This window comes from Kosakonia sp. PSU_27 (assembly GCF_039409795.1).
GTDB lineage: Bacteria > Pseudomonadota > Gammaproteobacteria > Enterobacterales > Enterobacteriaceae > Kosakonia.
The window spans coordinates 453,073-510,743 of sequence record NZ_JBCIVK010000004.1 but is presented as its reverse complement, the minus strand read 5'-3'; the positions used below and the strand labels follow the sequence as shown (position 1 = coordinate 510,743).

Genomic DNA, 57,671 nt, shown 5'->3' with positions numbered 1-57,671 from the left:
AGGCTGTGTCTCCAGTCCCTCTGGCAGCAGTGGCAGAAACTCGCTGACCCAGGCTTTATCCAGAACGGCTTGCAGCTCTGCATCACTGGCAGTGGGGCGTGACAGCAGCACATTTTCGCGCAACGTGGTGGCGGGAAGTTGCGGATTTTGCCCAACCCAACTTATCGCTTCGCGCCAGCTATCCGGATCTAACTCACTCAGTTCGATGCCGTTAACGCGCAATGAACCTTCATAAGGCAGAAAACCGGAAAGTACATTGATAAGCGAACTCTTGCCAGAGCCGCTTCTTCCTACCACGACGACGCGCTGACCAGCGGACAGGGAAAAATTGAGCGGTCCGGCGAGTACTGCGCCTTCGGGAGATTTCAGCAGCAAATCGCTCGCCGTCAGTGTTACCGGCTCATCGGTTTTCAGCGTGATATCACCTCGCTGCGGATGTGCGAGTGGCGCTTCCATAAAAGTTTTCAGGCTATCCGCTGCGCCAATCGCCTGGGCTTTAGCGTGATAAAAGGTACCGAGATCGCGCAGCGGCTGGAAGAACTCCGGTGCCAAAATTAACGCGAGAAAACCGGCGAACAGGGTTACGCCAGCCCCGTAGTGACCAAAATTCAGCTCGCCGAGATAGGAAAAACCGAAGTAGACCGCCACCAATGCAATCGATAACGAGGTGAAGAACTCCAGCACACCGGAAGATAAGAAGGCCATGCGCAGCACTTCCATGGTGCGGCTGCGAAAATCCTGCGAGGCATGACGAATATTTTCTGTTTCTGCAGCACCGCGGCCAAAAATGCGTAGCGTTTCCATTCCACGTAAGCGGTCAAGGAAGTGGCCGCTCAGGCGCGCCAGCGCTTTGAAGTTACGACGGTTTGCATCCGCCGCGCCCATTCCGACCATCGCCATAAAGAGCGGAATTAACGGAGCTGTACCCAGCAATATTAACGCCGCAGCCCAGTTAATCGGGAACAGGGTAATAACAATCAGCAGCGGAACGCTCGCCGCCAGCGCCATTTGCGGCAGGTAGCGGGCGTAGAAATCGTGCATATCATCGATTTGCTCAAGTATCAGCGTGGCCCAACTTCCTGCGGGTTTTCCCTGGATCCACGCCGGACCGGCCTGATGCAGTCGATCAAGAACCTGACGGCGAATTTCGAAGCGAATATGCGCACCTGCATGGAAACCGACACGTTCACGTAGCCAGACTACCCAACTGCGCAGGATAAAAATCAGAACCAGCAAGGTGAACGGCAGTAACAGGGCTTCGCGCGGGATATTCTCCATAATCATATGGTTCAGAATACGCGCCATAATCCAGGCTTGCGCGACGATCAGCACGCCGCTGACCACGCCGAGCAGGCGGGAGAGCGTCAGCCAGCGACGGGAAATAATACTTTGCTGTTTTAACCAGCGGGTCAGTTCTTGTTGACGGGTTTTATTCATTGCGCGCTTTGCAGGTGAAGTTATCGGATTTTGAGCTGGCGCAATGTTACATCGGAGCAAAAATAAAGGCGACTTATAGTCGCCTTTTTTACCTTTGTTACTGAGTTGTAAAGATTATTTACGTTCAGCCAGCCCGTCGAGATAACGTTCTGCATCCAGCGCTGCCATACAGCCTGTACCCGCAGAAGTGATCGCCTGACGGTAAATATGATCCATGACATCACCCGCAGCAAAGACGCCAGGAACGCTGGTTTGCGTGGCGTTACCATGAATACCGGACTGCACTTTGATGTAGCCGTTTTCCAGCGCCAGTTGACCTTCAAAGATAGCGGTGTTCGGGCTGTGGCCGATAGCCACAAACAGACCTGCAACTTCCAGCGATTCGACATTATCCGCATTCTGCGTATCGCGCAGACGCAGACCGCTAACGCCCATCTGATCGCCCGTCACCTCTTCCAGCGTACGGTGGGTGTGCAGCACAATATTGCCGCTTTCCACTTTATCCATCAGGCGTTTGATGAGGATTTTTTCCGCGCGGAAGGTGTCACGGCGATGGATCAGATGCACTTCAGAGGCAATATTTGCCAGATACAGCGCTTCTTCCACTGCGGTGTTACCGCCGCCAATCACCGCGACTTTCTGGTTGCGGTAGAAGAAACCGTCACACGTTGCGCAGGCGGAAACGCCACGGCCTTTGAATGCTTCTTCAGATGCCAGGCCCAAATAACGCGCAGACGCGCCAGTGGCAATAATCAATGCGTCGCAGGTGTACTCGCCGCTGTCGCCAGTCAGGCGGAACGGACGATTTTGCAAATCCACGCTGTTGATGTGATCGAAGATGATTTCGGTATCAAATTTGGTGGCATGTTCATGCATGCGTTCCATCAGCAGTGGCCCGGTCAGATCGTGCGGGTCACCCGGCCAGTTTTCCACTTCAGTGGTGGTGGTGAGCTGGCCGCCTTTTTCCATACCGGTAATCAGAACGGGTTGCAGGTTTGCGCGCGCAGCATAGACCGCAGCGGTATAACCGGCAGGGCCTGAACCAAGGATAAGCAGCTTACTGTGTTTGGCCGTACCCATGAGATCCTCATTGTTGTTTGGCAGACATTGGGCTGGATTGTAGGGAATTTACCGGCGTAAAAAAAGGGTGCAGCGATTTTGTTAACGATATGTGTAATAGAAAGGGCCGATGGCTGAGGGGCTGTTAACCGCCTAAATATAATAATTCCTACTGAAAAAGCGGCAGTTATAAGGTGATAAAATGATGATTAGGGAACGACCCTGATGAATATCTGGCATGTTGTACTAAAAAAAGATGTTTTGCTTTGACAATCCCCTGCGCATTTGCGAAAACATCAAAGGAAGAAAAAAAGCAGTGTTTCGCGCGTGACGCAAATTCATGCATGTAAATGCCATTTTTACCGGGCTAGCGAAATCTACGTATGGCGTGGACAGACGCCATTCGTGATATCGATAGCTGCCCCAGGCAACGGTCTTCTCAATACTGCCCCTGGGATTACGTGACGCGCTAACTTTCATTACGCGCCGCGTAGCGCGACGGGCAAAGACTCTGAACAGTGAAGTGCACAGGGTCAAGACAGGAGTAGGGAAGGAATACAGAGAGACAATAATAATGGTAGATAGCAAGAAGCGCCCTGGCAAAGATCTCGACCGCATCGATCGTAATATTCTGAACGAATTGCAAAAAGATGGGCGTATTTCCAACGTCGAGCTTTCTAAACGAGTGGGGCTTTCCCCAACGCCATGCCTTGAGCGTGTGCGCAGGCTGGAAAGACAAGGGTTTATTCAGGGCTATACAGCGCTGCTGAACCCGCATTATCTGGATGCATCACTTCTGGTATTTGTTGAGATTACTCTGAATCGTGGCGCGCCGGATGTGTTTGAACAATTCAATGCTGCCGTGCAAAAACTTGAAGAGATTCAAGAGTGTCATCTGGTTTCAGGCGATTTCGACTATCTGTTGAAGACGCGAGTACCGGATATGTCGGCTTACCGCAAACTGCTAGGGGAAACCCTGCTGCGTCTGCCGGGCGTTAACGACACCCGCACATATGTGGTAATGGAAGAAGTCAAACAGAGCAATCGTCTGGTAATTAAGACGCGCTAATACGGAACAGGTGCAAAATCGCTGTTTTTTGATTACACTCCTGTTAATCCATACAGCAACAGTGCCGGGGAGACCCGGCGCTGTTGTCCGTTTTAGCATCAAGGACCTGGAGAGCCTGTCTTGAGCCAGGAATACACCGAAGACAAAGAAGTCACACTGACCAAGTTAAGCAGCGGACGTCGACTCCTGGAGGCGTTGCTGATCCTCGTTTCACTTTCTGCCGTTTGGTTAATGGCAGCGCTTCTCAGCTTTAACCCGTCCGATCCGAGTTGGTCGCAAACGGCCTGGCATGAGCCTATCCATAATCTTGGCGGCGTGCCCGGCGCGTGGCTTGCCGATACGCTGTTTTTCATTTTTGGCATCATGGCTTATACCATCCCGGTGATTATTATCGGCGGCTGCTGGTTTGCTTATCGCCATCGGGCCAGTGAAGACTACATCGACTATTTTGCTGTATCGCTGCGCATGATTGGCGCGCTGGCGCTGATCCTTACTTCTTGTGGTCTTGCGGCGATTAATGCGGATGATATTTGGTATTTCGCCTCCGGCGGCGTCATTGGCAGCTTGCTAAGTACCACGCTACAGCCCCTGCTGCGTAGCAGTGGCGGTACGCTGGCACTGCTCTGTATCTGGGCCGCCGGTTTGACGCTGTTCACCGGGTGGTCATGGGTGACCATTGCCGAGAAAATTGGCAGTGTGATCCTCAACATTCTCACTTTTGCCAGTAATCGTACCCGTCGTGATGATACCTGGGTCGATGACGAAGAGTATGAAGAGGATGATGAAGATAAAGGTGATATCGACACTCCGCGTGAATCTCGCCGTACCCGTATTTTGCGTGGTGCACTGGCGCGGCGAAAACGGGTTGCCGAAAAGTTTGCGAATCCGATGGGGCGTAAAACTGATGAGGCGTTGTTCTCCGGTAAGCGGATGGATGACGATGAAGACGATATTGCTTATAGCGCTCGCGGTATACCTGCCGATGCTGACGACGTGTTGTTCTCCGGGCATCGCGCAACTGAATCTGAACAGGAATACGATCCGCTGCTCAATGGTCGCAGCATAACGGCCCCCGTAGCCACCGCTGCTGCCGCGACGACTGTCGCTGCGCAGGCTTATGCCGCGCCGGTTGATCCGGTGGTGCAGGCACCGCAGGAGATTGAATGGCCCTATGCGCAGCCGCCTGTACAGCAAGCTGCTGCGTATCAGCCAACGGCAGATGAGCATAACGCTCCTGCATCTTATCAGCCTGTATCAAACCCGTCGGTTTCACCGGAAGCGGCGCATCCGTCTGCACAATATGCAGAACCACACTGGCAGCAGCCTGTCGCGCAGGATAGCTGGACGCCAGAAGCTCCAGTGACGGCGCAGCCGCAAGAGGACGATATTTATACGCAGCCGGTACACGATCCGCTGCCATGGCAGGGTGAGGCGCAGCCGCAAATCTCCCCGGCACCAGAACTCGTAATCGAACCTGAACCTGTCGTTGAAGAAGTGAAACAGACTCGCCCACCGCTCTATTACTTCGAAGAAGTAGAGGAGAAACGTGCACGCGAGCGTGAGCAACTGGCGGCGTGGTATCAGCCGATTCCTGAGCCTGAGAATATTGAACCGGTTTCGAAGCCGGTTGTGCCGACTATGCCATCAATACCGCCTGGTGAAGCAACCGTTGCGCCAGTTGCAGCCGGAGTACAGCAGGCTGCCAGTAGCGTAGCCGCGGCAACCGCTGCGGCAGGTCCGGTGTTCAGCCTTGCGGCAGGTGGTACACCGCGTCCGCAGGTGAAAGAGGGCATTGGCCCGCAGCTTCCGCGCCCGAACCGGGTCCGTGTACCAACGCGCCGTGAACTGGCTTCTTATGGTATCAAGTTGCCGTCTCAGCGGATGGCCGAAGAGCGCGCGCGCGAAGAAGATGAAACGCGCCATCATCACGATCAATTTACTGAAGACGATGCTGATATGCAGCAGCAGGATGAACTGGCACGCCAGTTCGCCGCCACGCAGCACCATCGATATGGTGATGGATTCCAGCATGAGACGCCGCAATTCCAGTCGCAGCATGCTGTACCGAGTGAAGAAGACGCTGAAGAGGCAGAGCTCGCGCGTCAGTTCGCTGCGTCGCAGCAGCAGCGGTATGCGGGCGAACAACCTGCCGGGACTCAGGCGTTTACGCCGGAGGACTTTGCGTTCTCACCAATGAAGACGCTGGTAGATGATGGCCCAGGCGAACCGCTGTTTACACCAGGCGTGATGCCGGAGCAGGAGTCCCCTGCAGAGCAGCACCAACAACAACCGCAGCAACATTTTCAACAGCCAGCTTATCAAGCTGTTGCACAGCCGCAGCAATACCAGCAGCCGGTGCATCAACCTGTTGCGCAGCAGCAATACCAGCAGCCAGTGCATCAACATGTTGCACAGCAGCAATACCAGCAGCCAGCTCACCAACCTGTTGCACAGCCGCAGCAGTATCAGCGGCCAGTGCAGCAATCTGTCGCACAGCCGCAGCAGTATCAGCAGCCGGCGCATCAACCTGTCGCGCAGCCGCAGCAGTATCAGCAGACAGTGCATCAACCTGTGGCGCAACCGCAACCGCAGCCGCAGCCGCAGCCGCAAGAAAGCCTGATTCATCCGTTGCTAATGCGTAATGGCGACAGCCGGCCGATGCAAAAACCGACAACACCGCTGCCGTCGCTGGATTTACTGACGCAGCCGCCAGCGGAAGTCGAACCGGTAGACACGTTTGCGCTGGAACAGATGGCGCGTCTGGTGGAAGCGCGACTGGCGGATTTCCGCATCAAAGCTGATGTGGTCAACTATTCTCCAGGCCCGGTTATCACACGTTTTGAGTTGAATCTTGCACCAGGTGTGAAAGCTGCGCGTATTTCGAACCTCTCCCGTGATCTGGCACGTTCGTTGTCGACCGTTGCAGTGCGTGTGGTGGAAGTTATTCCGGGGAAACCGTATGTGGGTCTGGAACTGCCGAACAAGAAACGCCAAACCGTTTACCTGCGTGAAGTACTGGACTGCGTGAAATTCCGCGAAAACCCGTCGCCGTTGACTGTGGTACTGGGGAAAGATATCGCGGGCGATCCGGTAATAGCCGACCTGGCGAAGATGCCGCATCTGTTGGTTGCCGGTACGACTGGTTCCGGTAAATCGGTGGGCGTGAATGCCATGATCCTCAGCATGCTGTATAAAGCGACGCCGGAAGAGGTGCGCTTTATCATGATCGACCCGAAAATGCTTGAGCTGTCAGTGTATGAGGGGATCCCGCACCTGCTTACCGAAGTCGTCACCGACATGAAAGACGCTGCTAATGCCTTGCGCTGGAGCGTCAACGAAATGGAGCGTCGCTACAAGCTGATGTCGGCGCTCGGAGTACGTAATCTGGCGGGCTACAACGAGAAGATCGCAGAAGCTGCGCGAATGGGCCGCCCGATCCCTGATCCTTACTGGAAACCGGGGGACAGCATGGATGTCGAGCATCCGGTACTGGAAAAACTACCGTATATCGTGGTGCTGGTGGATGAATTTGCCGATTTGATGATGACCGTCGGTAAGAAAGTGGAAGAGCTAATTGCACGTCTGGCGCAAAAAGCGCGTGCTGCGGGCATTCACCTGGTGCTGGCGACCCAGCGTCCGTCAGTGGATGTCATTACTGGTCTGATTAAAGCCAACATCCCGACACGTATCGCATTCACTGTTTCGAGCAAAATTGACTCGCGTACCATCCTCGATCAGGGCGGTGCGGAATCGCTGCTGGGAATGGGGGATATGCTCTATTCCGGCCCGAACTCGACCTCTGCACCTGTACGTGTTCATGGTGCATTCGTTCGCGACCAGGAAGTGCACGCCGTTGTGCAGGACTGGAAAGCGCGCGGGCGACCGCAATATGTCGATGGCATTACCTCGGATAGCGAAAGCGAAGGCGGTGCAGGTGGCGGTTTTGAGGGGGGAGAAGAGCTGGATCCGTTATTCGATCAGGCTGTTAATTTCGTAACTGAAAAACGCAAAGCCTCAATCTCCGGCGTACAGCGCCAGTTCCGTATCGGCTACAACCGCGCAGCGCGTATCATCGAGCAGATGGAAGCGCAGGGGATCGTCAGCGAACAAGGGCATAACGGAAACCGTGAAGTGCTGGCGCCGCCGCCGTTTGACTGATTGCAAGGATATGTAACGCAATAGAAATTCAGTCTTTTCTTCTGTTGCTGTCGGTTCACGGTGCTTAGAGTGACAGAAGTATTCTCCCACGTCGGGAGTGACGTATTTAAGGAACAGCAATGAAAAAAGTCGCTTTGGTTTGTGCATTAATGGGTAGTTTGTTGGTCAGCAATGTCTGGGCTGATGCTTCCAGCGACCTGAAAAGCCGTCTCGATAAAGTCAGCAGCTTTCACGCTACCTTCACTCAAAAAGTGACTGACGGCAGCGGCGCTGCGGTGCAGGAAGGTCAGGGCGACCTGTGGGTGAAACGTCCAAACTTGTTCAACTGGCACATGACCCAGCCGGATGAAAGTGTTCTGGTGTCAGATGGTAAAACGCTGTGGTTCTATAACCCATTTGTTGAGCAGGCAACAGTGACCTGGCTGAAAGACGCCACGGGTAACACGCCGTTTATGCTGATAGCCCGTAATCAGGCAAGCGACTGGCAACAGTACAATATTGAGCAAAAAGGTGACGATTTTGTGCTGACGCCGAAAGGCAACAACGGCAATCTGAAACAGTTCACCATCAACGTGGGGCGTGATGGCACGATCCATCAATTTAGCGCCATTGAGCAGGACGATCAGCGCAGCAGCTATCAGCTGAAATCACAGCAAAATGGCACCGTTGATGCGTCTAAATTTACCTTTACCCCGCCGAAGGGCGTAACGGTTGACGATCAACGCAAGTAAGAGGCGTGCATGAGTAACATGTCGCTCGACTTCTCCGATAATGCGTTTCAACCTCTGGCCGCGCGTATGCGGCCAGAAAATTTAGCGCAGTACATTGGTCAGCAACATTTGTTAGCGCCGGGTAAGCCGCTCCCGCGCGCGATAGAAGCCGGACACTTACACTCCATGATTTTGTGGGGACCGCCGGGAACGGGCAAAACCACGCTCGCAGAAGTGATCGCGCGTTATGCCAGTGCGGATGTAGAACGTATTTCTGCGGTGACCTCAGGCGTGAAAGAGATCCGCGAAGCCATTGAGCGTGCGCGTCAAAACCGTAATGCCGGGCGCCGTACCATTCTGTTTGTCGATGAGGTTCATCGCTTTAATAAAAGCCAGCAGGACGCTTTTCTGCCGCATATTGAAGATGGCACTATCACTTTTATTGGCGCGACGACGGAAAACCCCTCTTTTGAACTCAATTCTGCATTGCTGTCGCGTGCGCGCGTTTATTTGCTTAAATCGCTGACCACTGAGGATATCGAGCAGGTTTTAACGCAGGCGATGGAAGACAAAGTGCGCGGCTACGGCGGGCAGGATATTGTTCTGCCGGATGAAACCCGGCGGGCGATTGCCGAGCTGGTTGGCGGTGATGCGCGCCGGGCGCTAAATACGCTTGAGATGATGGCGGATATGGCGGAACTCGACAGTTCCGGCAAGCGTGTATTAAATCCAGAACTGCTCAAGGAAATTGCCGGTGAACGCAGCGCCCGTTTCGACAACAAAGGCGATCGGTTTTACGATTTGATCTCCGCGTTGCACAAATCGGTCCGCGGCAGTGCGCCGGATGCTGCGCTTTATTGGTATGCGCGAATTATCACCGCCGGTGGCGATCCCTTATATGTCGCGCGTCGCTGCCTGGCGATTGCCTCTGAAGATGTCGGTAACGCCGATCCGCGTGCGATGCAGGTCGCGATTGCCGCCTGGGATTGTTTTACACGCGTTGGTCCTGCAGAAGGCGAACGTGCTATTGCGCAGGCGATTGTCTACCTTGCCTGTGCGCCGAAAAGTAATGCGGTTTATACCGCCTTCAAAGCGGCACTGGCGGACGCGCGCGATCGCCCCGATTATGACGTGCCGGTTCATCTGCGTAATGCGCCAACCAAACTGATGAAAGAGATGGGCTACGGCCAGGAGTATCGTTACGCGCATGACGAACCCAATGCCTATGCCGCCGGTGAGGAATATTTCCCGCAAGAACTGGCACAGACGCGCTATTATCACCCCTCGACAAGAGGCCTTGAAGGTAAGATTGGCGAAAAGCTCGCCTGGCTTACCGAACAGGATCATAAAAGCCCTATAAAACGCTATCGCTAGTGCGGGCGTTGCGGTAAGGTTACGACTTACACCATCGACCGCAGGCAGCGGTCGTATTATTTTATTTCAATTCGATAAGCACAGGAAAAGCATGCTCGATCCCAATCTGCTGCGTACCGAGCCAGACGCAGTCGCTGAAAAACTGGCACGCCGGGGCTTTAAGCTGGATGTAGATAAATTACGTGCGCTCGAAGAGCGTCGTAAAGTCTTGCAAGTTAACACTGAAAACTTGCAGGCGGAACGCAACTCGCGATCGAAATCCATTGGCCAGGCGAAAGCACGCGGGGAAGATATCGAGCCTTTACGCCTGGAAGTGAACAAGCTGGGTGAAGAGCTGGACGCGGCTAAAGCGGAGCTGGAAACCCTGTTGGCAGAGATCCGCGACATCGCGCTGACCATCCCTAACCTGCCGGACGATTGTGTTCCAGTCGGCCGCGACGAAAACGACAACGTTGAGGTTAGCCGCTGGGGTACGCCACGCAAATTTGATTTCGACATTCGCGATCACGTAACGCTGGGTGAAATGCACAGCGGGCTGGATTTCGCCGCAGCGGTGAAACTTACTGGTTCTCGCTTTGTGGTGATGAAAGGGCAGATTGCGCGTATGCATCGTGCGCTCGCACAGTTCATGCTGGATTTGCACACCGAACAGCACGGCTACGCAGAGAACTATGTTCCGTATCTGGTCAACCAGGATACGCTTTACGGCACCGGGCAGTTACCGAAATTCGCGGGTGATTTGTTCCACACCCGTCCGCTGGAAGAAGAAGCAGACAGCAGTAATTACGCGTTGATCCCGACAGCAGAAGTTCCGCTGACGAACCTGGTGCGTGATGAGATCATTGATGAAGACGATCTGCCGATCAAAATGACTGCGCATACGCCTTGTTTCCGCTCAGAAGCGGGATCTTATGGGCGTGATACGCGCGGTCTGATCCGTATGCACCAGTTCGATAAAGTTGAAATGGTGCAGATTGTTCGTCCGGAAGACTCCATGGCGGCGCTGGAAGAGATGACTGGCCACGCTGAGAAAGTGTTGCAGTTGCTGGGGCTTCCTTATCGTAAAGTGCTGCTGTGCTCGGGTGATATGGGCTTCGGCGCGTGCAAAACTTACGATCTGGAAGTGTGGGTGCCGGCGCAGGACACCTACCGCGAAATCTCTTCCTGCTCTAACGTGTGGGATTTCCAGGCTCGTCGTATGCAGGCGCGCTGCCGTAGCAAGTCCGACAAGAAAACCCGTCTGGTTCATACCCTGAATGGTTCCGGTCTGGCAGTTGGCCGCACGCTGGTGGCGGTAATGGAAAACTATCAGCAGGCTGATGGGCGAATTGAAGTGCCGGAAGTACTGCGTCCGTACATGAACGGCCTTGAGTTCATCGGCTAACCATCTGCCTGTAGTGAATGTTAATTCTGAAAGCGCCTGCGGGCGCTTTTTTATTGATTAGTTAAAACTTCGCTCCGTGTGGCGCCAGCACCAGGTTCGTATTTAACTTGCACAGAACTGGCCGAAGCTCTTTTTCAGTTTTTTGGCATGTCCTTCCTGGATGAGAACAATGCAGCCGCTATGGTGGGCAATAATTTTTACTGTGCGTTTTGCAGCGCCTGTTTCAGTCTTTTTAGTCCGGCATTCATCATGAATTTTTTCGACCGACAATTCTGTCTGTTTGCAAAAGTATTCTTTTGTTTTCAATAGAGTGAGTTGTATCGTCTTTTGTTAAGCCCAGTGCTGGATAAGTTTTACGAATCGTCGTGGTGCAAAAGGTGTCAGCGTCAAAAATCCGTGGATTGACAATGTCCTTACCGGTGGCATGATGCGCACGCAAACTGAACTTCCTCACGGTTTTTATCCATGTCCATCTATACCCGGCCAGTGCTGCTATTGCTCTGTGGCTTAATGCTGTTGACGCTGGCGATCGCGACGTTAAATACGCTCGTGCCGCTCTGGCTCGCCCACGAAAACTTACCGACCTGGCAGGTTGGTATGGTGGGTTCTTCCTACTTCACTGGCAATTTGCTGGGTACGTTACTGACCGGGCGATTAATTCGCCGTCTGGGTTTTAACCGCAGTTATTATCTTGCTTCGTTGATTTTTGCCGCAGGCTGTGTTGGCCTGGGGCTAATGATTGGTTTCTGGAGCTGGATGGTTTGGCGCTTTGTCGCTGGTGTGGGCTGCGCGATGATTTGGGTGGTCGTGGAAAGCGCCCTGATGTGCAGCGGTACATCGCGCAATCGTGGGCGCCTGTTGGCAGCTTATATGATGGTTTACTACGTCGGCACAGTGCTTGGCCAGGTGATGGTCAGTAAGCTGCCGACAGATCTGATGAGCGTACTACCGTGGACGACTGCGCTGGTGTTAACGGCGATCCTGCCGCTGCTGTTTACCCGCATTGTCAACCAGCAGAGTGAAGAGCAGGCTCCGACCTCGGTATGGCCGATGCTGCGCCTGCGCCATGCTCGCCTGGGCGTGAATGGCTGTATTATCTCCGGGATCATCCTTGGTTCACTGTACGGCTTGATGCCGCTTTATCTTTCGCACCAGGGGATCAGCGATTCGGGGATTGGTTTCTGGATGGCGCTGATGGTCAGCGCCGGTATTGTAGGGCAGTGGCCGATTGGTCGGCTGGCAGATCGTTTTGGCCGCCTGCTGGTGCTGCGTGTGCAGGTGTTTGTCGTGATCGTGGGATGTTTTGCGATGTTGAGCAATGCCGCTATGGCTCCCGCGCTTTTTGTGCTCGGGACCGCAGGCTTTACCCTGTACCCGGTGGCGATGGCATGGGCCTGTGAGAAAGTGGAACATCACCAGCTGGTGGCAATGAACCAGGCGCTGCTGCTGAGTTACACCATTGGCAGCCTGCTTGGTCCGACGCTGACCGCAATGCTGATGCAAAGCTACTCAGATAGCTTGCTGTTTATCATGATTGCGGGTGTGTCGTTTATCTATCTGGTGATGCTGATGCGCAAAGCAGGACATCACCCAACGCCGGTGGCGCACGCCTGATATACGACTCTTGATAAATAAAAAAGCCACAACTGTGTGTTGTGGCTTTTTTGTCTCAGGAATGGCTCAGTACATCACTTTGTGACCGTACTGCTCCAGGATGCCTTTAACGCGCTCCATGGTCTCTTTCTTCGGCGGGTGAATGCCATCCAGCTTATACTCTTCGCCCATCGCCACCCATTTATGCTTGCCCAGCTCGTGATAGGGCAGGAGTTCGATTTTCTCGACGTTGCCCATGTCGCGGGTAAATTCACCAAGTCGATGTGCGGAATCGTCATCGTCAGACCAGCCGGGTACCACGACGTAACGGATCCAGACGTTGATATTTTTCTTCGATAAATACTGGGCGAATTCAAGGGTCCGGTGATTGGATACGCCGACCAGATTCTGGTGGATCTCATCGTTCATTTGCTTGAGATCGAGCATAACCAAATCAGTAACTTCCAGCAATTCATCAATCACCGGATCGTAACGGCGCACAAAGCCGTTAGTATCGAGGCAGGTGTGGATGCCCTCTTTTTTACAGGCACGAAACCAGTCGCGAACGAATTCTGCCTGCAAGATTGCTTCTCCACCTGATGCCGTGACGCCACCGCCGGAGGCGTTCATAAAGTGCCGATAGGTAACGACGTCTTTCATTAGTTCTTCAACGGTGATCTCTTTGCCACCGTGTGTATCCCAGGTATCGCGGTTATGGCAATACAGGCAGCGCATCAGGCAGCCCTGGAAGAAGGTGATAAAACGGATGCCCGGGCCGTCGACCGTGCCGCAGGATTCAAAGGAGTGGATGCGACCAATAACTGACATTGCGGTGTTTTCTCCAGATGTGGCCCATCCGGGGCCTGTGTCTGCGCAGTTTAATTCCTTCTGCGCTAAGTCTGTTTTGGCAGACATCCAGCAAGTATAGATGGCTGACAAAGCACACTTCAGGTGTTAAAAAGGCCCCACAGTCGTGGAGCCTTTATTATACGCTTTTTACTGCGTAGTTTCAGTCAATACCATTACATGGTCTGAGTGAAAGTACGAGTAATAACGTCCTGCTGCTGTTCTTTAGTCAGGGAGTTAAAGCGTACGGCATAACCAGAAACACGGATGGTCAGCTGCGGATATTTTTCCGGGTTTTCCATCGCGTCGAGCAGCATTTCGCGGTTCATGACGTTCACGTTCAGGTGCTGACCACCTTCAATGGACGCTTCGTGATGGAAGTAACCATCCATCAGACCAGCCAGGTTGGTTTTACGGACTTCATCGTCTTTACCCAGCGCGTTCGGCACGATAGAGAAGGTGTAAGAGATACCATCTTTAGCGTAAGCAAACGGCAGTTTAGCAACGGAAGTCAGAGAGGCAACAGCACCTTTCTGGTCACGGCCGTGCATCGGGTTAGCACCCGGTCCGAACGGCGCACCAGCGCGACGGCCATCCGGGGTGTTACCTGTTTTCTTACCGTACACAACGTTAGAAGTGATGGTCAGAACAGACTGAGTCGGGATAGCGTTGCGGTAAGTTGTCAGTTTCTGAATTTTCTTCATGAAACGTTCAACCAGGTCAACCGCCATATCATCAACGCGAGCGTCGTTGTTACCAAACTGCGGATATTCGCCTTCGATTTCGAAGTCGATAGCCAGACCGTCTTCGTCACGAATCGGTTTAACTTTCGCGTATTTGATAGCAGACAGGGAGTCAGCCGCTACGGACAGACCAGCGATACCGCAAGCCATGGTACGGATAACGTCACGATCGTGCAGCGCCATCAGTGAAGCTTCGTAGCTGTATTTGTCGTGCATGTAGTGGATGATGTTCAGCGCGGTGACGTACTGTTTAGCCAGCCAATCCATGAAGTGATCCATACGATCCATCACTTCGTCGAATTTCAGCACGTCGCCTTTGATCGGTTCAGATTTCGGACCAACCTGCATTTTCAGTTTTTCATCAACGCCGCCGTTGATGGCGTACAGCATGGTTTTCGCCAGGTTAGCACGCGCACCGAAGAACTGCATTTGTTTACCCACAACCATCGGGCTTACACAGCAAGCAATTGCGTAGTCATCGTTGTTGAAGTCCGGACGCATCAGATCATCGTTCTCATACTGCAGAGAAGAGGTATCGATGGAGACTTTCGCAGCGAATTTTTTGAAGTTCAGCGGCAGTTTTTCAGACCACAGAACAGTGATGTTCGGTTCCGGAGACGGGCCCATGGTGTACAGGGTGTTCAGGAAACGGAAGCTGTTTTTGGAAACCAGCGTACGGCCATCAACGCCCATACCACCGATAGATTCAGTTGCCCAAATCGGGTCGCCAGAGAACAGTTCATCATATTCAGGAGTACGCAGGAAGCGAACCATACGCAATTTCATGACCAGGTGGTCAATCATTTCCTGAGCGTCTTGCTCAGTGATTTTGCCTGCTTTCAGGTCACGTTCGATGTACACGTCCAGGAAGGTGGATACGCGGCCGAAGGACATTGCAGCGCCGTTTTGAGACTTAACAGCGGCCAGGTAACCGAAGTAGGTCCACTGGATTGCTTCCTGAGCGTTGGTAGCCGGACCAGAGATATCGCAACCGTATTTCGCTGCCATCTCTTTGATCTGACCCAGTGCGCGATGCTGTTCAGCAATTTCTTCGCGCAGACGGATAGTCGCTTCCAGGTTTACGCCATTTTCCAGATCAGACTGCAGAGACTGGAACTGAGCGTATTTGTCTTTCATCAGGAAGTCGATGCCGTACAGCGCAACGCGACGGTAGTCACCAATGATACGACCGCGGCCGTAAGCATCCGGCAGACCGGTCAGAACACCGGATTTACGGCAGTTCAGAATGTCTTTGGTGTAAACATCGAATACACCCTGGTTATGGGTTTTACGGTATTCGGTGAAGATTTTTTTAAGTTGCGGATCCAGTTCGCGGTTGTACGCTTTGCAGGAACCTTCAACCATTTTGATGCCGCCGAACGGAATGATTGCGCGTTTCAGCGGAGCTTCAGTTTGCAGGCCAACGATTTTCTCTAACGATTTGTTGATGTAACCAGCGTCGTGAGAAGTGATGGTTGATGCAATGGAGGTGTCAAAATCAACTGGCGCGTGGGTGCGGTTTTCCAGTTTAACGCCTTCCATGACCTTGTCCCACAGTTTGGTGGTCGCTTCAGTAGCGCCAGCCAGGAAGGACTCATCGCCTTCGTACGGGGTGTAGTTTTTCTGGATAAAGTCACGTACGTTGACTTCTTTCTGCCAGTCACCTTTCGCAAAACCTTCCCAGGCTGTGGCTAATTTTTCATTAAGCTCGGACATGTAACACCTACCTTCTTAAGTGGATTTTTTATTTACTGCCTGGAACAACCATTAATGATGATCGTTGCCACGCAGGTAAATGACCCAGTATGTCAACCCGACTAATAATCCTCCACCGATGATATTCCCGATTGTTACGGGGATCAGGTTATCAGTGATGAAATTCATAATGGTCAGGTGTGAGAAATTTTCCGGGCTGGAACCTACAGCGGTCCAGAACTCCGGGCTTGCAAAGTTGCGAATTACAATACCCATCGGGATCATAAACATATTCGCAATACTGTGTTCAAAACCGCTGGCAACAAACATCGCCACCGGCAGAACCATAATCATGGCTTTATCCATCAGGCTGCGACCGGAATAACTCATCCACACGGCCATACAAACCATCAGGTTAGCCAGAATGCCCAGCGCCACGGCTTCAATAAATGTGTGGTGTACTTTATGGTCTGCGGTTTGTAGCACGTTTAAGCCCCAGCCGCCGTTGGCGACCATGTACTCGCCAGACAACCACATTAACAACACAAACAGCAGCGCACCCACCAGGTTGCCGACATAGACGTTAATCCAGTTGCGGGCCAGTTGCCCCCAGGTAATACGTCCACTGGCTTTAGCCACGACAATCAGTACGGTTGAAGTAAAGAGATCTGCACCGCAAATGATGCAAAGAATCAGCCCCAGGGAGAAGCAGACACCACCGATCAGTTTAGCAATACCGTACGGCATTGCACCGGAACCTGTGGTGGCGGTGATGTAGAAAACGAAAGCAATGGAGATAAACACACCTGCGGTAATCGCAAGATAGAAAGTCTTAAGCGGATGTTTAGTCGCTTTATAGACACCAGCTTCTTCGGCAACTTTGGCCATCTCGGCTGGAAGAATAAGATCAAAAGGGTTGTCAGCTTTCACACTAACTCTCTCTTTATTAAGTCGGCGACGAGATACTAACAAAGCATTATAGAAGAGAATTTGATATGGATCATATCTCGCCTGGCTTATAGGACCGCAAAGAGCGTGGTTTTTCTACGAATGCGGAGTAAATTGTTGATTATCAAAATAAAAATAAAGTTTAAAAATTGCAAAATGAGTTGAATTTTTTTATGTGACCTCCCAAAAAACAGTTAATTAAAATGGAGTAATTGCCATAAGAAGTAACAATATTAGTTGGAGTGGATAATTATATTTACCCATATTTAACTTTAATATTACATATGGCAGTCATTGCCAAAAAATAAATAAAACGGGGCAATGAAATTGCCCCGTAATATAGCGTAGACCACTCATTAAGCCTACATATTGTCGTGCTACTTGTCGTTATTTCGACCAGAATGCCCGTTTGGCTCGTTGTAATTTTTCGTAAGCCGCTAACAGCGACTGATGCGCCGGGAATGCCTGCAGGGAACCGTCTGCCGGTTGCAGGTCGTAGAACGGCGCTTCACCGCTTAATGCGGCGCTGGCGGCTTCAACCGCTTGCGCACCATACATACGTACGAATGCATTCAGGTATTGCAGCGGCTCGCGCTCCTCTTCCTGCGCCAGTAATAATAATGTCTGCAGGCAGCGGTAGTAGTTGGCCCGTTCGGCGCTAAAGATCGAGGCATTGAATTCCATCGTCCATTCAGTCCAGGCTAATGCCTGATCCAAATCGCCGCCTGCCAGCGCCAGCATCGCTTTTAGTTCACCAATGCGCAGCGTGTACCAGCCATTGTCTTTACCGGTCGCCAGACCCAACAGCTCGCGAACGCGGGTGAAATCATCATGACCTTCGTCATCAAGCTGCGCGATAAGGTTGAGGTACTCCTCTTTTTCCCATTCACTGCCAGGCAAAGAGAGAATTGTTTCGCGCAAATGGCTGCCCATGGTGTTGTTCGCCAGCCACAGATCTTCGGCCGGATAAATATCGGACATGCCAGGCACCAGAATACGGCAGGCGTAAACACCCAGATGCTCATAATCGGCAATATAGACTTCTTTATCTTCTGCCTTAAAGATAGCCATGAGTGTGGCGAACTCTTCTTCCGTCGTGCCTGCGAAGCTCCAGTCAACAAACGGATAATCCGCATCCTGCTTGAACAGATCCCAGGAGATCAAACCGCTGGAGTCGATAAAATGCGTTTCGAGGTTGGCATGCTCAGCCACTTCTTCATCATCAAAGGTTGGCGGTGTGAAGACATCCAGATCTTTCAACCCGCGGCCTTGCAGCAGCTCGGTAACAGTACGCTCAAGTGCCACGCCGAAATCAGGATGTGCGCCAAAAGAGGCAAAACAGGTGCCATTGGCCGGGTTGAACAGGACAACGCAGATAACCGGGTATTTACCGCCCAGGGAACCGTCGTAAGCGAAGATCGGGAAACCTTCCGCTTCCAGTTTGGCAATCGCTTCGACAACGCCCGGGTAGCGCGCCAGCACATCCTGCGGAATTTCTGGCAGGCTGATGCTCTCGGCAATAATGCGATTTTTAATATGGCGTTCGAACACTTCGGACAGCCCCTGCACGCGGGCTTCATTGCGCGTGTTCCCGGCGGACATGCCGTTAGAAACATATAAGTTGCCGACGATATTCATCGGGATATAAACCGTCTGCTCATCAGACTGGCGGGTAAACGGCAGAGCACAGATACCGCGCTCATCATTGCCGGATTGCAGATCAACGAGCATCCCGGCAGCCAGTTCGTTCTGCGGATCGTAGTAGGCGCGCAGACGCGCATCCAGAATGCCTTCCGGCAGAGAATCATCTTCCGGCAGCGGGAACCATTTCTCATTCGGATAATGAACGAACGGGCTCTGAGCGATAGCATCACCCAGCCAGAAATCAGCGAAGAAGTAGTTGGTGGACAGACGCTCGAAATACTCGCCCAGCGCAGAGGCCAGCGCGGCTTTTTTGGTCGCACCTTTACCGTTGGTGAAGCACAGCGCGCACTCTTTATCGCGAATATGCACTGACCAGACGTTTGGCACCGGATTCAGCCATGAGGCCTCTTCGATGTTAAAACCGAGATCGGTGAGCTTTTGCTGGAAGCGAGCGATGGAATCTTCCAGCGCGGCGTCTTTGCCGGGAATAAATGTTTGAGTCATGGCGGTCACTTTTTTCGTACGTAAAGCGCGCAATGATACGGGTTTTGCATGACTGACGCTATCTTCCACGTCTGACCGACGAAAATAAAACTTATGGCTATGATTAAGAAAAGTAACGACTGTTCAGGCATAAAAAATGAAAGCGTTTGATCTGCACCGCATGGCGCTCGACAAGGTCCCTCTTGAGTTTCTCGGGGAAGTCGCACTGCGTAGTGTCTATACCTTTGTTTTGGTCTTTTTATTTCTCAAAATCACCGGACGACGCGGCGTACGCCAGATGTCCCTGTTTGAGGTGCTGATAATCCTGACTCTGGGATCGGCGGCCGGGGATGTCGCTTTTTACGACGATGTTCCCATGCTGCCGGTGCTGGTGGTTTTTATCACTTTAGCGTTGCTCTACCGGTTTGTGATGTGGCTGATGTCGCACAGCGAAAAGCTGGAAGATTTGCTGGAAGGCAAACCGGTTGTCATTGTTGAGAATGGCGAACTGGCCTGGGAAAAGGTGCATGCGGCGAACATGACCGAGTTCGAGTTCTTTATGGAGCTACGTTTAAATGGCGTGGAACAACTCGGACAGATTCGTCTGGCAATAATGGAAACCAACGGTCAAATCAGCGTTTACTACTTCCCAGACGATGAGGTGAAACCCGGGTTATGTATTTTGCCTGAAGGTTGCAGTGAGCGTTTCACAACGGTTCCCGAAGCGGGGGATTATGTTTGTGTCCGCTGCAGTAAAATTGTCGCCATGCATAAAGGGGAAAAGCAATCTTGCCCGCGTTGTGCAAATCCGGAATGGTCGAAGGCAAGCCGGGCTGTTCGCGTGACATAACAGCGTTTTTATCGGGTCTGGGGTGAGCAAACAAAACTTTCTGCTATGTGAGTTAGCGCACATCTTGCCGCTGGCACCCATTACCCGTTGCGGCGCGTAGCGCTGAATGATAAAACCGATGTCACAGGAATAACTTATTGCTTTATAGCGTGGTGAGGGGAAATGACTCAGGTCTTTAATTTTAGTTCTGGCCCGGCAGTATTACCGGCGGATGTGCTCAAACAAGCGCAACAAGAGCTGTGCGACTGGCAAGGTCTTGGAACGTCGGTGATGGAAATTAGCCATCGTGGTAAAGAGTTTATCCACGTGGCGGAAGAAGCAGAAAAGGATTTTCGCGACCTGCTGAATATTCCCTCTAACTATAAGGTTCTGTTCTGTCACGGCGGCGGTCGCGGCCAGTTCGCGGCTGTTCCGCTGAACTTGCTGGGCGATAAAACCACCGCTGACTACGTTGATGCGGGCTACTGGGCGGCGAGCGCGGTAAAAGAAGCGAAAAAATACTGCTCACCGAACGTTATTGACGCCAAAATCACTGTTGATGGTCTGCGCGCGGTGAAACCGATGCGCGACTGGCAACTGAGCGATAATGCGGCCTATCTGCACTACTGTCCGAACGAAACGATCGACGGTATTGCGATCGATGAAACACCGGACTTCGGTGATGTGGTTGTCGCCGCTGACTTCTCCTCGACTATTCTCTCTCGTCAGATTGACGTAAGCCGTTTTGGCGTGATCTACGCAGGCGCGCAGAAAAATATCGGCCCGGCGGGTTTGACGCTGGTGATTGTGCGCGAAGATCTGCTGGGTAAAGCGCATCAGGCTTGCCCATCGATCCTGGATTACACCGTGCTGAACGAAAACGACTCGATGTTTAACACGCCCCCGACTTTTGCCTGGTATCTCTCTGGGCTGGTGTTTAAGTGGCTGAAAAAACAGGGCGGTGTGGCAGCAATGGACAAAATCAACCAGCAAAAAGCCGATCTGTTGTACGGCGTGATCGACAGCAGCGATTTCTACCGCAACGATGTGGCGAAAGCGAACCGCTCGCGCATGAATGTGCCGTTCCAGCTGGCAGATAGCGCGCTCGATAAAGTCTTCCTGGAGGAGTCGTTCGCTGCGGGTCTGCACGCGCTGAAAGGTCACCGTGTTGTCGGCGGGATGCGCGCCTCTATCTATAATGCGATGCCGTTAGCTGGTGTACAGGCGCTCACTGATTTCATGGTCGATTTCGAACGCCGCCACGGTTAATCGCACTGTTTTGACGTACCCCCGTAGTTTCACTGCGGGGGTTTTATTCTGTTAGTTGAGAGTGAAGTTTCATGGAATCCCTGACGTTACAACCCATCGCGCGAGTAGATGGCACCATCAATCTGCCTGGTTCAAAGAGTGTCTCCAACCGCGCCTTGTTGCTGGCCGCATTCGCTCGTGGCACGACTGTTCTGACTAACTTGCTGGACAGTGATGATGTGCGCCACATGCTCAATGCCCTCAGTGCGCTGGGAGTTCATTACACGTTGTCTGCCGATCGTACCCGTTGTGAAGTGACGGGGGTTGGTGGCCCGCTGCATTCAGCAGAAAAACTGGAGCTGTTTCTGGGCAACGCAGGAACTGCCATGCGTCCGCTGGCCGCCGCGCTGTGTCTTGGCGAGAACAATATTGTGCTGACTGGCGAGCCGCGCATGAAAGAGCGTCCGATTGGTCATCTGGTTGATGCGCTTCGTCAGGGCGGGGCAAAGGTTGATTATCTTGAGCAGGAAAATTATCCGCCACTGCATTTGCGCGGTGGCTTTACTGGCGGTGAAGTGAGTGTCGATGGCAGCGTTTCCAGCCAGTTCTTAACCGCATTGCTAATGGCAGCCCCGTTGGCACCCAACGACACGGTTATCACTATCAAAGGTGACCTGGTATCCAAACCGTATATTGATATCACACTGCATCTGATGAAGACCTTTGGCGTTGAGGTTGAAAACCAGCAATATCAACGCTTTGTTGTGCGCGGTGCGCAGCAATACCGGTCTCCGGGCCATTATCTGATCGAGGGTGATGCGTCTTCTGCTTCTTATTTCCTCGCGGCCGGTGCAATCAAAGGCGGTACGGTGAAAGTGACCGGTATAAGCCGTAACAGCGTGCAGGGCGATATTCGCTTTGCTGATGTGCTGGAAAAAATGGGCGCGACCGTGGTCTGGGGCGATGATTATATTGCCTGCACCCGTGGGGAGTTGAACGCCATTGATATGGATATGAATCACATTCCCGATGCGGCAATGACCATCGCGACGGCAGCGCTGTTTGCCAAAGGCACGACCACTCTGCGTAATATCTTTAACTGGCGCGTAAAAGAGACCGATCGCTTGTTCGCGATGGCGACAGAGTTGCGTAAAGTCGGGGCCGAAGTGGAAGAGGGCGAAGACTATATTCGCGTGACGCCACCTGCCAGGTTGCAGTTTGCGGAAATCGCGACTTATAACGATCACCGTATGGCGATGTGTTTCTCGCTGGTGGCGCTGTCTGATACGCCGGTTACCATTCTTGATCCGAAATGTACAGCGAAGACCTTCCCGGACTATTTCGAGCAATTAGCCCATATTAGTACGCTGGCATAACTTCCCTTCTGCGGGCTGGTGTAAATCAGCCCGCTTCCCGCGCAATTATTCTACACTCAGCTGCATCCTCTTCGGTTATTCGCACGCAACAGTAACGGTTGTGGACATTGGCGCGTATAATGCGCGCGGTTATGTAACGATATGCCTTGATTAAGGAGAGAAAGATGACGGCAATTGCCCCGGTAATTACCATTGATGGGCCAAGCGGCGCGGGTAAAGGCACGCTTTGCAAGGCAATGGCGGAAGCGTTGCAATGGCATCTGTTGGATTCAGGCGCAATTTATCGTGTTCTGGCGCTCGCTGCGCTGCATCACCATGTCGATGTTTCTTCCGAAGATGTTTTGGTTCCGCTGGCAGCGCACCTGGATGTGCGTTTTGTGTCAACAAATGGCCATCTGGAAGTCATTCTGGAAGGCGAAGATGTCAGCAGCGAAATCCGTACTCAGGACGTGGCAAATGCAGCCTCGCAGATTGCGGCGTTTCCGCGAGTGCGTGAAGCGTTATTGCGTCGCCAGCGCGCATTCCGTGACGCGCCGGGACTTATCGCCGATGGGCGTGATATGGGGACTGTTGTTTTTCCTGATGCGCCGGTAAAAATTTTTCTTGACGCTTCTTCTGAAGAGCGTGCGCATCGGCGCATGCTACAGTTGCAGGAGAAGGGCTTTAGTGTTAACTTTGAACGCCTTTTGGCCGAGATAAAGGAACGTGACGATCGCGATCGAAACCGTCCTGTTGCACCGCTGGTTCCCGCTGCCGATGCTTTAGTACTGGATTCAACCAGTTTAAGTATTGAGCAAGTGATTGAGAAAGCGCTACAATATGCTCGCCAAAAATTGGCTCTCGCATAAGCGACCGAATTCGTAGTACCTGCTGCAATGGAATGTGAGCAGGCATGTGAAACAACCCCATCCGGCATGAAGCCAGGTGGACGTTAAATTGAAGAATCCTGAAGATTATCAATATGACTGAATCTTTTGCTCAACTCTTTGAAGAGTCCCTGAAAGAAATCGAAACCCGCCCGGGTTCTATCGTTCGTGGTGTTGTTGTTGCTATCGACAAAGACGTAGTTCTGGTTGACGCCGGTCTGAAATCTGAGTCCGCCATTCCGGCAGAGCAGTTCAAAAACGCCCAGGGCGAGCTGGAAATCCAGGTTGGTGACGAAGTTGACGTTGCCCTGGATGCAGTAGAAGACGGCTTCGGTGAAACCCTGCTGTCCCGTGAAAAAGCTAAACGTCACGAAGCTTGGATCACGCTGGAAAAAGCTTACGAAGACGCTGAAACTGTTACCGGTGTTATCAACGGCAAAGTCAAGGGCGGCTTCACTGTTGAGCTGAACGGTATTCGCGCGTTCCTGCCGGGTTCCCTGGTAGACGTTCGTCCGGTCCGTGACACTCTGCACCTGGAAGGCAAAGAGCTTGAATTCAAAGTAATCAAGCTGGACCAGAAACGTAACAACGTTGTTGTTTCACGTCGTGCGGTTATCGAATCCGAAAACAGCGCAGAGCGCGATCAGCTGCTGGAAAACCTGCAGGAAGGCATGGAAGTTAAAGGTATCGTTAAGAACCTCACTGACTACGGTGCATTCGTTGATCTGGGTGGCGTTGACGGCCTGCTGCACATCACCGATATGGCATGGAAACGCGTTAAGCATCCGAGCGAAATCGTAAACGTTGGCGATGAAATCACTGTTAAAGTGCTGAAATTCGACCGCGAACGTACTCGTGTTTCCCTGGGCCTGAAACAGCTGGGCGAAGATCCGTGGGTAGCTATCGCTAAACGTTACCCGGAAGGCACCAAGCTGACTGGTCGCGTGACCAACCTGACCGACTACGGCTGCTTCGTTGAAATCGAAGAAGGCGTTGAAGGCCTGGTTCACGTTTCCGAAATGGATTGGACCAACAAAAACATCCACCCGTCCAAAGTTGTTAACGTTGGCGACGTAGTGGAAGTTATGGTTCTGGATATCGACGAAGAACGTCGTCGTATCTCCCTGGGCCTGAAACAGTGCAAATCCAACCCGTGGCAGCAGTTCGCAGAAACCCACAACAAGGGCGACCGCGTTGAAGGTAAAATCAAGTCTATCACTGACTTTGGTATCTTCATCGGCCTGGACGGCGGTATCGATGGCCTGGTTCACCTGTCTGACATCTCCTGGAACGTTGCAGGCGAAGAAGCAGTTCGTGAATACAAAAAAGGCGACGAAATCGCAGCCGTTGTTCTGCAGGTTGACGCAGAGCGTGAGCGTATCTCTCTGGGCGTTAAACAGCTCGCCGAAGATCCGTTCAACAACTACGTTGCACTGAATAAGAAAGGCGCAATCGTAAACGGTAAAGTTACTGCTGTTGACGCTAAAGGCGCGACCGTAGAACTGGCTGACGGCGTTGAAGGTTACCTGCGCGCTTCTGAAGCTTCCCGTGACCGCGTTGAAGACGCAACTCTGGTTCTGAATGTTGGCGACGATGTTGAAGCTAAATTCACCGGTGTTGATCGTAAAAACCGCGTAGTTAGCCTGTCTGTTCGTGCGAAAGACGAAGCTGACGAGAAAGATGCAATCGCTTCTGTTAACAACAAACAGGAAGAAGGCAACTTCTCTAACGCTATGGCTGAAGCTTTCAAAGCAGCTAAAGGCGAGTAATATCAAGCGCTCTGAATTCTTTACGCTGTACCAGGACGTAAGTCACACGGCTGCAGCGTGAACGATGATGAGTTACTTGACAGATCACAGGATTCGTCCTGTAATCAATGACAAAGGGCGGCTACGGCCGCCCTTGTTAAAGCTAGTAAAGCTAATTTTGCGTTGAAGGAAACCGGAGGAATCATGACCAAGTCAGAATTGATTGAAAGACTTGCAAGCCAGCAGTCGCATATTCCGGCTAAAGCTGTGGAAGATGCTGTAAAAGAGATGCTGGAGCATATGGCCTCTACTCTTGCCCAGGGCGAGCGCATTGAGATCCGCGGTTTCGGCAGTTTTTCTCTGCACTATCGTGCACCTCGCACCGGGCGTAACCCGAAAACAGGCGATAAAGTGGATCTGGAAGGAAAATACGTTCCGCACTTTAAACCGGGTAAAGAATTACGCGACCGCGCCAATATTTATGAGTAATTTTTAGCTACACGCTGAAATTCACTTCGACGAAGAAAGCACCTGTGGGTGCTTTTTTTGTTGTTACCCTTAAACCACCTCCTGGGGAGGTGGTGATTGATCCTGTAAGGCTATAGCCTGAAGAATGCCCATGCCGGAATATCTCCGCTTACTCACCACAAGTAAAAGGAGACAAACCGACATGGGGCTTTACAGGAGTTCATCACATGTATATTGGCGTTGCAAATATCACATAGTCTGGACGCCAAAGTACCGTTTCATGATCCTGAAAGATAAGTTGGGCAAGGAACTTTACAGGACAATCTACATTCTCTGCGGAATAAAGGATTGTGAGGTTCTGGAGCTAAATGTTCAGCCAGATCATGTACATCTGGTCGTAATAGTCCCGCCGAAAATCTCGATATCAACTCTGATGGGGCATCTGAAAGGCCGCAGCGCAATCAGACTCTACAATCGTTTCCCACATATACGAAAAAAGCTATGGGGTAACCACTTTTGGTCACGTGGCTACTTTGTAGATACTGTCGGTGTGAACGAGGAAATTATCAGACGATATGTGAGGCATCAGGAGAAAACGGAACAAATACATGAACAGCAAATGGAATTGCTAGAGTAGTAAGCGGAAAGTGACAATAGCCTCCCCTTACAGGGGGCATTCTCAAAAGCCACCTTCTAAGAAGGTGGTCTTTTACTTCTCTGACCTCTTTATTTCTGAAGCTACTTCGCACAATTTTGCAGATGCCCTGTAAGAGCGTCGAAAGCCACCAGCCTGTACCGCAAAACAGCTATTCCAAACAGAAAGTCCTGGCGACAGCGGGCATACTCTCCACGCAACAAGGAGGTATGCATGACGTTACCGGCATTAGCTATATGCCTGATAATTGGCATTTTGCCATTACAGTGGATGCCTTCACTACCAACCCCAGGGTATGTGTGGTTTCTGATTGCCATCGGATGTCTGTTTGCGTGTTTTCGTTCCCGCCTGTTTCGTTATTGTGCAGTCACATTACTTGCATTCGCATGGGGAGTGCTGTCAGCAATGCAGGCAGTCTGGCCTGGCGAGCATCTACCTGGAGCGAATCACCAGGCAGAAGTGGTAATTACCGATACGGATCATATGACCCGGCACTGGGGCAAAATCACTCGTCTGGACGGTAAACGCCTGTTTCCGTCAGCAGGAATAAGCTTCTATGGCCAGTATTTGCCGGAGCCAGTTTGTACTGGCCAGCGATGGATAATGACGATTAGAGCACGTGCCGTCCACGGGCAACTGAATGATGGGGGCTTCGACTCGCAGCGTTATGCAATAACTTCCCATCAGCCGCTGAGTGGCCGTTTTATGGATGCCCGTCTGAGCGACCCCCAGTGCACATGGCACGCGCGCTACCTGCAATCACTAACCGAAACGCTGAATACATACCCCTGGCAGCAGGTGATACTGGCGTTAGGGATGGGCGAGCGCACAACGCTGGATGCCAGTGTTAAAGAGATCATGCGGCAAACTGGTACGGCGCATTTAATGGCGATATCAGGGCTACATATTGCTCTGGCGGCAATGTTGGGCTGGCTGGTTGTTCGTAGTGTGCAATTTTTCTTTCCCGGCGGCTGGATTGGCTGGCGTTTACCCTTGCTTACTGGCGTAGGGTTTGCAATAAGCTACGCCTGTCTGACTGGTCTACAGCCTCCTGCATTGCGTACCGCTATTTCTCTTAGCGTCTGGGCCGCGTTACGGCTATCCGGGCGATTGTGGTCGCCCTGGCAGGTATGGCTTTGTTGCATTGCCGCTATCTTATTCACCGATCCCCTCGCCGTGCTATCAACCAGTCTGTGGCTGTCCGCTTTCGCAGTAGCCGCGCTGCTGTTTTGGTATCAATGGCTACCAGCCTCAATAAAACAACATACTAAGCTGGTCCAGGACAGTATCAATTTGCTTCATCTACAAGTAGGGATGACGTTATTGCTGCTTCCTGTGCAGTTATCAATTTTCCACGGCATAAGTCTGAGTTCACTAGCTGCAAATTTATTGGCTATTCCGTTGGTAACGTTTATTACCGTACCGCTCATTTTACTGGGAATGTTGCTGCACTTGATTGGTCCTGTGACGGGGGAATTGGCTTGCTGGTACCTTGCAGATAAGACACTGGATTTCCTGTTTGCTTTTCTGCACTGGCTACCTGCCGGTTGGCTTAATGTGGATATGCGCTGGCAGTGGCTGGCCTGGTTGCCGTGGCTGGCGCTGATCGTTTGGCGTTTGCATTTATGGCGGAACGTACCGGCGCTGTGTCTGGTATGCCTGACATTGCTTACTCTGCCATTCTGGCGCACTGAACGGCAAGGAGTTTGGGCAGTGCATATGCTGGACGTTGGGCAGGGCCTGGCAATGGTGATTGAACGTAATGGCAAAGCGATACTTTATGACACTGGCGTCGCGTGGCCGGGCGGCGATAGTGGACAACAGTTGATTATTCCATGGCTGCGTTGGCATGCTTTGCAGCCCGAAGGCGTTATTTTGAGTCATGAACATCTGGATCATCGCGGTGGCCTGGACTCCTTGCTGGAAACCTGGCCGGCATTATGGATCCGTAGCCCGCTGGGTTGGGCTGCACATCAACCATGCTTTCGTGGTCAGCAATGGCAATGGCAGGGATTAACATTTACCGTTCATTGGCCGCTAAGCGGTACCGGGACGAAAGGAAACAACCGTTCTTGCGTAGTCAGAGTCGATGACGGTCAACACAGCTTCCTGCTCACAGGCGATATTGAAGCGGCAGGTGAGATGGCGATGCTGAGCCACTACTGGACGCATTTGCAGTCTACACTAGTGCAAGTGCCTCATCATGGAAGCAATAGTTCATCATCGCTGCCGTTTGTGCAGCGAATTGGCGGCGAAGCAGCACTGGCGTCGGCGTCGCGTTACAACGCCTGGCGATTTCCCTCAATAAAGGTGATCGACCGCTACCGTGAACAAGGGTATCGCTGGTACGACACACCGCATCAAGGGCAGTTAACGGTATCGTTTACGCCACAGGGCTGGGAAATCCATAGCTTACGAGATCAACTTTTACCGCGTTGGTATCATCAGTGGTTTGGCGTCCCCAGTGATAACGGGTAGAATATGCGGCTATTTCAACAAGTGCTGGTTTTTTGAATGCATAACGACAAAGATCTCTCCACGTGGCAGACATTCCGCCGATTATGGCCAACTATTGCGCCTTTCAAAGCGGGTCTGATCGTGTCGGGGATAGCGTTAATCCTCAACGCAGCCAGCGATACCTTTATGTTATCGCTGCTCAAACCGTTACTGGATGATGGTTTTGGTAAAACCGACCGCTCTGTGCTGCTGTGGATGCCGCTGGTGGTTATTGGGCTGATGATCCTGCGAGGCATCACCAGCTACATCTCTAGTTACTGCATTTCCTGGGTTTCCGGAAAGGTGGTGATGACCATGCGCCGTCGCCTGTTCAGCCATATGATGGGCATGCCGGTCTCATTTTTTGATAAGCAATCTACAGGCACTTTACTTTCACGTATTACCTATGATTCTGAACAGGTCGCTTCCTCGTCCTCCAGCGCATTGATTACTGTTGTGCGTGAGGGGGCATCGATCATCGGCTTGTTTATCATGATGTTCTGGTACAGTTGGCAGCTCTCGTTGATTCTCATTGTGCTGGCGCCGATCGTTTCGATAGCGATTCGCGTGGTTTCCAAACGCTTTCGTAACATCAGTAAAAATATGCAAAACACGATGGGGCAGGTGACCACCAGTGCGGAGCAGATGCTGAAAGGGCATAAAGAAGTGCTGATGTTTGGCGGCCAGGAAGTAGAAACCAGCCGTTTTGATAAAGTCAGCAACAAGATGCGCTTGCAGGGCATGAAAATGGTCTCGGCATCGTCTATTTCCGATCCTGTTATCCAGCTTATTGCGTCACTGGCGCTGGCGTTTGTGCTGTATGCCGCCAGCTTTCCAAGCGTAATGTCCACCTTGAGTGCGGGTACTATCACCGTTGTCTTTTCTTCGATGATCGCGCTTATGCGCCCGTTGAAATCCCTGACCAACGTCAATGCTCAGTTCCAGCGTGGTATGGCGGCATGCCAGACACTGTTTGCGATTCTGGATAGCGAGCAAGAAAAAGACGAAGGCACGCGGGTGATTGAACGTGCGCGCGGTGATATTGAGTTTCGCAACGTGACCTTCACCTATCCGGGGCGTGAAACGCCAGCCTTGCGCAATATCAACCTGACGATTCCGGCGGGCAAAACCGTCGCACTGGTAGGGCGTTCTGGCTCGGGTAAATCGACGCTGGCAAGCCTGATCACGCGTTTTTATGACGTTGACGAAGGCCAGATCCTGATGGATGGTCACGACTTACGTGAATATAAGCTCACGTCGTTGCGTGACCAGGTTGCGCTGGTGTCGCAAAACGTACATCTGTTTAATGATACGGTTGCCAATAACATCGCTTACGCACGTACCGAACAGTACAGCCGCGAAGAGATTGAGCAAGCAGCGAAAATGGCCTATGCCTACGACTTTATCAATAAGATGGATGAAGGGCTGGATACGGTGATTGGGGAAAACGGCGTGCTGCTTTCAGGCGGTCAGCGCCAGCGCATTGCGATTGCCCGCGCGCTGCTGCGCGACAGCCCGATCCTCATTCTTGATGAAGCGACCTCGGCGCTCGATACCGAATCTGAACGAGCCATTCAGGCCGCACTGAACGAGCTGCAAAAGAACCGTACCTCAATGGTGATTGCTCACCGTTTGTCGACCATCGAACAGGCCGACGAAATTGTGGTGGTGGAAGATGGCCGTATCGTTGAACGTGGCACCCATGCGGATCTGCTGGAACAACGTGGGGTCTATGCTCAGCTTCACAAAATGCAGTTTGGCGAATGATTGCACGCATCTGGTCCGGTGAATCCCCGCTGTGGCTACTGTTGCTACCGCTCTCCTGGCTTTACGGCCTGGTGAGTGGTGCCATTCGTCTCGCCTATCGCATTGGTTTAAAAAAATCCTGGCGTGCACCGGTTCCTGTTGTGGTCGTTGGCAATCTGACGGCAGGCGGCAACGGTAAAACGCCTGTTGTCATCTGGTTGGTGGAGCAACTACAGCAGCGTGGCATATGTGTTGGCGTGGTGTCGCGTGGCTACGGTGGTAAAGCAGATCGTTATCCGCTCGTGCTGACACCCGAAACCACTACAGCTCAGGCCGGGGATGAACCGGTACTGATTTATCAACGCACTGGCGCGCCGGTTGCGGTTTCTCCCGTCAGAAGCGACGCCGTCAGTGCGATTCTTGCGCAATACCCGGTACAACTGATCATTACGGATGACGGTTTGCAACATTATAAGCTGGCGCGTGATAAGGAAATTGTCGTTGTTGATGGCGTCAGGCGTTTTGGCAATGGCTGGTGGTTGCCCGCAGGGCCGATGCGTGAGCGGGCGTCGCGTTTAAAAAGTGTGGATGCCATCATTACCAACGGCGGTGTAGCCAGAGCGGAAGAGATCCCGATGCGTTTGCGCCCTGGACTGGCTGTTAATCTGCGTACCGGCGAACGCCGTGACGTTCACACACTGACCAATATCGTTGCGATGGCAGGAATCGGCCATCCGCTGCGTTTCTTTGCTACTCTCACCGAGTGTGGTGCAACGCTGCAAAAAACGGTAGCGCTTGCCGATCATCAGGCGTTATCGCTGCATGAGGTAAAGCCACTGGTGAAACCGGGGCAGACACTGGTGATGACCGAAAAAGACGCGGTAAAGTGTCGGTCATTTGCTGAGGATAACTGGTGGTATTTGCCTGTAGACGCACAGCTCGAGGGTGAGCTGGCGCAAAAATTACTACAGGAATTGTTCACTCTGGCGCGCTGACGGTTGTTGCATCGGCTGCGCCCTGTTAGATAAACAGGAACCTCCATGTCCGTGCCACAACTTTCGTTGACTGCTGCCCGTCATCTGCATCTCGCAGCCCAGGGGCTATTACATAAACCTTCCCGTCGGGCAAAACCGGGCGATATTCTCTCCACTATTCAGCGCATGTCGCTGTTGCAAATTGACACCATCAATATTGTTGCCCGCAGCCCTTATCTGGTGCTTTTTAGCCGCCTTGGGCACTACCCACAGCACTGGCTTGATGACGCGCTACGCAACGGTGACCTGATGGAGTACTGGGCGCATGAAGCCTGTTTTCTGCCGCGTGAAGATTTTGCGCTGGTGCGCCATCGCATGCTGGCGCCAGATAAAATGGGCTGGAAGTATCGCGAAGCGTGGATGCAGGAACATGTGGCGGAAATAGAGCAGCTCATTGCACATATTGCGCAAAATGGTCCGGTGCGTTCAGCAGATTTTGAACATCCACGTAAAGGTGCCAGCGGCTGGTGGGAGTGGAAGCCGCATAAGCGGCATCTGGAAGGGCTATTTACGGCCGGAAAAGTGATGGTGGTGGAACGTCGCAATTTTCAGCGTGTTTATGATTTAACGCAGCGTGTTGTGCCGCACTGGGATGATGCTCGCGATCTGCTCTCACAGGATGCTGCGGAGTACCAGATGCTGGAAAACAGCGCTCGCAGTTTAGGACTGTTTCGCGCCCAGTGGCTGGCGGATTACTACCGCTTGCGGAACGTAGCATTACCGTTAGTGCTGGAGAAGATGCAGGAGGCGGGAACCATTTATCCCGTCAATGTAGAAAAGATAGGTCCGGCCTGGCTGCATGCCTCCTTATTGCCGCTGCTTGAACAGGCGCAGGCTGGCAAACTTGTCGCTACTCACAGCGCGGTGCTTTCACCGTTTGATCCCGTAGTCTGGGATCGTAAACGGGCCGAACAACTGTTCGATTTTAGCTACCGTCTGGAGTGCTATACCCCGGCCCCGAAACGACAATTTGGCTATTTTGTGTTGCCATTGTTGCATCGTGGGCGACTGGTGGGGCGTATGGATGCAAAAATGCACCGTAAAGCGGGCATACTGGAGATTATTGCCCTGTATCTGGAAGATGGCGTTAAACCCGGGCATTCGCTGGAAAAGGGGTTGCTAGGCGCGATTACCGACTTTGCCCGCTGGCAGGGGGCGTCGCGGGTCACTTTCTCGCGACTGCCTGCGGGGTTATTTGCCGCATGCCGCGCCGGGCTGGAAATAGACGCGGCGTAAGAAATGAATATGATAAGCTTAAACCGTTAATTATCGGTGTATCAGGAGGAAAGATGGATCACCGTTTACTTGAAATTATTGCCTGCCCGGTGTGTAACGGCAAACTGAATTACACCCAGGATAAACAAGAACTAATCTGCAAAATCGACAGCCTCGCCTATCCGGTGCGGGACGGTATTCCGGTATTACTGGAAACCGAAGCTCGTTCATTAACTGCCGAAGAGAGCCGGCCATGAGTTTCGTTGTTATCATTCCCGCGCGTTATGCTTCCACTCGCTTGCCCGGCAAACCTTTAGTCGACATTAACGGTAAGCCCATGGTGGTGCATGTGCTGGAGCGCGCCCGTGAATCCGGCGCTGAGCGTATTATCGTGGCGACGGACAACGAAGAGGTGATGCATGCGGTCCAGGCGGTTGGCGGTGAAGTCTGTATGACTCGCGCCGATCATCAGTCCGGCACTGAACGCCTTGCCGAAGTCGTGGAAAAATGCGGTTTTAGCGACGATACCGTCATCGTCAATGTGCAGGGTGATGAACCCATGATCCCGCCGGCGATTATTCGCCAGGTGGCAGAAAATCTTGCCGCGCGTGATGTTGGAATGGCAACGCTGGCGGTACCGATTCACAGCGCAGAAGAGGCGTTCAACCCGAACGCGGTGAAAGTGGTGATGGACGCCGAGGGTTACGCGCTCTACTTCTCCCGCGCCACGATCCCCTGGGATCGCGACCGTTTCGCACAATCTCGCGAGACGATTGGCGATACCTTCCTGCGCCATATCGGCATTTATGGCTATCGCGCCGGTTTTATCCGCCGTTATGTCAGCTGGCAAACCAGCCCGCTTGAACAGATAGAGATGCTGGAGCAACTGCGTGTGCTCTGGTACGGCGAGAAAATCCACGTTGCCGTTGCCAGTGTGGTGCCGGGAACCGGTGTAGATACCCCGGAAGATCTGGCGCGCGTCCGCCAGGAGCTGCGTTAATCCCTCCATCCCCTCCAGCCGGAGGGGATTTGCCGCTGGCCGGCGAAATTCTTATGCTGTTTTGATCTCATCAGGATGACATCTATGCTATCGGCGCTCATTATAAAAGCAGTCATCTTTGTGAGGGCAATCTGCTATGGAACAACTGCGCGCTGAACTGAGTCATCTGTTGGGTGAAAAACTGAGCCGCATGGAGTGCGTCAGCGAAAAGCCGGATTCCGCACTCTGGGCGCTGTATGACAGCCAGGGGAATCCGATGCCGCTGCTGGCACGAAGCTTCTCAACGCCTGGCATTGCGCGACAGTTAGCCTGGAAGATATCAATGCTGGCGCGCGGCGGGGCTGTTCGCATGCCAGTTGTTTATGGTGTCATGACGCATGAAGAGCATCCGGGGCCGGATGTGCTGCTCATCGAACGCCTGCGCGGCGTACCGGTTGAAGCGCCAGCGCGTACGCCTGAGCGCTGGGAGCAGCTCAAAGATCAAATCGTTGATGCATTACTTTTCTGGCACCGCCAGGATAGCCACGGTTGCGTTGGCACCGTTGACAGTACCCAGGAAAATATCTGGCCTTCCTGGTATCGCCAGCGCGTGGAAGTGCTGTGGACCACGCTCAACCAGTATCACAATACCGGGTTGACGATGCAGGATAAGCGCGTGCTGTTTCGTACTCGCGAGTGCCTGCCCGCGCTGTTTGATGGTTTTAACGATAACTGTGTGCTGGTGCATGGCAGCTTTAACTTGCGCAGTATGTTGAAGGATGCCCGCAGCGACCAGTTACTGGCAATGGTTGGGCCTGGCATTATGCTCTGGGCGCCGCGCGAATATGAACTGTTCCGGCTGGTGGAAGGTGCGCAGGCAGAAGGATTGCTCTGGCATTATCTCCAGCGCGCGCCGGTTGCGGAATCCTTCCTGTGGCGGCGCTGGCTCTACCTGTTATGGGATGAAGTGGCGCAGTTGGTGAATACCGGACGGTTTAACCGCGCTAACTTCGATCTTGCCTCGAAATCCCTACTCCCCTGGCTGGTCTGAGCTGCCTTTCAGCCACTGCCAGAGACGCCCTAACGTTTCATAACCCACCCGGTCGCTGTGCATCAGCCACACCGGGGATGGGATAATGCGTTCCCACGGATTAAGCGGTGAGGCAATTGCCAGCTGGTTTGCCGGCGCGGGCAATGGATGCAGGCCAGCATGCTGGAAGAAAATCATTGCGCGTGGCAGATGAGACGCTGAAGTCACCAGCAGGAAAGGCGCATCGCCAATCGCCTGTTTCACCGCGAGCGCTTCCCGCTCGGTATCTCTCGGTTGATCCAGCGTTATGATGGCGCTACGCGGCACGCCCAGGCTTTCAGCGACGCGTGCGCCAGCTTCCGCGGTGCTGACCGGGTTGGTTTGCGCCGCCGCACCGGTAAAGATCATTTTCGAACCAGGGTTGGCCTGCCACAGACGAATGCCCTCCGTCAGACGCGGCAGGCTGTTATTAATCAGGTTTGAACTCGGTGCCCACGCATCGTTCCAGGTATAACCACCACCGAGAATCACGATGTATTTTACCGGCTGCGTACCGCGCCAGGTGGGATAGGTGTCTTCAATCGGTTGTAAAAAGCGATCGGCAACGGGCTGCATACTTAACAGCAATAAAACCAGCCACCCGACGCTGATAAGGACTTTGCCGGTTTTCTGCCAGCGGCTAAACCAGATCAGCGCAATGCCCAGCCCGATCAGCAAAAGCAAAAAAGGCAGAGGCAGCATCAGGCCGCCGATGTATTTTTTGAGAGTAAAAAGCACCGTATCCGTCTCCTTTTTGACCATATAGCAGGCCTTTTGCGCCGATCTTACACCAGATGGGTTCATTATCGGCACGGCTGTGACAAAATAGCGGTTTTGCCAGGAGCGTGGAGCACCCATGAAGGATCGCAATTTCGACGATATTGCCGAGAAGTTCTCGCGCAACATCTACGGCACGACTAAAGGTCAGCTACGTCAGGCGATTCTGTGGCAGGATCTTGATGCACTGTTGGCCCGGATGGGCAACCAGCCATTGCGTGTGCTGGATGCTGGCGGTGGGGAAGGCCAGACGGCGATTCGCATGGCGCAGTTGGGTCATCACGTCACGCTCTGTGATGTGTCGAAAGCGATGATCACACGTGCCCAGGCGGCGGCAGAAGAGAAAGGTGTGAGCGGTAACATGCATTTTATACAATGCGCCGTTCAGGACGTTGCTCAGCATTTGGAATCGCCAGTTGATCTGATATTGTTCCATGCTGTGCTGGAATGGGTCGCAGAACCGGTTCCTGTATTGCAAATATTGTGGTCGGTGTTGCGTCCCGGCGGCGCGTTGTCATTGATGTTTTACAATGCCGACGGCTTGCTGATGCACAATATGGTGGCAGGAAATTTTGACTATGTGAAAGTCGGCATGCCGAAGCGCAAAAAACGTACCCTTTCCCCGGATTTTCCGCGTGCTCCTGCGGATGTTTATGGCTGGCTCGAACAGATTGGCTGGCAGATAACGGGCAAAACGGGTGTGCGCGTGTTTCACGATTATTTGCGCGAAAAACACCAGCAGCATGACTGCTTTGACGCGTTACTTGAACTGGAAACACGCTATTGCCGCCAGGAACCCTATATTAGCCTTGGCCGCTATATTCACGTGACCGCGCTTAAGCCGCAAATCGATGAAAGGACAAACGATGAGTGAATTTTCCCAGACAGTCCCCGAACTGGTTGCCTGGGCCAGGAAAAATGATTTCTCCATCTCGCTGCCGGTCGACAGGCTCTCTTTTTTGCTGGCCATCGCCACGCTCAATGGTGAGCGTCTGGATGGGGAAATGAACGAAGGTGAACTGGTCGATGCCTTTCGCCACGTGAGCGATGCGTTCGAGCAAACCAGTGAAACCATTACTCAGCGCGCGAATAACGCCATAAACGACCTGGTGCGCCAGCGGTTGTTAAATCGCTTTACCAGTGAGCTGGTGGAGGGCAATGCCATCTACCGTCTGACGCCGCTGGGCATTGGCATTACTGATTACTACATTCGCCAGCGCGAGTTCTCCACGCTGCGTCTTTCTATGCAGCTTTCCATTGTGGCCAGCGAGTTAAAACGCGCCGCAGATGCGGCACAGGAAGGCGGGGACGAATTTCACTGGCATCGCAATGTTTACGCGCCGCTGAAATACTCGGTCGCGGAGATTTTTGACAGCATCGATCTGACTCAGCGCCTGATGGATGAACAGCAGCAACAGGTCAAAGATGATATTGCACAACTGCTGAATAAAGACTGGCGCGCGGCCATCTCCAGTTGTGAATTGCTGCTGTCTGAAACCTCCGGTACGTTACGCGAACTGCAGGATACGCTCGATGCCGCCGGGGATAAATTGCAGACCAACCTGTTGAGCATTCAGGATGCGACCCTTGGGCGCGATGATCTCGAGTTCCTCGATCAACTGGTCTTCAACCTGCAAAGTAAGCTGGATCGTATTGTGAGCTGGGGCCAGCAGGCCATCGATCTGTGGATTGGTTACGATCGCCACGTACACAAATTTATCCGTACCGCTATCGATATGGATAAGAACCGCGTCTTTGCCCAGCGTTTGCGTCAGTCGGTACAATCCTATTTCGATGCGCCGTGGGCGTTAACCTACGCCAGCGCCGACAGGCTGCTGGACATGCGCGATGAAGAGATGGCGCTGCGTGATGAAGAAGTCACAGGTGAGTTGCCGCCGGATCTGGAGTACGAAGAGTTTAACGAAATTCGCGAACAGCTGGCGGCGCTTATTGAGCAGCAACTGGCAATTTATAAGACCAAAGGCGTGCCGCTGGATCTCGGCCTGGTAGCGCGCGAGTATCTGGCGCAATATCCGCGTGTTCGTCATTTCGACATCGCGCGCATCGTGGTTGATCAGGCGGTACGTCTTGGCGTAGCGCAAGCAGATTTCACCGGACTGCCGCCGAAGTGGCAGCCGATTAATGATTACGGAGCCAAGGTACAGGCGCATGTCATCGACAAATATTGAACAAGTGATGCCGGTTAAACTGGCACAGGCGTTGGCTAACTCTCTGTTTCCGGCACTGGACAGCGCATTGCGCTCAGGGCGACATATCGGCCTCGACGAGCTGGACAATCACGCTTTTTTAATGGATTTCCAGGAGTATCTGGAAGAGTTTTACGCGCGCTACAACGTTGAGCTGATCCGCGCACCGGAAGGTTTTTTCTATCTGCGCCCGCGCTCCACCACGCTTATCCCGCGCTCGGTGCTTTCCGAGCTGGATATGATGGTGGGTAAAATTCTTTGCTATCTCTATCTCAGCCCGGAGCGTCTGGCAAATGAAGGGATCTTCACCCAGCAGGAGCTTTACGACGAGCTGTTGTCGCTGGCGGATGAAGCGAAGCTGCTGAAGCTGGTGAATAACCGTTCTACCGGTTCCGATCTTGACCGACAAAAGCTGCAGGAAAAGGTACGCTCTTCGCTGAACCGCCTGCGCCGTCTCGGCATGATCTGGTTTATGGGTAACGACAGCAGCAAGTTCCGTATCACGGAGTCCGTGTTCCGCTTTGGCGCCGATGTGCGCTCGGGCGATGATGCGCGTGAAGCGCAGCTGCGCATGATCCGCGACGGTGAAGCGATGCCTGTCGAAAACCATCTGCAGCTCAATGATGAGCCTGAAGATAATCAGCCGGATAGCTCGGAGGAAGAGTAATGATTGATCGCGGTAAATTTCGTTCGCTGACGCTGATTAACTGGAACGGCTTTTTTGCCCGTACGTTTGACCTGGATGAGCTGGTGACAACACTCTCCGGGGGCAACGGTGCCGGCAAATCGACCACAATGGCCGCTTTTGTTACGGCATTGATTCCGGATTTGACGCTGCTGCACTTCCGTAACACCACCGAAGCGGGTGCGACCTCGGGTTCGCGTGATAAAGGCTTGCACGGTAAATTGAAAGCCGGTGTCTGTTACTCGGTGCTGGATGTGATCAACTCCCGCCATCAGCGCGTGCTGGTGGGGGTGCGTTTGCAACAGGTCGCCGGTCGCGACCGCAAAGTGGATATCAAACCGTTTGCGATTCAGGGCTTGCCTACCTCGATGCTGCCAACGCAGCTGTTGACGGAAACGCTGAATGAGCGTCAGGCGCGCGTGCTTTCTCTGCAGGAAGTGAAAGACAAGCTGGATACGATGGAAGGGGTGCAGTTCAAGCAGTTCAACTCCATCACCGATTATCATGCGCTGATGTTTGACTTAGGGATTGTCGCGCGTCGTTTACGTTCGGCCTCGGATCGTAGCAAGTTCTATCGTCTGATTGAGGCTTCGCTGTACGGCGGGATCTCCAGCGCCATTACCCGTTCGCTGCGCGACTATTTGCTGCCGGAAAACAGCGGCGTGCGCAAAGCGTTCCAGGATATGGAAGCGGCACTGCGTGAAAACCGCATGACGCTGGAAGCGATTCGCGTGACTCAGTCGGATCGCGATCTGTTTAAGCATCTCATCAGCGAAGCCACCAACTATGTGGCGGCGGACTATATGCGCCACGCCAACGAACGGCGGGTGCATCTGGACAAAGCGCTCGAGTTTCGTCGCGATCTGTTTACCTCGCGCCAGCAACTGGCGGCAGAGCAGTATAAGCATGTCGATATGGCGCGCGAACTCTCCGAGCATAGCGGTGCGGAAGGGGATCTGGAGGCCGACTATCAGGCCGCCAGCGATCACCTGAATCTGGTGCAAACCGCGCTGCGCCAGCAGGAAAAAATCGAGCGCTACGAAGCGGATCTCGACGAATTGCAAGTTCGTCTTGAAGAGCAGCATGAAGTGGTGGCCGAAGCCGCCGAGCGTCAGGAAGAGAACGAAGCCCGCGCGGAAGCCGCCGAGCTTGAAGTGGATGAGCTGAAAAGCCAGCTTGCCGATTACCAGCAAGCGCTGGATGTCCAGCAAACTCGCGCCATTCAGTACAACCAGGCGCTGCAAGCGTTACAGCGAGCAAGAGAGTTATGCAACCTGCCGGATTTGACGCCTGAAAGCGCCGACGAATGGCTGGAAACTTTCCAGGCGAAAGAGCAGGAAGCGACGGAAAAACTGCTGTCGCTGGATCAGAAATTAAGCGTGGCGCAAACCGCGCACAGCCAGTTCGAGCAGGCGTACCAACTGGTAGCAGCGATTAACGGCCCGCTGGCGCGTAACGAAGCCTGGGATGTGGCGCGTGAGCTGCTGCGGGATGGCGTTAACCAGCGCCATCTGGCCGAGCAGTTACAGCCGCTGCGTATGCGTCTGAATGAGCTGGAACAGCGTCTGCGTGAGCAGCAGGATGCCGAGCGTTTGCTGGCTGAGTTCTGCAAGCGCCAGGGCAAACAGTATGACGCAGACGATCTTGAAGCGCTGCATCAGGAACTGGAAGCGCAAATCGCCGCACTCTCTGACAACGTTTCCGCCGCTGGTGAGCAGCGCATGGCGATGCGTCAGGAACTGGAACAATTACAGTCTCGTATTCAATCGCTGACCAAACGTGCGCCGATATGGCTGGCGGCGCAGAGCAATCTGACGCAACTGTGCGAGCAAAGCGGTGAGCAGTTCGAGTCCGGGCAGGACGTGACAGAGTATCTGCAACAACTGCTTGAGCGTGAGCGCGAAGCCATCGTTGAGCGCGATGAAGTGGGCGCGCGTAAACGCGCTGTCGATGATGAAATCGAACGTTTAAGCCAGCCTGGCGGTGCAGAAGATGGCCGTCTCAATGCGCTGGCGGAGCGTTTTGGCGGTGTACTGCTGTCGGAAATCTATGACGATGTCAGCATTGACGATGCGCCGTATTACTCTGCGCTATACGGGCCATCGCGTCATGCGATTGTGGTGCCGGATCTGTCGCAGGTCGCCGAAATGCTGGAAGGTCTGGAAGACTGCCCGGAAGATCTCTATCTGATCGAAGGGGACCCGCAATCCTTCGATGACAGCGTGTTTAGCGTTGATGAGCTGGAAAAAGCGGTGGTGGTGAAAATCGCCGATCGCCAGTGGCGTTATTCACGCTTCCCGACGCTGCCGCTGTTTGGCCGCGCGGCGCGCGAGAGCCGTATCGAAAGCCTGCATGCAGAGCGTGAAGCGCTGGCAGAGCGTTTTGCCACCCTCTCTTTTGATGTACAGAAAACGCAGCGCCTGCATCAGGCATTCAGCCGCTTTATCGGTAGCCACCTGGCGGTAGCCTTTGAGGACGATCCGGAAGCGGAAATTCGCACCCTCAGCAGCCGCCGTGGCGAGCTGGAGCGCGCAATCAGTAACCATGAAAATGACAACCAGCAAAACCGCGTGCAGTTCGAACAGGCGAAAGAGGGCGTTGCCCAGCTTAACCGCTTGCTGCCGCGTATTAATCTGCTGGCTGACGATACCCTTGCCGATCGCGTGGATGAAATTCAGGAACGCCTGGACGAAGCGCAGGAAGCGGCGCGGTTCATTCAGCAGTTTGGCAATCAACTGGCGAAACTCGAACCGGTTGTTTCCGTACTGCAAAGCGATCCGGAACAGTTTGAGCAGTTAAAGGCAGATTATGCCACCTCGCAGCAGGTGCAGCGTGATGCCCGCCAACAAGCGTTCGCCCTGGCGGAAGTGGTACAGCGCCGTGCGCACTTCAGCTACTCCGATGCCGCTGAAATGTTTAACGGTAATAACGATCTCAACGAAAAACTGCGCCAGCGCCTGGAACAGGCAGAAGCGGAGCGTACCAAAGCGCGTGAAGCGATGCGTAGCCATGCCGCGCAATACAGCCAGTACAACCAGGTACTGGCTTCGCTGAAGAGTTCGTTCGATACCAAAAAAGAGCTGCTCAACGATCTGCAAAAAGAGTTACAGGATATTGGCGTTCGCGCCGACAGCGGAGCAGAAGAACGGGCGCGTATCCGTCGGGACGAGCTTCATGCACAGCTCTCCGGTAACCGCGCACGCCGTAACCAGCTGGAAAAAGCCATCACCTTCTGCGAAGCGGAGATGGATAACCTGACGCGTAAATTGCGGCGTCTGGAACGCGATTACCATGAAATGCGTGAACAGGTGGTTACCGCGAAAGCAGGATGGTGCGCGGTGATGCGCATGGTGAAAGACAGCGGTGTTGAACGCCGTCTGCACCGCCGCGAGCTGGCCTACCTTTCTGCCGATGAATTACGCTCAATGTCGGATAAGGCGCTCGGTGCTCTGCGTCCGGCAGTTGCGGATAACGAACATTTACGCGATGTGCTGCGTCTTTCCGAGGATCCGAAACGACCGGAGCGTAAGATCCAGTTTTTTGTCGCGGTGTACCAGCATCTGCGTGAGCGTATCCGCCAGGATATTATTCGTACCGATGATCCGGTTGAAGCCATCGAACAGATGGAGATCGAGCTTAGCCGCCTGACGGAAGAGCTGACGTCCCGTGAACAGAAGCTGGCGATCAGCTCGCGCAGCGTGGCGAACATTATCCGCAAAACCATTCAGCGCGAGCAGAACCGTATTCGTATGCTGAACCAGGGGCTGCAAAGTGTCTCCTTCGGCCAGGTGAATAGCGTGCGTCTGAATGTGAATGTGCGGGAAACCCATGCCACATTGTTGACGGTGCTTTCTGAGCAGCACGAGCAGCATCAGGATCTGTTTAACAGCAGCCGCCTGACCTTCTCGGAAGCACTGGCGAAACTTTATCAGCGTCTGAATCCGCAAATCGATATGGGTCAGCGTACGCCGCAAACCATCGGCGAAGAGTTGCTGGACTACCGCAACTATCTTGAGATGGAAGTAGAAGTTAACCGTGGTTCCGACGGCTGGCTGCGCGCGGAATCTGGTGCGTTGTCGACCGGTGAAGCGATTGGTACCGGGATGTCGATTCTGGTAATGGTGGTGCAGAGTTGGGAAGATGAAGCGCGTCGCCTGCGCGGTAAAGACATCTCTCCGTGCCGCTTGCTGTTCCTTGATGAAGCCGCACGTCTGGACGCCCGCTCTATCGCAACACTGTTTGAGCTGTGCGAACGTCTGGAAATGCAGCTCATTATCGCGGCACCGGAAAATATCAGCCCGGAAAAAGGCACCACCTACAAACTGGTGCGTAAAGTCGTGCAAAATCATGAGCATGTGCACGTTGTCGGTCTGCGCGGTTTTGCCGCTCAGCTTCCGGAAACGCTTCCTGGCACGGCGAATGCGTCGTAAGAAAGTAGCATGCGAAAGGGCGACAGTAATGTCGCCCTTTTTGTTTGCCGAAAGCTATTGCCAGCCCGCGTTTAATCTTTAAACTTCTTTACATTAGGGAAGGCAAATGCTTTTTTGTCTTTATATACTGAGAGAAAGGTGACGAATTTGTCACGAGCAATGTAAGAGAAACAGGGGGCAAGGGATGTTGCTTAAGAAGTCGTATGGTCGTCGAATGTCGGCGCTGAGTTTATGCCTGGCATTCGCATTCGCTCCACTGTTTACTGTGCAGGCCGATGAGCCTGAAATCGTGCCGGTGGATAGCTCGGCGACGCCAGGTGAGCAGCCAACCGTGCTGCCGCAGCCGCAGGAACAATCGCCTGCGACGGCGATGTTGATCGGCGTGAAACCTTTCCCGTCTGGCGTTTCCGTTGCTGATGTGCGCGCACAGCTTCAGTCGCAATTGCCAGCCAACTGGACGCCGGTCTATATGGATCAGCTCGCTGCGTTATACGCCGCGCGCGGGCAAAAACCGATGTGGGATAACCGCGAGGCGGTGCAGGCGTTTCAGCAGCAACTGGCAGAAGTAGCGATTGCAGGGTTTCAGCCACAATTTACTACCTGGGTTGAATTACTCACCGATCCCGCGGTTTCCGGCATGGCGCGCGATGTTGTGCTGTCTGATGCGATGCTGGGATATTTGCACTTTGTCTCGGGTATCCAGTCGAAGGGCCAGCGTTGGCTCTATAGCGACAAACCTTATGCACTCACAACGCCTGCCATTTCGGTCATTAACCAGTGGCAACTGGCGCTGGACAATGGATCTCTGCCTGGTTTTATCGATCATCTTGCACCACATCACCCGCAGTATGCTGCTATGCACCAGTCACTATTGGCGCTGGTGGGCGATGCTCGTCCGTGGCCGCAAATCACCAGCACGGTGACGTTGCGTCCGGGGCAGTGGAGCAATGATATTCCGGCACTGCGTGAGATCCTGCAGCGCACCGGTATGCTGGAGGGGGGATCAAATATCGCCTTACCGGGTGATAACGTCGCCGTTAGCCCTTCGGCTCAGCACGTGAAAAAAGCGCAGCCGACGCGCGCGGCATATGACCGCCAACTGGTGGAAGCGGTCAAACGTTTCCAGGCGTGGCAAGGGTTGCATGCGGATGGCGTGATTGGCCAGGGGACGCGCGACTGGCTGAACGTAAGTCCGTCGCAGCGCGCCGGGTTACTGGCGCTGAATATCCAGCGCTTGCGTTTGCTGCCGGGTACGCTTTCGACCGGCATCATGGTCAACATTCCTGAATATTCGCTGGTTTATTACCTCAACGGTAACCAGGTGCTGGCATCACGGGTGATCGTGGGCCGTCCGGACCGCAAAACGCCGATGATGAGCAGCGCGCTGAACAACGTGGTGGTTAACCCGCCGTGGAACGTGCCGCCAACGCTGGCGCGTAAGGATATTCTACCGAAGGTATGGAACGATCCGGCTTATCTTGAGCGCCACGGTTACACCGTATTGCGAGGATGGAACAGCAAGGAAGCGATCGACCCGTCCATGGTTGACTGGGCGACCATCACGCCTGCGAACTTACCATTCCGTTTCCAGCAGGCCCCTGGTGCGCAAAATTCGCTGGGACGCTATAAGTTCAATATGCCGAGCTCGGACGCTATCTATTTGCATGATACGCCGAACCATAATCTGTTCCAGAAAGAGGCGCGGGCATTGAGCTCTGGCTGCGTGCGTGTCAATAAAGCCTCTGAGCTCGCTAATATGCTGTTGCAGGATGCGGGATGGAACGATACGCGGATTTCTGATGCGCTAAAAGAGGGAGATACGCGTTATGTCAATATTCGTCATGATATCCCGGTCAATCTCTATTACCTGACCGCCTTTGTCGGGGCTGACGGGCGGACGCAGTATCGTACAGATATTTACAATTATGATCTGACGGCGCGATCGGGTGCACAAATCTTGTCGAAAGCTGAACAATTAATCAGATAAATGAAGCAGTTTCAGTCAGCGTGTTGTCGTAATAACTGGTAGAAAATGGGCTCTGGAGGCTACAGAGCCCGTATTTACTGGGATGAGGCAGCCTTGACGTGGCGTTTGTTGCCCGGTAAGGTGCCTCTCGTGCGCTATACGAGTGCATAAATTTTGTTCAACATTGCTTATCTGTAGAATTTATTATCATGGATAAATTTGACGCTAATCGCCGCAAACTGCTGGCGTTGGGTGGGGTCGCACTCGGTGCTGCCATCTTACCAACACCGGCTTTTGCCACCCTTTCCACGCCGCGCCCGCGTATTTTGACGCTGAATAATCTGAATACCGGTGAATCTATTAAAGCTGAGTTTTTCGATGGCAGGGGCTATATTCAGGATGAATTAGCAAAACTTAATCATTTTTTCCGTGATTACCGCGCGAATAAAATCAAAACCATCGACCCTCGTTTGTTCGACCATCTTTTCCGTTTGCAAGGGCTGCTGGGAACACGCAAGCCAGTGCAACTGATCTCCGGTTACCGTTCTGTTGATACCAACAATGAACTACGCGCACACAGCCGCGGTGTGGCGAAACAGAGCTATCACACCAAAGGTCAGGCCATGGATTTCCATATTGAAGGGATTTCGCTGAGTAATATTCGCAAAGCCGCGTTATCTCTGCGCGCGGGTGGTGTAGGATACTACCCCAGCAGCAACTTTGTGCATATTGATACCGGGCCGGTAAGGCACTGGTAAAACTCAGGCTGAGCTACAGGAGCAGTATGAACTATCGTATTATTCCGGTTACCGCGTTCTCCCAGAATTGTTCGCTTATCTGGTGTGAGCAGACCCAACTTGCCGCCGTGGTCGATCCCGGCGGTGACGCCGAACGGATCATTCAGGAAGTGGACGCTTCAGGCGTGACACTGACGCAGATCCTGCTTACGCATGGTCACCTTGATCATGTTGGTGCCGCAGCTGAACTGGCGCAGCATTATGGTGTGCCAATTATCGGCCCGGAAAAAGAAGATGAGTTCTGGCTGCAAGGCCTGCCGGCACAAAGCCGGATGTTTGGCCTGGAGGAGTGCCAGCCGCTGACGCCCGATCGTTGGTTAAATGAAGGCGACAGCGTCACGGTGGGGAAAATAACGCTGCAGGTATTGCACTGTCCTGGTCATACGCCGGGGCACATTGTGTTCTTTGATGCACAATCTCGTTTGCTGATTTCCGGCGATGTGATTTTTAAAGGTGGCGTAGGGCGCAGCGATTTCCCGAAGGGCAACCATGGGCAATTGATTGATTCCATCAAGCGCAAATTGTTGCCGCTCGGTGATGATGTTACTTTCCTTCCCGGACATGGTCCGATGTCTACGCTGGGAAATGAGCGGTTGCACAATCCGTTCCTGCAAGATGAATTACCGGTCTGGTAAATAAAAAAAGGGTCGCTTCGGCGACCCTTTTTGTTGCTGCTGTAACTTACAGTACGGCAACGATAGCTTCGCACAGCGGCGACATATTATCCGGCGTCATGCCTGCGACGTTAATGCGCCCTGAAGCAACCGCGTAGATACCAAACTCTTCACGCAAGCGCAGCACCTGCTCTTTGCTCAGGCCGCTGAACGAGAACATACCGTTCTGTCTGGTGATAAAGCTGAAATCGCGGTTAGCCCCTTTCTCCTGCAAGGTATTAACAAACAGCAGGCGCATACGCTGAATGCGCTGGCGCATGTCTGTTAACTCTTGTTCCCAAATGGTACGCAGAGCCTCGTTACTGAGAATGGTTGCAACCACGGAAGCGCCGTGTGCTGGCGGGTTAGAGTAGTTAGCACGGATAACGGCTTTCATCTGGCTGAATGCGCGATCGGCGCTTTCCGCGTCTGCGCTCACCAATGTGCAGGCACCGACGCGTTCATTGTACAGACCAAAGTTTTTTGAAAACGAACTGGCAACCAGCAGCTCTTTATGCAGCGCAGCAAACGCGCGTAATCCTTCAGCATCTTCTTCGAGGCCGCGAGCAAAGCCCTGATAAGCGAAGTCGAACAGCGGCAGCCAGCCTTTTTCAACGGACAGCTTCGCCAGTGTTTCCCACTGTTCCAGCGTTGGATCGATACCGGTCGGGTTATGGCAGCAACCGTGGAACAGCACCACATCGCCTGCCTGGGCATTGTTCAGGCTTGCCAGCAAACCGTCGAAGTCCAGCGCATGATTTTGCGCGTCGTAATAAGCGTATTCACACACTTCCAGCCCGGCGGAGTTAAATACGCCTTTGTGGTTCGGCCAGCTCGGGTTGCTCACCCAGACACGTTTTGCGGAGGTGTTTTTGGCGAGAAAATCTGCCGCCACACGCAGGCCACCTGTACCGCCAGGCGTTTGCGCGGTGCGCGCACGTTTGTCATTGATAATCGCGCTGCCTTTGCCGAACAGCAGTTCCTGAGTGCAACGGCCAAACTCAGGAATACCGTCGATACCGAGGTAGTTCTTGGTGGTTTCATTTTCCAGCAGATAAAGCTCGGCTTTTTTAACGCTGGTCAACACCGGGGTCTTGCCGGTTTCATCTTTATAGACACCGATGCCTAAGTTGATTTTATTGGGGCGTTCATCGGCGCGAAACAGATCGGCCAGACCCAGAATAGGGTCGGCAGGTGCGGCGGTTATATTCTCAAACATGACGAGGTTCCATTTTGATGACAGAAGGGAGATCCGCTATCAGGTTAACGGCTGACACAGGAATTGCCAACCGTTTGCGATAAAAAGCGCGATGCTTTTCAAAACTCATTGTAATTTATCTTACAGGCATAAAAAAACAGGGCCAAAGGCCCTGTTTGATATGCATATAACAGTCGAGGGTGACTGATTAGAACTGGTAGGTCAGACCAACAGCTGCCTGGTCATCGGTACCGATGCCGTAGGTTTTAGCGCTGTAATCGTTGCTATCCAGCAGATTGAAACGGTAGTCAAAGAACACGTTCATGTTTTTGTTGAAGTAGTAAGTCACGCCCGCTTGGATATATTTGGCAAGATCCGCAGAGCTCTGAGCACCGTTCAGATTTTTACCCTTGCTCTGGACATAAGAGATTGCCGGACGCAGACCGAAATCGAATTGGTATTGAGCAACAACTTCAAAGTTCTGAGTCTTATTAGCCGCTTCCCAGTAATCATCAGCAGTCTGTCCAGCCGGGGTTGCATCGTCGATAGCAGTCTGGCCTGCAGCACTGGTAACGACAGTCATGTTACGTGTTTCAGCGTAAACAGTGGCGAGGTAGATGTTGTTCGCATCATATTTTGCACCAACAGCCCATGCTTCAGCTCGATCACCATTGCCATCTGCTTCCTGTGCGATAGTGCGTTTGGAGTTACTGTATGCTCCAGATACGCCGAAACCACCACCAAAATCATAGGCTACTGAGTAACCGACACCATCACCATTCTGTGCTTTTAGGCTATGGCTGGATTCGTTTTTACCTTGATACTGTACCGCGAACGCCAAACCATCAACCAGACCGAAGAAATCAGAATTGCGGTAAGTCAGAACGCCACCAGCGCGGTTGGCTAAGTAGTTATCAGTGCTACCACCCCAAGTTTCGCCGGAGAAGTACGGTGCCATATCTGTATAGGATTCAACGTCATATACAACACCATAGTTACGTCCGTAATCCAGCGAGCCAGCATTTGCAACTTTCAGACCGGCGAACGCCAGACGGGTATTGCCCGCGTCTTGTTCACCTTCTGCTTTGCTTGCATTAGTACGATATTCCCACTGACCATAACCAGTCAGATCGCTATTGATCTGAGTTTCGCCTTTGAAACCAATCTGACCGTAAGTTGCATCGCTGTTAGAGCTGCCTTCGCCAGTGGTCGTCCAAACATGACGGCCAACAGCTTTACCATACAGGTCTACTTTGTTGCCGTCTTTGTTGTAGATTTCTGCAGCGTTAGCTGCACCGGCTGCCAGCAGAGCAGGGATAACCACTGCCAGAATATTGCGCTTCATCATTATTTATTACCCTCATTGGTTTTTTTGAACACCTGCCACTGCCGCCAATAAATTCCGTCAAAAAAAATTTACGGAACTATTGATGAGAGTTTGGTGTCTTTCTGTGTCTGAAAGGCATCTTTCCAAACATAACAACGTTTCGCTACCCTGAAAGTGCTACAAATGTCTTAAAGAAGTAACAAAAAGAAATATTGTGTAATATTTTGTGTATTTTCGGGAACTTTGTGAACCATCTCAAAGTTCAGCACCGGGTGCTGATTTAATGAGCGATATCATTGCTATTTATATGAATTACTTATATTTAATTAAGCTAAAGGCTTTTCTTATCCGCGAAACGCGCGTGTCGTGTTTTTTCTTATAACGGCATTTAGCCATCCAGATTGCTGTGCTTATTTTAACCAAAAGTGCTAATTAACAGGCTGACATATTCCGCAATAAACGGTTTGGGGGATTTATGTACAGAAGTTTTTCAGGTGTAAAAAAGCGCAAATAAGGGTAAAAAACGCGGCGGGGATTGGTGGGTACACTCGTGAACTGTTAATAAAAGTTGACGGGCGTCACATAAATGAACAAGGCCAGCGATAACGCTGGCCTTGAGAACATCAGAATGTTGCGGAGCGCGGAGTTCGCGGGAAAGGGATCACATCACGCACGTTCTGTACGCCGGTTACATAAGCAATCAGGCGTTCAAAACCCAGACCGAAGCCGGAGTGCGGTACAGTGCCGTAACGGCGCAGATCGCGATACCACCAGTAATCTTCTTTATTCAGCCCCATTTCTGCCATACGAGCATCCAGGACATCAAGACGCTCTTCACGCTGCGAACCGCCGATGATTTCACCGATACCCGGTGCCAGCACATCCATCGCCGCCACGGTTTTACCATCTTCGTTAAGACGCATATAGAACGCTTTAATATCTTTCGGGTAGTTTTTCACCACCACCGGTGCTTTGAAGTGTTTCTCGGCCAGGTAACGTTCATGTTCAGAAGCCAGGTCAACGCCCCAGTACACCGGGTTCTCGAACTTCTCACCACATTTTTCGAGAATAGCGACCGCATCGGTGTAATCAACCTGAGCGAAATCTGCCGCGATGAAACGCTCCAGACGGCCAATCGCGTCTTTGTCCACGCGCTCTTCAAAGAACTTCAGGTCGTCCAGACGCTCTTCCAGCACCGCTTTAAAGGCGTATTTCAGCATCGCTTCAGCCAGACGGGCGTTATCGTCGAGATCGGCGAAAGCGATTTCTGGTTCCAGCATCCAGAATTCAGCCAGGTGGCGGCTGGTGTTGGAGTTCTCCGCGCGGAACGTTGGGCCGAAGGTATAAACCTTGGACAGGGCGCAGGCATAGGTTTCAGCGTTCAACTGGCCGGAAACGGTCAGGAAAGCTTCTTTGCCAAAGAAATCTTTATCAAAATCGACTTTGCCTTCCGCGGTACGCGGCAGGTTTTCCATATCCAGCGTGGAGACGCGGAACATTTCGCCTGCGCCTTCGGTATCCGACGCGGTAATAAGCGGCGCAGATACCCAGAAGAAACCTTGCTCGTCGAAGAAACGATGCAGCGCCTGCGCCAGCGTGTGGCGAACGCGCGCAACCGCGCCAATCAGGTTAGTGCGCGGGCGCAGGTGAGCAACTTCACGCAGATATTCGATACTGTGGCGCTTTGCCGCCATCGGGTAGGTATCCGGATCTTCAACCCAGCCGGTGACGTCGACAGAGGTCGCCTGAATTTCCAGACTCTGGCCTTCGCCCGGTGACGCCACGACTTTGCCGGTGACGATAACGGAGCAACCAGTGGTCAGACGCAGCACTTCGTCATGGTAATTGGGCAGAGAATTATTAATAACGGCCTGTACAGGATTAAAGCAGGAGCCGTCATAAACGGCGAGGAAGGAGATACCAGCTTTAGAATCTCGGCGGGTGCGTACCCATCCGCGTACGGTGACTTCACTGTCAACGGCCACGCGGCTATGGAATACGTCGGCTACAGGCACAACGCTCATAATATTCTCTCTGTTAATAGTCGGAAAAAATAAACACTTGTCCGCCCGATTAGGGGGGATATCTATGTTACCTGGCGTACGCCATCAGACAAGCAGAATTCGCAGGAACAATTAATAAATTATTGGCAAAAAAGAAGGGAGCGCCCAGGCTCCCTGCTATTAACTGGCTTTTTTGACCTGCGGCAGGTCAAACGCTTCGCGTAAGGCGCGAACAAACGCCTTGTCATGGCAGATAGTTTTCCCGGGGCTGTCGGATAATTTTGCTACCGGTTTTCCGTTGCACTCAACGAGCTTAATAACAATATTCAGCGGTTTTACGCCGGGAATATCACACGTCAGGCGTGTCCCGATACCAAAGCCCAGCTTGACGCGATCGGCAAAGTGGCAATAGAGATCCAGCGCTTTGTTCAGATCGAGATTATCCGAAAATATTAGCGTCTTCGACAGAGGATCGATGCCGAGTTTCTCATAGTGGGCAATCGCTTTTTCGCCCCATTCCACCGGATCGCCAGAATCATGGCGCAGACCCTGGTAACGGGTTGCGAATTCCGGGCCGAAGTCACGTAAAAACGCATCCATCGTAATGCAGTCTGTTAACGCAATTCCCAGTTGGTTTGGATACTCCTCAAGCCAGGCCGCGAGTGCCGCGCGCTGGCTGGTGGCCAAATCGGGGCTGATCTGTTGGTGGGCCTGGAACCACTCATGCGCCTGGGTGCCCATGGGGGTCAGCGACAGCCGGCGGGCCAGGTCATAATTACTGGTGCCAATAAACCAGGGTTCTTGTTGCAACCGTTCGACTATCGCTTGTTGCACATCGCGGGAGAAACGGCGGCGCGTACCGAAATCCATCAGACGGAAACCGGACATATCTACCTGCGCGGTGCGCGCAGCGAAATCCGCCAGTTTCTCTTCCAGATGCAGCAGAGCCTGCTGCACGCCAGTCTGTGGCGAACGGCAGCGGTGAACCACTTCACTGATCACTGCCAGCAGCGGCACTTCCCACATGATCACTTCGCGCCACGGGCCGGAAAGGCTGATATGCAGCTTGCCGTTGTCGTTAGTAATCGTGACCTGGCGCGGGTCATAACGAAAATGACGGAGCCAGTTAAGGTAGTCAGGCTGAAAGAAGGGGAGGCCGGACAGCCACAGATACTCGTCATCTTGCAGACGCAACGATTGCATCGCGTCGACCTGTTCGCGAATCGCATCTGCGTAGATACCGAGCAGGTCATCGCCGCGACAGCGGAATTCAGCCGACACATGCACGTCATAATAGTGGTGAAACACCGCTTGCTGCATGTGCAGCTTGTAAGCGTCGGTATCCAGCAGCGTTTGCAGACCTGAGAAAGCGAGTTGAGTCATGGTGCGCAGTAGCATCCTCTTACAGGAGCGTTTAGTACAATAAACAAAGCAGAATGTCGCTGGAGTATACCTTGTTTACCTGGTTATTGAACCCTGATCACACCATAAGGCGTTGAATGGGTCGATGGCATTTCGTGCCGACTGTTATAAAAATGTAGCAGACAGAGCTTTTCCCTCTGAAAAGATGAAGATTCTGCGTGGCGCGTTTGCGGCAACCGGAATAGACTGGAGTCGTAACCAACAGAAGATGCTAAAGGTTTTTTATGACACAACAGCCACAAGCCAAATACCGTCACGACTACCGTGCGCCGGACTACCTGATTAGCGATATTGACTTGACCTTTGACCTTGACGCCGCCAAAACCGTCGTCACTGCGCTGAGCAAAGTGTCACGCCATAGCGCCTCTGCTGTGCCGCTGCGCCTGGATGGCGGCGAGCTGACCCTGATTTCCATTCACGTAAATGATGAGCCCTGGACCAACTATAAAGAAGAAGGCTCCCAACTGGTGATCGATGGTTTGCCAGAGCGTTTTACCTTGCGCATTGTGAATGAAATAAGCCCGGCCGCGAACACCGCGCTCGAAGGGCTGTACCAGTCCGGTGAAGCGCTGTGTACGCAGTGTGAAGCGGAAGGCTTCCGCCATATTACCTGGTACCTGGACCGCCCGGATGTGCTGGCGCGTTTTACCACCAAGCTGATTGCCGATAAAACCCGCTATCCGTTCCTGCTCTCTAACGGCAACCGTGTTGATCAGGGCGAACTGGAGAATGGTCGTCACTGGGTACAGTGGCAGGATCCGTTCCCGAAACCCTGCTATCTGTTTGCGCTGGTCGCTGGGGATTTCGACGTGCTGCGCGATACGTTCACCACCCGTTCCGGGCGTGAAGTGGCGCTGGAGCTATATGTCGATCGCGGCAACCTCGATCGTGCACCGTGGGCGATGACCTCGCTGAAAAATTCCATGAAGTGGGACGAACAGCGTTTCGGCCTCGAATACGATCTCGACATCTATATGATTGTCGCTGTCGACTTCTTCAATATGGGTGCCATGGAAAACAAAGGGTTGAACATCTTCAACTCGAAATACGTGCTTGCCCGCACCGATACCGCTACCGATAAAGATTACCTTGATATCGAGCGCGTCATTGGTCACGAATACTTCCATAACTGGACCGGTAACCGCGTAACTTGCCGTGACTGGTTCCAGCTCAGCCTGAAAGAGGGCCTGACGGTATTCCGCGATCAGGAGTTCAGCTCTGACCTGGGCTCCCGTGCGGTAAACCGCATTAATAATGTGCGCACCATGCGTGGTCTGCAGTTCGCCGAAGACGCCAGCCCGATGGCGCACCCGATCCGCCCGGATAAAGTTATTGAAATGAATAACTTCTACACCCTGACGGTGTATGAAAAGGGCGCGGAAGTGATTCGCATGATGCATACGCTGCTTGGCGAAGAGAATTTCCAGAAAGGGATGCAGCTCTATTTTGAGCGTCATGACGGTAGCGCGGCGACCTGCGACGATTTCGTGCAGGCCATGGAGGATGCGTCAAACATCGATCTGTCGCATTTCCGCCGCTGGTACAGCCAGGCCGGTACGCCAGTGGTGACGGTGCACGATGATTACAACCCGAACACCGAGCAATACACGCTGACCATCAGCCAGCGCACACCGCCGACCGCCGAACAGCAAGACAAGCTGCCGCTGCATATCCCGTTCGATATCGAACTTTACGATAACGAAGGTAAAGTGATCCCGTTGCAGAAAGACGGGCACCCGGTACATAACGTCCTGAACGTCACTCAGGCGGAACAGACCTTTATCTTTGATAATGTCTATTTCCAGCCGGTGCCGTCGCTGCTGCGTGAATTCTCTGCGCCGGTGAAGCTGGAATATAAATGGAGCGATCAGCAGCTGACCTTCCTGATGCGCCACGCCAGTAACGATTTCTCCCGCTGGGACGCGGCGCAAAGCCTGCTGGCTACGCACATTAAACTGAACGTTGCGCGCCATCAGCAGGGCCAGGCGCTGTCGCTGCCACTGCATGTCGCGGATGCGTTTCGCGCGATCCTGCTGGACGAGACGATTGATCCTGCGCTTGCCGCAGAGATCCTGACGCTGCCGTCGGCAAATGAGATCGCCGAACTGTTTGAAACCATCGATCCTGTGGCCATCGCGGCGGTACGCGAAGCGCTGACGCGCACGCTTGCCACCGAACTTGCGGATGAGTGTCTGGCGGTGTACAACGCGCACAAACTCGATAGCTACCGCGTTGAACATGGGGATATCGGCAAACGCTCTTTGCGTAACACGTGCTTACGTTACCTGGCGTTTGGCGATGCGCAACTGGCAGACAAACTGGTGAGCCAGCAGTATCACGACGCAGATAATATGACGGATGCGCTGGCGGCGCTTTCGGCGGCGGTTGCCGCGCAACTGCCGTGCCGCGATGCGCTGATGCAGGAGTACGATGACAAATGGCATCACGACGGTCTGGTGATGGATAAATGGTTTATTCTGCAGGCCACCAGCCCGGCGAAAGATGTGCTGCAAACGGTGCGCAGCCTGTTGAAACACCGCTCGTTCACCCTCAGCAACCCGAACCGCATCCGCTCGCTGATTGGTGCTTTCGCCAGCAGCAACCCGGCAGCGTTCCATGCGCTGGATGGGAGCGGCTATCAGTTCCTGGCGGAAATGCTAACCGAGCTGAACAGCCGTAACCCGCAAGTGGCATCGCGTCTGATTGAGCCGCTGATCCGCCTGAAACGCTATGATGCTAAACGTCAGGCGATGATGCGTGCGGCGCTGGAGCAGTTAAAAGCGTTGCCGAACCTTTCCGGCGATCTGTACGAGAAAGTCAGCAAAGCGCTGGCGTAACAAAAATGCCGCCTTCACCGAAGGCGGCACTGTTTTCCCCGCAAAGGGCGCGCCGAAACCGTTATAAAGCCGCGTATACCTGTCCGTGATTTACCCCCGCCCACCTGGCTGAATTCAAACCGGTTGACGACTGCGCCGACAGAGCGTGGTTTTCAGTAAGCAATAAACCTTAACGGGCGCGACCTGTGCTGGTTACTACAGAACATTAAGCGTGACGCGTTTTTGGTAACGGAACGGTTTCCGACTCGCTGCGTTTCATCACCCGATTCAACACTTCCGCTTCCAGTTCTGCCAGTCTCACCGAACCCAGGCGGCGCGGATGCGGCAGATCGATGGCCAGGTCCAGCCCGATTTTTCCCTCTTCTATTAACAGGACGCGATCCGCCATCGCTACCGCTTCACTGACATCATGCGTCACCAGTACCACCGTGAAACCGTGTGTCTGCCACAGCTCCATAATCAGTGCCTGCATCTCCAGACGGGTTAACGCATCCAGCGCACCCAGGGGTTCGTCGAGCAGCAGCAACCCCGGTTGATGTACCAGCGCCCGTGCCAGCGCGACCCGCTGTTTCTGCCCCCCGGACAACGCTGCTGGCCACTCGCTGGCTCGCTGTTCCAGCCCGACCGCGCGTAACGCATCCTGTGCGGCTTCCCGCCAGCGGCCTTTCAACCCTAAACCAACATTATCTATCACAGACTTCCATGGCAGCAGCCGGGCATCCTGAAACATCATCCGCGTGTCGTTTTGAATATTCGCCAGCGGTGTATTGCCCGCTAACAGCTCTCCGGCATTGGCGGTTTCCAGCCCGGCCAGCAGGCGCAGCAATGTGCTTTTGCCTCCGCCGCTGCGGCCTACCACGGCGACAAACTGCCCGGCGGCAATATGCAGATCCAGGCCGCTGAGCACGGTGTTATCGCCGTAACGTTTACTCACGCCGTTTAATAACAACGGGATACCCTGAGTGAGTCGCGCCGTATTCATGCTGTTGCCTCCTTCACGTGGTAAGCGGGATGCCAGCGCAGCCACAGGCGCTCCAGCAATTGCGCACTCACATCGGCCAGTTTGCCGAGCAGGGCATAGAGAATAATGGCTACCACCACAACATCCGTTTGCAGAAACTCTCTGGCGTTCATCGCCAGGTAGCCAATTCCAGCGTTGGCGGAAATTGTCTCGGCAACAATCAGCGTCAGCCACATCAGGCCGAGCGCAAAGCGTACCCCGACCATAATCGACGGCAGCGCGCCGGGCAGGATCACATGAACAAAGAGCGCAAAACCGGACAAACCGTAGCTGCGCGCCATCTCCAGCAATCCCCGGTCGATATTACGAATGCCGTGCCAGGTATTGATATAAATGGGGAACAACGTGCCGAGCGCGACAAGAAAAATTTTCGCGCTCTCATCGATACCAAACCACAAGATAACCAGTGGGATCAGCGCCAGATGCGGCACATTGCGCAACATCTGGATGGAGGTATCCAGCAGACGTTCTCCCCAACGCGACAACCCGCTAATCAACCCCAGTGTGAGACCGATAGTGCCGCCAATCGAGAAACCAATTACCGCGCGCCAGGAGCTGATCGCCAGGTGTTGCCACAATTCACCGCTCACGCTTAATGTCCAGAATGCTTCCAGCACGCCTTCCGGTGAGGGAAGGATGCGCGTGGAGAGCAAGCCGGTGGAGGAAGCGATTTGCCACACCACCACAATCCCCGCCGGCAGCAGCCAGGGGGCAATGTGCAGGAGCCATTTCTTTTCTGCCGCCATAATTGCCTCAGCTTTGCGCCACTTTTCGGGGAATAAACTCGTTCGCCACTGTTTCGCCCTGCAACTGCAACGGTTGTGGCTGCGGAATTTGCGGCACCGCGACATCCAGGTGCGGGAACAGCAGTTCGCCGACGCGATATGCCTCTTCCAGGTGCGGATAGCCGGAAAGAATAAAGCTGTCGATACCAAGCTCAGCGTATTCATTGATTCTTGCCGCGACAGTCGGGCCATCGCCCACCAGCGCGGTTCCCGCGCCGCCGCGTACCAGCCCAACGCCAGCCCACAGGTTGGGGCTGATCTCCAGTTGATCGCGCTTGCCGCCATGAAGCGCCGCCATCCGCTGTTGACCTACGGAATCCTGGCGAGAGAAGGCGGCCTGCGCTTTAGCAATCGTGGCATCATCCAGATGGGCGATCAGGTTATTCGCTGCCTGCCAGGCTTCGGCATTCGTTTCCCGGACAATCACATGCAGCCGAATACCGAAGCGCATTTTACGCCCGTGGGCTGCGGCTTTGGCGCGCACCTGTTCAATTTTTTCTTTTACCTGCGCAGGCGGCTCGCCCCATGTCAGATAGAGGTCAACCTGCTCAGCGGCCAGATCCTGCGCCACATCGGACGATCCACCAAAATAGAGCGGCGGTCGCGGTTGCTGCACCGGCGGGAAAAAGAGTTTCGCGCCGCGTACATGGATATGTTTGCCCTCGAAGTCTACGGTATCGCCTTCCAGCAG

The 57,671-nt window shown here is 53.3% G+C and carries 42 protein-coding genes (2 of these 42 only partly in view); 28 read left to right on the top strand and 14 right to left on the bottom strand.

Features of this window, described 5'->3' with window-relative positions; translation table 11 throughout:
• Both cydD and trxB read right to left on the bottom strand, forming a co-directional pair.
• On the bottom strand, positions 1–1,437 hold the 5' portion of the coding sequence (gene cydD / locus AAIG26_RS12520; RefSeq protein ID WP_097406915.1) for a cysteine/glutathione ABC transporter permease/ATP-binding protein CydD. It extends 330 nt beyond the left edge of the window; 1,437 of the gene's 1,767 nt are visible here — the first part of the coding sequence; its start codon is at positions 1,435–1,437; its stop codon lies beyond the left edge, outside the window.
• Between the two features lie 114 nt (positions 1,438–1,551).
• On the bottom strand, positions 1,552–2,517 hold the full coding sequence (gene trxB, locus AAIG26_RS12515) for a thioredoxin-disulfide reductase (RefSeq protein WP_020457224.1): 966 nt from the start codon (positions 2,515–2,517) through the stop codon (positions 1,552–1,554).
• A gap of 553 nt (positions 2,518–3,070) precedes the next feature.
• Here trxB and lrp point away from each other — a divergent pair.
• The 6 genes from lrp (at position 3,071) to AAIG26_RS12485 (ending at position 12,805) form a co-directional block, all read left to right on the top strand.
• A complete protein-coding gene (gene lrp, locus AAIG26_RS12510) occupies positions 3,071–3,565 on the top strand; it encodes a leucine-responsive transcriptional regulator Lrp (RefSeq protein WP_000228469.1) in 495 nt (164 codons plus the stop codon).
• Between the two features lie 120 nt (positions 3,566–3,685).
• Complete coding sequence (gene ftsK, locus AAIG26_RS12505; protein WP_343179962.1) at positions 3,686–7,723, top strand: DNA translocase FtsK; 4,038 nt, start codon at positions 3,686–3,688, stop codon at positions 7,721–7,723.
• Positions 7,724–7,842: 119 nt separating this feature from the next.
• On the top strand, positions 7,843–8,454 hold the full coding sequence (lolA, locus tag AAIG26_RS12500; protein ID WP_343179960.1) for an outer membrane lipoprotein chaperone LolA: 612 nt from the start codon (positions 7,843–7,845) through the stop codon (positions 8,452–8,454).
• Between the two features lie 9 nt (positions 8,455–8,463).
• Complete coding sequence (rarA, locus tag AAIG26_RS12495) at positions 8,464–9,807, top strand: replication-associated recombination protein RarA (protein WP_343179959.1); 1,344 nt, start codon at positions 8,464–8,466, stop codon at positions 9,805–9,807.
• 91 nt (positions 9,808–9,898) lie between these two features.
• Positions 9,899–11,191 carry a serine--tRNA ligase gene (gene serS / locus AAIG26_RS12490; RefSeq protein ID WP_017456177.1) on the top strand — a complete coding sequence of 431 codons (1,293 nt, stop codon included), beginning with the start codon at positions 9,899–9,901 and terminating at the stop codon, positions 11,189–11,191.
• Positions 11,192–11,656: 465 nt separating this feature from the next.
• Entirely contained in the window at positions 11,657–12,805 is a 1,149-nt protein-coding gene (locus AAIG26_RS12485; RefSeq protein WP_020457229.1) for an MFS transporter, read from the top strand.
• Positions 12,806–12,871: 66 nt separating this feature from the next.
• Here AAIG26_RS12485 and pflA read toward each other — a convergent pair whose 3' ends face one another.
• The 4 genes from pflA to ycaO form a co-directional block, all read right to left on the bottom strand.
• The gene (gene pflA, locus AAIG26_RS12480) at positions 12,872–13,612 is read right to left on the bottom strand and encodes a pyruvate formate lyase 1-activating protein (protein ID WP_020457230.1); all 741 of its coding nucleotides are present in this window, start codon (positions 13,610–13,612) and stop codon (positions 12,872–12,874) included.
• A gap of 194 nt (positions 13,613–13,806) precedes the next feature.
• Positions 13,807–16,089, bottom strand: coding sequence for a formate C-acetyltransferase (pflB, locus tag AAIG26_RS12475; RefSeq protein ID WP_020457231.1), 2,283 nt, complete (start codon positions 16,087–16,089; stop codon positions 13,807–13,809).
• 51 nt (positions 16,090–16,140) lie between these two features.
• The gene (gene focA / locus AAIG26_RS12470) at positions 16,141–16,998 is read right to left on the bottom strand and encodes a formate transporter FocA (protein ID WP_020457232.1); all 858 of its coding nucleotides are present in this window, start codon (positions 16,996–16,998) and stop codon (positions 16,141–16,143) included.
• 405 nt (positions 16,999–17,403) lie between these two features.
• Complete coding sequence (ycaO, locus tag AAIG26_RS12465) at positions 17,404–19,164, bottom strand: 30S ribosomal protein S12 methylthiotransferase accessory factor YcaO (RefSeq protein ID WP_045507236.1); 1,761 nt, start codon at positions 19,162–19,164, stop codon at positions 17,404–17,406.
• Positions 19,165–19,300: 136 nt separating this feature from the next.
• Here ycaO and AAIG26_RS12460 point away from each other — a divergent pair, with 136 nt between their 5' ends.
• The 14 genes from AAIG26_RS12460 to AAIG26_RS12395 all read left to right on the top strand — a co-directional run bounded on the left by AAIG26_RS12460 (position 19,301) and on the right by AAIG26_RS12395 (position 34,854).
• Positions 19,301–19,993, top strand: coding sequence for a DUF421 domain-containing protein (locus AAIG26_RS12460; protein ID WP_020457234.1), 693 nt, complete (start codon positions 19,301–19,303; stop codon positions 19,991–19,993).
• A gap of 162 nt (positions 19,994–20,155) precedes the next feature.
• The gene (serC, locus tag AAIG26_RS12455; protein ID WP_343179958.1) at positions 20,156–21,241 is read left to right on the top strand and encodes a 3-phosphoserine/phosphohydroxythreonine transaminase; all 1,086 of its coding nucleotides are present in this window, start codon (positions 20,156–20,158) and stop codon (positions 21,239–21,241) included.
• A 71-nt stretch (positions 21,242–21,312) separates the two neighbouring features.
• Positions 21,313–22,596, top strand: coding sequence for a 3-phosphoshikimate 1-carboxyvinyltransferase (gene aroA / locus AAIG26_RS12450; RefSeq protein WP_343179956.1), 1,284 nt, complete (start codon positions 21,313–21,315; stop codon positions 22,594–22,596).
• Positions 22,597–22,760: 164 nt separating this feature from the next.
• Positions 22,761–23,444, top strand: coding sequence for a (d)CMP kinase (cmk, locus tag AAIG26_RS12445; RefSeq protein ID WP_017456187.1), 684 nt, complete (start codon positions 22,761–22,763; stop codon positions 23,442–23,444).
• A 113-nt stretch (positions 23,445–23,557) separates the two neighbouring features.
• On the top strand, positions 23,558–25,231 hold the full coding sequence (gene rpsA / locus AAIG26_RS12440; protein ID WP_017456188.1) for a 30S ribosomal protein S1: 1,674 nt from the start codon (positions 23,558–23,560) through the stop codon (positions 25,229–25,231).
• 183 nt (positions 25,232–25,414) lie between these two features.
• Positions 25,415–25,699 (top strand): integration host factor subunit beta, encoded by a 285-nt coding sequence (ihfB, locus tag AAIG26_RS12435; protein ID WP_007374142.1) that lies wholly within the window; start codon positions 25,415–25,417, stop codon positions 25,697–25,699.
• A 181-nt stretch (positions 25,700–25,880) separates the two neighbouring features.
• A complete protein-coding gene (tnpA, locus tag AAIG26_RS12430) occupies positions 25,881–26,315 on the top strand; it encodes an IS200/IS605 family transposase (protein ID WP_343180332.1) in 435 nt (144 codons plus the stop codon).
• 231 nt (positions 26,316–26,546) lie between these two features.
• Positions 26,547–28,811 (top strand): ComEC family protein, encoded by a 2,265-nt coding sequence (locus tag AAIG26_RS12425; protein ID WP_343179954.1) that lies wholly within the window; start codon positions 26,547–26,549, stop codon positions 28,809–28,811.
• 36 nt (positions 28,812–28,847) lie between these two features.
• On the top strand, positions 28,848–30,596 hold the full coding sequence (msbA, locus tag AAIG26_RS12420; protein WP_343179952.1) for a lipid A ABC transporter ATP-binding protein/permease MsbA: 1,749 nt from the start codon (positions 28,848–28,850) through the stop codon (positions 30,594–30,596).
• Positions 30,593–31,570 carry a tetraacyldisaccharide 4'-kinase gene (lpxK, locus tag AAIG26_RS12415; protein ID WP_343179950.1) on the top strand — a complete coding sequence of 326 codons (978 nt, stop codon included), beginning with the start codon at positions 30,593–30,595 and terminating at the stop codon, positions 31,568–31,570. The genes msbA and lpxK overlap by 4 nt, the downstream gene beginning before the upstream one ends.
• A 45-nt stretch (positions 31,571–31,615) precedes the next feature.
• Positions 31,616–32,845 (top strand): winged helix-turn-helix domain-containing protein, encoded by a 1,230-nt coding sequence (locus AAIG26_RS12410; protein ID WP_343179948.1) that lies wholly within the window; start codon positions 31,616–31,618, stop codon positions 32,843–32,845.
• A gap of 53 nt (positions 32,846–32,898) precedes the next feature.
• The gene (ycaR, locus tag AAIG26_RS12405; protein ID WP_020457241.1) at positions 32,899–33,081 is read left to right on the top strand and encodes a protein YcaR; all 183 of its coding nucleotides are present in this window, start codon (positions 32,899–32,901) and stop codon (positions 33,079–33,081) included.
• The gene (gene kdsB / locus AAIG26_RS12400) at positions 33,078–33,824 is read left to right on the top strand and encodes a 3-deoxy-manno-octulosonate cytidylyltransferase (RefSeq protein WP_017456194.1); all 747 of its coding nucleotides are present in this window, start codon (positions 33,078–33,080) and stop codon (positions 33,822–33,824) included. The genes ycaR and kdsB overlap by 4 nt, the downstream gene beginning before the upstream one ends.
• Before the next feature lie 136 nt (positions 33,825–33,960).
• A complete protein-coding gene (locus tag AAIG26_RS12395; protein WP_343179947.1) occupies positions 33,961–34,854 on the top strand; it encodes a YcbJ family phosphotransferase in 894 nt (297 codons plus the stop codon).
• Here AAIG26_RS12395 and elyC read toward each other — a convergent pair.
• The gene (elyC, locus tag AAIG26_RS12390; RefSeq protein ID WP_343179946.1) at positions 34,834–35,610 is read right to left on the bottom strand and encodes an envelope biogenesis factor ElyC; all 777 of its coding nucleotides are present in this window, start codon (positions 35,608–35,610) and stop codon (positions 34,834–34,836) included. The genes AAIG26_RS12395 and elyC overlap by 21 nt on opposite strands.
• Positions 35,611–35,728: 118 nt before the next feature.
• On the opposite strand from elyC, the gene cmoM reads away from it, so the two are divergent.
• The 7 genes from cmoM to AAIG26_RS12355 all read left to right on the top strand — a co-directional run bounded on the left by cmoM (position 35,729) and on the right by AAIG26_RS12355 (position 46,369).
• Positions 35,729–36,523 (top strand): tRNA uridine 5-oxyacetic acid(34) methyltransferase CmoM, encoded by a 795-nt coding sequence (gene cmoM, locus AAIG26_RS12385; RefSeq protein ID WP_097406926.1) that lies wholly within the window; start codon positions 35,729–35,731, stop codon positions 36,521–36,523.
• The gene (mukF, locus tag AAIG26_RS12380) at positions 36,516–37,838 is read left to right on the top strand and encodes a chromosome partition protein MukF (protein ID WP_020457245.1); all 1,323 of its coding nucleotides are present in this window, start codon (positions 36,516–36,518) and stop codon (positions 37,836–37,838) included. The genes cmoM and mukF overlap by 8 nt, the downstream gene beginning before the upstream one ends.
• On the top strand, positions 37,819–38,523 hold the full coding sequence (mukE, locus tag AAIG26_RS12375; RefSeq protein ID WP_045506691.1) for a chromosome partition protein MukE: 705 nt from the start codon (positions 37,819–37,821) through the stop codon (positions 38,521–38,523). The genes mukF and mukE overlap by 20 nt, the downstream gene beginning before the upstream one ends.
• Positions 38,523–42,971 (top strand): chromosome partition protein MukB, encoded by a 4,449-nt coding sequence (mukB, locus tag AAIG26_RS12370; protein ID WP_343179945.1) that lies wholly within the window; start codon positions 38,523–38,525, stop codon positions 42,969–42,971. Before mukE ends, mukB begins: the two co-directional genes overlap by 1 nt.
• Positions 42,972–43,155: 184 nt before the next feature.
• Positions 43,156–44,958, top strand: coding sequence for a L,D-transpeptidase (gene ldtD / locus AAIG26_RS12365; RefSeq protein ID WP_343179944.1), 1,803 nt, complete (start codon positions 43,156–43,158; stop codon positions 44,956–44,958).
• Positions 44,959–45,146: 188 nt separating this feature from the next.
• Entirely contained in the window at positions 45,147–45,695 is a 549-nt protein-coding gene (locus AAIG26_RS12360) for a YcbK family protein (protein ID WP_020457248.1), read from the top strand.
• Positions 45,696–45,721: 26 nt separating this feature from the next.
• Positions 45,722–46,369 (top strand): MBL fold metallo-hydrolase, encoded by a 648-nt coding sequence (locus AAIG26_RS12355; RefSeq protein ID WP_045506700.1) that lies wholly within the window; start codon positions 45,722–45,724, stop codon positions 46,367–46,369.
• 46 nt (positions 46,370–46,415) lie between these two features.
• Here the strand turns inward: AAIG26_RS12355 and AAIG26_RS12350 are convergent, their stop codons facing one another.
• From AAIG26_RS12350 to pncB, 4 genes are all read right to left on the bottom strand, one after another.
• Positions 46,416–47,606, bottom strand: a complete 1,191-nt coding sequence (locus tag AAIG26_RS12350) for an amino acid aminotransferase (protein ID WP_343179943.1) — start codon at positions 47,604–47,606, stop codon at positions 46,416–46,418.
• A 187-nt stretch (positions 47,607–47,793) separates the two neighbouring features.
• Positions 47,794–48,933: a porin gene (locus tag AAIG26_RS12345; protein ID WP_343179942.1), complete on the bottom strand. Its 1,140-nt coding sequence runs from the start codon at positions 48,931–48,933 to the stop codon at positions 47,794–47,796.
• A 602-nt stretch (positions 48,934–49,535) separates the two neighbouring features.
• Entirely contained in the window at positions 49,536–50,936 is a 1,401-nt protein-coding gene (asnS, locus tag AAIG26_RS12340) for an asparagine--tRNA ligase (RefSeq protein ID WP_045506708.1), read from the bottom strand.
• Between the two features lie 159 nt (positions 50,937–51,095).
• Positions 51,096–52,298, bottom strand: a complete 1,203-nt coding sequence (pncB, locus tag AAIG26_RS12335; protein ID WP_020457253.1) for a nicotinate phosphoribosyltransferase — start codon at positions 52,296–52,298, stop codon at positions 51,096–51,098.
• 263 nt (positions 52,299–52,561) lie between these two features.
• On the opposite strand from pncB, the gene pepN reads away from it, so the two are divergent.
• The gene (gene pepN, locus AAIG26_RS12330) at positions 52,562–55,174 is read left to right on the top strand and encodes an aminopeptidase N (RefSeq protein WP_343179941.1); all 2,613 of its coding nucleotides are present in this window, start codon (positions 52,562–52,564) and stop codon (positions 55,172–55,174) included.
• 205 nt (positions 55,175–55,379) lie between these two features.
• On the opposite strand, the gene ssuB is transcribed toward pepN, so the two are convergent.
• The 3 genes in view from ssuB to ssuD are tightly spaced (at most 7 nt apart) and all read right to left on the bottom strand, a layout consistent with a single transcriptional unit that may run on beyond the window.
• Positions 55,380–56,156, bottom strand: coding sequence for an aliphatic sulfonates ABC transporter ATP-binding protein (ssuB, locus tag AAIG26_RS12325; protein ID WP_269231338.1), 777 nt, complete (start codon positions 56,154–56,156; stop codon positions 55,380–55,382).
• Positions 56,153–56,941 carry an aliphatic sulfonate ABC transporter permease SsuC gene (gene ssuC / locus AAIG26_RS12320; protein WP_045506722.1) on the bottom strand — a complete coding sequence of 263 codons (789 nt, stop codon included), beginning with the start codon at positions 56,939–56,941 and terminating at the stop codon, positions 56,153–56,155. Before ssuC ends, ssuB begins: the two co-directional genes overlap by 4 nt.
• A 7-nt stretch (positions 56,942–56,948) precedes the next feature.
• Positions 56,949–57,671: the 3' portion of an FMNH2-dependent alkanesulfonate monooxygenase gene (ssuD, locus tag AAIG26_RS12315; protein ID WP_343179940.1), read on the bottom strand. Its footprint extends 423 nt past the window's final position; the window shows 723 of its 1,146 coding nt (coding positions 424–1,146); the start codon falls outside the window, past its right edge; it ends in the stop codon at positions 56,949–56,951.

Excerpts from the sequence above, each read along its gene's own strand:
- trxB (WP_020457224.1), bottom strand. The coding sequence starts at position 2,517 with ATGGGTACGGCCAAACACAGTAAGCTGCTTATCCTTGGTTCAGGCCCT.
- lrp (WP_000228469.1), top strand. The coding sequence starts at position 3,071 with ATGGTAGATAGCAAGAAGCGCCCTGGCAAAGATCTCGACCGCATCGAT.
- lolA (WP_343179960.1), top strand. The coding sequence starts at position 7,843 with ATGAAAAAAGTCGCTTTGGTTTGTGCATTAATGGGTAGTTTGTTGGTC.
- rarA (WP_343179959.1), top strand. The coding sequence starts at position 8,464 with ATGAGTAACATGTCGCTCGACTTCTCCGATAATGCGTTTCAACCTCTG.
- serS (WP_017456177.1), top strand. The coding sequence starts at position 9,899 with ATGCTCGATCCCAATCTGCTGCGTACCGAGCCAGACGCAGTCGCTGAA.
- AAIG26_RS12485 (WP_020457229.1), top strand. The coding sequence starts at position 11,657 with ATGTCCATCTATACCCGGCCAGTGCTGCTATTGCTCTGTGGCTTAATG.
- pflA (WP_020457230.1), bottom strand. The coding sequence starts at position 13,612 with ATGTCAGTTATTGGTCGCATCCACTCCTTTGAATCCTGCGGCACGGTC.
- pflB (WP_020457231.1), bottom strand. The coding sequence starts at position 16,089 with ATGTCCGAGCTTAATGAAAAATTAGCCACAGCCTGGGAAGGTTTTGCG.
- ycaO (WP_045507236.1), bottom strand. The coding sequence starts at position 19,164 with ATGACTCAAACATTTATTCCCGGCAAAGACGCCGCGCTGGAAGATTCC.
- AAIG26_RS12460 (WP_020457234.1), top strand. The coding sequence starts at position 19,301 with ATGAAAGCGTTTGATCTGCACCGCATGGCGCTCGACAAGGTCCCTCTT.
- serC (WP_343179958.1), top strand. The coding sequence starts at position 20,156 with ATGACTCAGGTCTTTAATTTTAGTTCTGGCCCGGCAGTATTACCGGCG.
- aroA (WP_343179956.1), top strand. The coding sequence starts at position 21,313 with ATGGAATCCCTGACGTTACAACCCATCGCGCGAGTAGATGGCACCATC.
- cmk (WP_017456187.1), top strand. The coding sequence starts at position 22,761 with ATGACGGCAATTGCCCCGGTAATTACCATTGATGGGCCAAGCGGCGCG.
- rpsA (WP_017456188.1), top strand. The coding sequence starts at position 23,558 with ATGACTGAATCTTTTGCTCAACTCTTTGAAGAGTCCCTGAAAGAAATC.
- ihfB (WP_007374142.1), top strand. The coding sequence starts at position 25,415 with ATGACCAAGTCAGAATTGATTGAAAGACTTGCAAGCCAGCAGTCGCAT.
- tnpA (WP_343180332.1), top strand. The coding sequence starts at position 25,881 with ATGGGGCTTTACAGGAGTTCATCACATGTATATTGGCGTTGCAAATAT.
- AAIG26_RS12425 (WP_343179954.1), top strand. The coding sequence starts at position 26,547 with ATGACGTTACCGGCATTAGCTATATGCCTGATAATTGGCATTTTGCCA.
- msbA (WP_343179952.1), top strand. The coding sequence starts at position 28,848 with ATGCATAACGACAAAGATCTCTCCACGTGGCAGACATTCCGCCGATTA.
- lpxK (WP_343179950.1), top strand. The coding sequence starts at position 30,593 with ATGATTGCACGCATCTGGTCCGGTGAATCCCCGCTGTGGCTACTGTTG.
- AAIG26_RS12410 (WP_343179948.1), top strand. The coding sequence starts at position 31,616 with ATGTCCGTGCCACAACTTTCGTTGACTGCTGCCCGTCATCTGCATCTC.
- ycaR (WP_020457241.1), top strand. The coding sequence starts at position 32,899 with ATGGATCACCGTTTACTTGAAATTATTGCCTGCCCGGTGTGTAACGGC.
- kdsB (WP_017456194.1), top strand. The coding sequence starts at position 33,078 with ATGAGTTTCGTTGTTATCATTCCCGCGCGTTATGCTTCCACTCGCTTG.
- AAIG26_RS12395 (WP_343179947.1), top strand. The coding sequence starts at position 33,961 with ATGGAACAACTGCGCGCTGAACTGAGTCATCTGTTGGGTGAAAAACTG.
- cmoM (WP_097406926.1), top strand. The coding sequence starts at position 35,729 with ATGAAGGATCGCAATTTCGACGATATTGCCGAGAAGTTCTCGCGCAAC.
- mukF (WP_020457245.1), top strand. The coding sequence starts at position 36,516 with ATGAGTGAATTTTCCCAGACAGTCCCCGAACTGGTTGCCTGGGCCAGG.
- mukE (WP_045506691.1), top strand. The coding sequence starts at position 37,819 with ATGTCATCGACAAATATTGAACAAGTGATGCCGGTTAAACTGGCACAG.
- mukB (WP_343179945.1), top strand. The coding sequence starts at position 38,523 with ATGATTGATCGCGGTAAATTTCGTTCGCTGACGCTGATTAACTGGAAC.
- ldtD (WP_343179944.1), top strand. The coding sequence starts at position 43,156 with ATGTTGCTTAAGAAGTCGTATGGTCGTCGAATGTCGGCGCTGAGTTTA.
- AAIG26_RS12360 (WP_020457248.1), top strand. The coding sequence starts at position 45,147 with ATGGATAAATTTGACGCTAATCGCCGCAAACTGCTGGCGTTGGGTGGG.
- AAIG26_RS12355 (WP_045506700.1), top strand. The coding sequence starts at position 45,722 with ATGAACTATCGTATTATTCCGGTTACCGCGTTCTCCCAGAATTGTTCG.
- AAIG26_RS12350 (WP_343179943.1), bottom strand. The coding sequence starts at position 47,606 with ATGTTTGAGAATATAACCGCCGCACCTGCCGACCCTATTCTGGGTCTG.
- AAIG26_RS12345 (WP_343179942.1), bottom strand. The coding sequence starts at position 48,933 with ATGATGAAGCGCAATATTCTGGCAGTGGTTATCCCTGCTCTGCTGGCA.
- asnS (WP_045506708.1), bottom strand. The coding sequence starts at position 50,936 with ATGAGCGTTGTGCCTGTAGCCGACGTATTCCATAGCCGCGTGGCCGTT.
- pncB (WP_020457253.1), bottom strand. The coding sequence starts at position 52,298 with ATGACTCAACTCGCTTTCTCAGGTCTGCAAACGCTGCTGGATACCGAC.
- pepN (WP_343179941.1), top strand. The coding sequence starts at position 52,562 with ATGACACAACAGCCACAAGCCAAATACCGTCACGACTACCGTGCGCCG.
- ssuB (WP_269231338.1), bottom strand. The coding sequence starts at position 56,156 with ATGAATACGGCGCGACTCACTCAGGGTATCCCGTTGTTATTAAACGGC.
- ssuC (WP_045506722.1), bottom strand. The coding sequence starts at position 56,941 with ATGGCGGCAGAAAAGAAATGGCTCCTGCACATTGCCCCCTGGCTGCTG.